We start from the raw sequence: 57,671 nt of genomic DNA on the forward strand, positions 1-57,671 counted from the left end.
GCAAGTAGAAGTCCTATGCCGAAGCGCTTGTTCACTCTCGTAATTTTGTGGCTGGCGCTGGTGAGCTTTCCGGCGAACGCGCGTCTGCGGACCTGTCGATCGCCATTGGAAAGTCATTTCCGGCGATCGATACGCTGGCCCGACATTGAAGAACACGACGCGGACGCTCGGGCATGCCTACACGGACTTTGCTGGCCTCGGACCGAATTCTCCGCCGAGGTCGAAACGCCGCTCCAAGGACGCGGCGATGCGCTGGTGCGTTTTCCCTCTCCGGTGACGACCGGCAGCGACAAGAACGACCGCGTCGCCATGCAGTGGTACGCCGCACGAGACGAACAAGGACACGCGACCAAAGCGCCGGCCATCATCGTAGTGCATGAGTCCGGCAGCGGCATGACGGTCGGCCAGTTGATGGCCAAAGGGTTACGAAACCAAGGGTTTCATACCTTCATGATTCAGTTGCCCGGCTATGGTCTGCGCAAAGAAGGGAGTCGCAAGACCGATGGAGATCTCTTCCTGCTGCGTATCAAGCAATCAATCGCCGACGTGCGCCGCGCACGGGATGCGGTCGCCGCTTTGCCGTTGGTCGACGCCGATCACATCGCCGTCCAAGGGACCAGCTCCTCCGCTCATTTTAGAGTTCCACTTCGAGACCGGGGAGTTCTTTTTTCAACTCGGCGACGCCGCGGCTGTCGATCTGCGTGAAGGTGATCGAAATCTTTTTCAGACCCTTCAGTTGCTTCAGATACTTGATCGACTCGTTGGTGATCATGTCGTTATCTTTGAGCGACAACGTCTGCAGCTTTTGCATGCCGACCAGGTTTTCCAGCGAATCGTCGGTGATCCCCTGATAGTCGAGAATCAACGTCTTCATGTTGGTCAGGTCTTTAATGTGCGGCAAACCATCCGGCGTCACTTTGGTGAACCACAGGTTCAGCTTTTCCAGATTCTTGAACTTGCCAACATGAATCAGGCCATCGTCGCCAAACGGCGTTTCGCTGACGTCCAGCGACTTGAGCGTGTCGATGCCGATCAGGTTTTCCATCCCGGCTCCGGCGACGCGCGTCTGTCGCAACATGAGGTTCTGGAGTTGCTTCATCTCTTTCAAGTGCACAAAACCGTCATCTTTGACTTGGGCGCGCATCAGTTCCAAGGTTTTGACCTTGGTCAGCGGCGCCAGATATTCCATTCCTTCGGTCGTCAACGCGGTGCCGTTGGTCTCTAGCGTCTCGAGATTGGTCAAATTCGCGATCGACTTAAAGCCGGCGTCGGTCACATTGGTGCCGCGAACGTTCAGGAACTTCAGCTTGGAGAGCCCGGTCAGGTGAGCCAGTCCCTCGTCGCCGACGATCGCGCCTTCCAGACGCAAGACTTCCATATTCGGCATCTTGGCGACGATCTCCATCCCGGCGTCGGTGATGTCGTCATAGCGCAGATCGAGATAGCGCAGCTTGGGCAACTGCAGCATGGACTCCAACGACTTGTTGCTGATGTTGGTGCGGCGCAATTGCAGCACCGAGAGATCTTTGAGCGCCGACAGCTTTTCGATACCGGCGTCGGAGATCGTCGTGTTCGCAGCGCTAAAGTCGCGTAGGTCTTTCATCTGCAGAAGATTGTCGATCGTCTTGTCGGTGACGTCGGCGCCGTACACCTTCAAGATTTTGACATGCTTTAATTTCGACAACGGCTCTAACTGTTCATCGCTGAACGAAGCGACCGACATGTCGGCGACGGTGACGACTCCCCGTTCATCCTTCGTCAGACGCCCCCCCAACTCTTCCAGGGCGGCGACGGCAGCGGCGTCATCCGGTTCGACCTTCTCAGGCTCGACTTTGGCAGGAGTCTGCGGAGTCGACTTCGGACATCCGGTGGTAAATACCAACAGCAGAACGGCGAGCCAGGCGGGCAAAAATCGCATTAGGCGAACATCCTCTGATCAGGTGTGGGGGAACGAACCGCGTCAAAACGGCTTATTTTACGGCCAATAGCGCGGATTCGCAACGAGCGTATCACTAGACGTCATTCACGGAAAAACTGACTTCGCCCCACAAAATTACGTAACAGGTCGAATCTCCCCACGTATTTCTCAAAGTTCATGTGACGTAGCGATCGTTAGCGACATCGAAACCAGAAATGCGCCGCGAAGCGGCGCAGTCCGTTTCCGAACTGCCCCCCAAGCTGCAGGAATTTGCTCATGATTCGGTCCGCTTCGTTGATGCTGTTGGCCCTGACGGTTTCTCCCCTCTCGGCAGCCGATTGGCCCCAATGGCTTGGTCCGCAGCGAGACAGTATTTGGCGCGAAAGCGGCGTCGTCACCCAATTTCCTGACACTGGCGCCAAGATCAAATGGCGCGTCCCGGTCAGCTACGGCTATTCGGGACCGGCGGTTGCGGATGGCCGCGTCTTCCTGACGGACTATGTGAAGAAATCAGGCGACATCACCAACAACGCCGGCGGACCGGACGTTCTGACCGGCGTCGAACGAGTGCTTTGCTTGGATGCCGAAAGCGGAAAAGAAGTTTGGAAATATGAGTATCCTCGCGACTACAGCATCAGCTATGGCGCCGGACCGCGGGCAACGCCGACCGTCGACGGCGATAAGGTTTATACGTTGGGCGCCGAGGGAGACCTGATCTGCTTCCAGACCCAAGATGGTTCCGTCGTCTGGAAGAAAGAACTGCGCAACGAATACAAGTGCGATGCGCCGTTTTGGGGTTATTCGGCCGCTCCGCTCGTCGACGGGGATACGCTCTATTGTTTGGTGGGGGGCGAGGGCTCCATCGCGGTCGCCTTTGACAAGAACAGCGGCAAAGAATTGTGGCGCGCCCTTTCTTCCACGTCGCAAGGCTATTGCCCGCCGACGCTAATCGAGTTTGGCGGCAAACAGCAACTCCTGATTTGGCATCCTCTTTCCCTGAACAGCTTGAACCCGGCGACCGGCGAAGTTTATTGGACGGTTTCGTTGGAGCCCTCGTATGCGATGTCGATTTCGCCGCCCCGTCTGGTGGGTGACATGCTCTTCGCCGGCGGATATTCGGACACCAGCGTGATGTTGAAACTGACCGAAGCACCCGGCGCCGAAGTCCTGTGGCGAGGAACCGGAAAATCTTCGATCGCGACCGCCAACGCTCCGCCGTTTATGACCGCAGAGACGATCTACGGCGTGGATGGAATCAGCGGCGCGCTGATGGCCGCGAAAGTCGAAGACGGAGAGCGGCTCTGGGAAACGCAAAAGCCGACTTCGCCTGAGCGTCGCCCCAAACATGCGACCGCTTTTTTGGTGAAGCTGGGCGAGACCGGCGATCGTTTCATTCTGGCGAGCGAAACCGGCGACTTGATCTTCGCCGACCTGACGCCTGAGGGTTATACCGAGATCAACCGCGCTCATATCTTGGAGCCGACCAATAATGCTTTCGGCCGCGATGTTGTTTGGAGCCATCCAGCGTACGCGAACCAATCGGCCTATCTCCGCAATGACAAAGAGCTTGTCTGCGTCGATCTGGCGGCCGAATAGTCGCTACAGCTGCGCGAACCGCGTTACCGAAGTCACCCTCGAATGCCCCTGGCGGAACTCCTTTCCGGCGGGGGCATTCCATTTTTGGCGCTTCTAGGGGAAAATCGCCTGTTTACTTGGGGCGTTCTATCCCAAGTCGTTCGATCGCTTGACTTTAAACCGAATACTGCGACATGTTTCCTGAAAACCAACAAAACGTACAGTTCCCTCAACTGGAAGCCGAAGTTCTGGATTTTTGGAAGTCGCAGAAGATCTACGAAAAATCGCTCGACGCGCGGCGTGACGGTCCCAAATTCGTCTTCTACGAAGGACCTCCCACGGCCAACGGCATGCCGCATCCCGGCCATTGCCTGACCCGCGCGATCAAAGACGTCTTCCCTCGCTATCGCACGATGAAGGGATACTACTGCGAGCGCAAAGCAGGCTGGGACACGCATGGGCTGCCGGTCGAAGTCGAAGTCTGCAAAGAGATGGGGATCCACTCGAAGGAAGAGATCGAAAACTTCGGCATCGAACCGTTCATCCACAAGTGCCAGGCCAGCGTTTGGCGCTACATGCAAGAGTGGGAACGTCTGACCGAGCGTCTCGGCTTTTGGCTGAAACTGGACGAAGCGTACGTCACCTACCATCAAAGCTATGTCGAAAGCGTCTGGTGGGCGCTGAAGAACTTTTATGATCGCGGCCTGCTTTACCAAGGTCACAAGATCGTCTGGTGGTGGGCGCAAGGAGGAACGGCGCTCTCCGCCGGCGAAGTCGGCCAAGGGTATCGCGAAGTCGCCGACCCCAGCGTCTATGTCCGCTTCCCGCTGGTCGAAGACCCCAAGACCGCGCTGTTGGTTTGGACGACGACTCCCTGGACGCTGCCGAGCAATCAGTTCGCCGCGGTCCATCCCGAGCTGGAATACTCGACCGTTGAAGATGAAGAGACCGGCGAACATCTGATCTTGGCCACGGCGCTGGTCGAACCGTTGGCGACCAAAACGAAGAAGAACTGGAAGACGATCGCGACCTGCCTAGGCGCCGCCTTGTTGGGCAAACGTTATCTGCCGCCGTTTGACTACTACTATAAGACTCTCGGTGATGCGCAAGGCAGATTGGCCGACAACCCTCAAGCGACGCAGCATCTCGCATGGCGCGTGGTCGCGGCCGACTTTGTGACAACCGACAGCGGAACCGGCGTCGTCCATCAAGCGCCTGCGTTTGGCGAGGTCGACTACGACGTTTTGAAAGAAGAGCAAGATCGCTTCGCGCCGGGCGAAGGCCCTGACTTGATCTGCGCGGTCGGTCCCGACGGCAAGTTCACCGCCGAAGCGCCCGACTACCAAGGTCGCTGGGTCAAAGAGGCCGACAAAGACATCGCCCATGAGCTAAAAACGCGCGGTCGGCTCTTTTTGCTCGATCAATATCTGCACGACTATCCCTTCTGCTGGCGCGCCGACGAAGATCCGCTGATCCAATATCCGCGGAAGAGCTGGTTCCTTCGCACGACGCAGTTTAAAGACGAAATGGTCGCGAACAACCAGCAGATCAACTGGTTGCCGGATCACATCCGTGACGGGCGCTTCGGCAACTTCCTCGAATCCAACGTTGACTGGGCGCTGTCGCGCGAACGTTATTGGGGAACGCCGCTGCCGATCTGGGTTTGCGAAGAAACGGGTCAAGCCGAAGCGGTCTGCAGCTACGCCGAACTCGAAGCGAAGCCGGGCGCGACCGGCTTTGAAGTTTGGGCGGCGGCCAAGAAAAAGAATCCTGAATTGGTCGACGATCTGAAAATCCATAAGCCCTACATCGACGCGATCACCTACGATTCGCCGTTCGCCAAAGGGGCGAAGATGCAGCGCGTCACCGAGGTGATCGACTGCTGGTTTGACTCCGGCGCGATGCCGTTTGCGCAGTGGGGCTATCCGCATCAAAACGCCGACCGGTTTGAAGAGCAATTTCCGGCCGACTTTATCAGCGAAGCGATCGATCAAACGCGTGGTTGGTTCTATAGCCAATTAGCGATCAGCACGCTGCTGTTCGGCAAAGGGGGCGACGGTCAGACAGTGCGGCACGAGTATCCGCACCCTTTCAAAAACTGTATCGTGCTTGGCCTGATGCTGGGCGAAGATGGCCAGAAGATGTCAAAGAGCAAGCGAAACTATCGCGAGCCGAACGAGATCTTCGACAAGTATGGCGCCGACGCACTTCGCTGGTATCTGTTCGCCAATCAGCCGCCGTGGACGTCGATCCGCTACAACGAACAATCAATCAAAGACAGCATTCCCGAGTTCCTGCTGCGGCTCTGGAACGTCTACAGTTTCTTCACGATCTACGCCAACATCGACGGCTTCCAGCCCGAGCAAGCGCTGACCGGCCAAGCAGGCCAATTGTCGGGCGCCGACTTTGCCGGCGCGAAAGGCTATCGTCCCGCCGCCGAGCGCAGCGAGTTGGATCGTTGGGTGCTGAGCGAATTGAATCAGGCGATCGCAACGGTCGTCGAGCGGATGGATGCGTATGACAACTACGGTGCGTGCGGAGCGCTGACCAACTTTGTCGACGCGCTCAGTAATTGGTACGTACGCCGCAGTCGAGATCGCTTCTGGAGCGGCGACAAAGAGTCGCCCGAGAAGCAGGACGCTTACTGGACGCTTTACGAATGCTTGATCACGACCTGCAAGCTGATCGCGCCGTTCACGCCGTTTTTGGCCGAAGGATTGTGGCGCAGTTTGGCCGGCGTCTTTGGGGATCGCGCGATCGAAAGCGTCCACTTGTGCGACTTCCCTGCTCCCGACGAAACGGCGATCGACCTGCAGTTGTCGACGCGCATGAACTTGATCCGCGAGATCTCGTCGCTCGGCCGCAAGGCCCGCATGGACGAGAAGCTGAAGGTTCGCCAACCATTATCGCTGGTCGAAGTGGTGTTGGCCGACGCGACGCATCAAGACTGGCTCGAATCGCATGGCGGCTTGATCCGCGAAGAGCTGAACGTCAAAGATGTCCAGTTTACGCAAGAAGGCCAGAAGTACATCGACTATCAGGTGCAGCCCAACTTCAAGCGTCTCGGTCCGAAAATCGGCAAGCTATTGCCGCAAGTCAAAGCCGCGTTGGCGAAAGCGGACGGGGGCGAGTTGTTGTCGCAGTTGGAATCCAACGGCCAGATCACGCTTGAAGTTGGCGGCCAAGCGATTGAGTTGGACGGCGAAGACATCCAAGTTCGCCTGCAAGCGAAGCCTGGCTGGGCCGCCGCACAAGGAAAAATGTGCGTCGTCGTGCTCAACAAAGAGCTGACGCCGGAACTGCTGCGTGAAGGATACTGCAAAGACCTGGTGCGTTTGATCCAAGATCAACGCAAAGAAATGGACCTGGCCTACACCGATCGGATCGAGATCGGCGTCACCACTGACGCCGACGAACTGACCGCGGCGCTGACCGAAAACGGCGCCTACATCACCGGCGAAACGCTGGGAGAGAGCCTAGTCCTGAATGCCCTGACCGGCGCTACGGCGATCGAATGTGAGATTGGCGATTTTGCGGCGAAGCTGTTCGTGAAGAAGGTCTAACGCGTGAACGGTTCGACTCATTCCGCTGAAAATCCGCTGCGTGTCGCCGTGCTGATCTCAGGCGGCGGAACGACGCTGCGCAATCTGATTGAGAAGATCGCCGCCGATCAGCTCTGGATCAAGATTACCATGGTCGTCTCGAGCACCGCGAAAGCGAAAGGCCTGCAATACGCGACCGACGCCGATATTCCCTCGACAGTGGTCGACTGGAGTACGTACGACTCGACGGAGTCGTTTAGTACGGCGGTGTTCGACGCGTGTCGCGCCGCCCAGGCAGACTTGATTGTGATGGGGGGATTTTTGAAGCATGTCTTGATCCCGGACGATTTTGAAAATCGCGTGATCAACATCCACCCGTCACTGGTGCCGTCGTTTTGCGGCGCCGGTTTTTACGGCGCCAAAGTTCATCAGGCCGCTCTCGATTACGGCGTCAAAGTGAGCGGCTGCACCGTTCACCTGGTCGACAATCATTACGACCACGGACCGGTGGTCGCGCAGCAATCGATCCCGGTGTTGCCCGACGATGACGCCGCTGCGCTCGCCGCGCGGGTGTTCGAGGTCGAATGCGAACTCTACCCACACGTTCTCCAAGCGTTCGCCGCCGGCCGCGTGACGATCGATGGTCGCAAAATCACGATGCGTTAGTACGCCGGTGGGTTAAGCAAGCGAGTTACGGCTGTGGTGGGATGGGAAATCTACCGCGCTTGCTGCACCTACCGAAGATTGCCCTAATCGCGTTTTTCAATCGGGCTGAGCGATTCCTGCGGATTGCGGCATTCTCCGACATAGGTCACGCCGCTGGGCCTAGCCCACATCGCTGCGTTGGCGAGGACCTGCTGGATGTTGGGATCGTAATAGATCGGATAGGTTTCGTGGCCAGGGCGAAAGTAGAAGATCTTGCCGGCGCCGCGGGTAAACGTGCAACCGCTGCGAAAGACCTCGCCCCCTTCAAACCAACTGATGAAGATCACGTCGTCCGGCTGCGGAATGTCGAAGTATTCGCCGTACATTTCGGCATGCGGCAACTCGATATATTCGCTCGGCAGTCCGCTGACAAGCGGATGTCCCGGCGCGGTGATCCAAAGCCGCTCCCGTTCTCCCACTTCGCGCCAGCGCAAACTACACCGCGTGCCGAGCAGTCGCTTGAAGATTTTGGAGTCGTGCGCCGAGTGCAGCACGACCAGCCCCATCCCTTCCAACACGCGCTGTTGCACGCGATCGACCACTTCGTCGCTGACATCGTTGTGCGCCGCATGTCCCCACCAGTAGAGCACGTCGGTCGCGGCCAGCTTCTCGGCCGAGAGACCATGCTCGGGCTGATCCTGTGTCGCCGTACTCACCTCGGCGGCTTCTCCCAACTTCTCCCGCAGCGACGCGGCGATCGCTCCATGAATGCCATCGGGATAGAGCTTGCCGACAACTGGATCTTCCCGTTCGTGGACAAACTCGTTCCAGATGGTGATGCGCAGCGGTTGGCTCGTCATGGGTGATGCTCCTCGGTTGTTCCGGCTATTCAAGAATCGCACATTACCGGAAACGCCGCGACGCCCCTTTGACGTTTTGCGTCCGATATTGCCCCGGCGTTTGCCCGAGTTCTCGCTTGAAGACGACGCTCATATATTCGGGATGGTCGTATCCCGCGAGCGTCGCGATGCGTTCTAGAGGCAAATCGGTTTCACGCAACAGTTGGCGGACTCGCTTCAGTTGGACGGCGCGAATCTCGGACTGCGGCGAACGGCCGATGTACTTGCGGAAGCGGCGCTCCAAAATGCTGCGGGAAACAGGGACCTGTTTCAAGACTTCCTCGACCGAGATCCCATCGCACGCGTGCTGCCGAATATATTTGACCGCCGACGCGACCAATGGATCATCGATCGCCAATACGTCAGTCGATTGCCGCGTGACAACGCCGATCGGTTCGATCAGCTTGTTCATTTGCTTCGGCTTTTCGCCCCGCATCAGCGCATCCAACATCGACGCCGCTTCATAGCCGATCCGCTGCGGATTAGGCATAATGCTCGACAACGGCGGATCGCAGAGATCGCAAACCAATTCGTCATTGTCGACGCCGATCACCGCGATTTCTTCCGGCACGGCGACTCCGATGCGTCGACACGCGTCCAAGACGTGCTGTCCCCGCATGTCGTTACAAGCCATGATGCCGGCCGGTCGCGGCAGCGACTCCAACCAACGGACGATCTGGCTTTGTTGCTCATCCCAGGTCAGCGCGGTCGTCGTATCCCAGGGAGATTGGTATTGGTGAAAGTCGAAACCGGCTTTGGTCACGACCGTCTTGAACCCCTCCTGACGACGTGACGACCAGTTGTGTCCGGTAAATCCGCAAAAAGCAAAATGACGAAACCCCCTCTCCAGAAGGTGCTGCGCCCCCATTTTGCCAACGGCTTCGTGATTCGTGCCGATCTGCGGTAAACCCTGACTGCCGTAGATGTCGGTCAGGTCGACCGTCGGAATCTTCAACGCGCGAAGTTTCTCAGCAAGACTGGGCGTCGTGGACCGCGTGATGATGCCGTCTCCCTCCCATTTCTCCAACCAAGCGGGGGGCCTGACCACCAACTCACGTAGGTCGACATAGATCGACCAAGGCTCATTCGCCACGACGTATCGATTAATTCCCCGTAAAACCTCGCGCCCGTAGACCAGCGACGTTTCAACAATCAACATAACGCGACGACGTTGCATGGAGCGTAACAGTTCTCAAGAGTGAACGAGGGCGGCTTTCCCAATTTACCAATTATGACCCAGGTCCGAGGGCATACGCAATGCAATAACGGCAGTGTGAACGTGTTTTTGGGGTGGATTTTGCCGTTTTTTCCAGTTTTCTGTTCCACTCGGCTGGCCAAGCCTGCAAAACTTCTCAATTCGCTGCACCGAAAACTCATTGAATCCAACGCCGTAAAGAGGAAGAATTAGGCGATATGAAATCGTTCATTTCCCCTTTCTGATGATTTCGTTCCTGCCGCCAGACAACCATCCTGCCTTGAATGCGTCCCGTCCGACGATCGTGGAGTCTCGAATTGAGTCGTTTTATTACCCAACTTGCCTTCCCCTTGGCCTGCTTGCTGGCGTTCTGCACCGCTAGCTACGCCCAGGAAGAAGTCGACTATGCACGCGACGTTCAGCCGCTGTTAGCCAAACGATGTTACTCGTGTCATGGCCCCGGCGACGTTGAATCGGGACTACATATCGATACGCGCGAAGGCGCACTGGCCGAAGCCGATTCCGGCATGGCCGCGATCGTGCCGGGCGAGCCCGACGAAAGCGAGATGCTGCGCCGCGTGCTGTCGACCGATGATTTCGAGCGGATGCCTCCAGAAGGGAAGCCGCTGAAGTCAGAAGAGGTCGCGCTGCTGCGCCAATGGATTAGCGAAGGCGCGAAATGGAAAAAGCATTGGGCGTTTGAAAAGCCAGAACCGCAGACTCCCCCCGAAGTGCAGCACCCAGAACTAGTCGCTAACCCAATCGACAACTTTGTCCTGAAGCGATTGGAAACCAACGGTCTGCAGCCGAATCCGCGCGCCGATCGCCGGACGTTGATCCGCCGCGCCTATTACGACCTGACCGGCTTGCCGCCGACCTACGACGAGATCGAAGCGTTCGCCGCCGACGATTCGCCGCAAGCTTATGAGAACCTGGTCGACCGTTTACTCGCTTCGCCGCAGTACGGCGAACGCTGGGGACGACACTGGCTCGATCTGGTCCGCTTCGCCGAAACGAACAGCTTCGAACGCGACGGCGACAAGCCGGACGCTTGGAAGTACCGCGATTATGTGATTCGTTCGTTCAACGATGACAAACCGTACGATCAATTTCTGATCGAGCAATTGGCGGGAGACGAAATTCCGAACCCGACGCCTGAGTCGATTATCGCGACTGGTTACTACCGGTTAGGCGTTTGGGACGACGAACCAGCCGATCCGCTGCAGCACGAGTTCGACCATTACGATGACCTGGTCAACACGACCGGCAAAGCGATGCTTGGTCTGACGATCAATTGCGCTCGCTGTCATGACCACAAGATCGACCCGATCCCGCAGACCGACTATTACGAAATGGTCGCATTTATGCGCGATGTGGCGCCGTATGGAACGCGCGGCGATATCTCGAACAGTCGGCGAGAAATCACCTCCCCAGAGGTTCGCAAACGTCATGATGAAGCGGATGAAAAAATCGGCCGCCTGCAAGGAGAGCTCGACGAGATCTATCGTCAGGTCGTCGACAAGCTGCCGGAAGGAGAGCGAAATGAAGCCCGCAATCCGAAAAAGCGCCGTGAACTTGAGAAGCGAATCGGCGAATTTCTGCCGGAGCAGAGCAAGCTTTACGAAGAGCTGCGACAGGAACTGCGAACGGCTCGCACCGAGCAGGAAAAGCTGCCTCAGCGCCAGTTTGCGATGGCCATTAACAAAGCGTTAAACCCGCCGCCAGAGACGCGATTGATGATGCGCGGCAACCCGCACGTCCCTGGGGATGAAGTGAAGCTGGGCTTCCCTGATATTTTTGAAGCTCCCGAGCCGGTGATTATTCCGCCTGCCGGTGGAAAAACGTCAGGGCGTCGCTTGGCGCTGGCCAAGTGGATCGCGTCGGACGACAACATGCTGACGTCGCGCGTCATGGCCAACCGCTTGTGGCAGCATCACTTTGGCCGCGGCATCGTCGCTTCGACCGACAACTTTGGCCAGCTCGGCTCACAGCCGACCCATCCCAAGCTGTTGGATTGGCTGGCCGAGCAGTTTGTGGCCAGCGGTTGGAGCATGAAACAGCTGCACAAACTGATCATGATGTCCAACACGTATCAAATGTCGTCGGCCGGTTCCGAACCGGCTTTGGCGAAAGACCCGGCGAACAATCTGTTATGGCGTCACGACATGCGTCGTCTGTCGGCCGAAGAGATTTACGATTCGCTGCTGGTCGCCAACGGCTCGCTGAACGACAAGATGTTTGGCCCTAGCTACTACCCGAAGGTTTCGGACGAAGTGAAAGCAGGACAGTCGCAACCCGGCGCCGGTTGGCATGATTCGTCGGAAGAAGAACGAAACCGTCGCGCGATTTACATCTTCGTCAAACGCTCGCTCATTCCGCCGATGCTGGCGAACTACGATTTCCCCGAAACCGATGCGCTTTGCCCGGAACGTTTCGCGACGACGCAGCCGGCCCAAGCGCTCGGCATGCTCAACGGCGACTTCTTGAATGAGCAGGCCAAAGAGTTTGGCGACTTACTCCGCAAAGAAGCGCCCGGCGACTTGCGTCAACAGATCGTCTTATCGCTTGAGAAAGGCTTAGGACGCGACGCGACCGAAGCCGACATCCAAGCGGGCGAAGACCTGATCGCCAAGCTGAAGGAGAATCACACGCTGAGCGATGATCGTGCCCTCGATCTGTATTGCTTGATGGTGCTGAACTTGAACGAATTCATTTTTATTGACTAACCAAACTGCAATTGCGGCGGCGATCATTTGGATCGCCGGTTCCACGTTGCAGAAATGGAGAGAAATACGATGGCCCACAACAACCCTCCGCACGGCGACTTTTGCGGACGAACTCGACGCGAATTCCTTTGGGAAACCGGGGGCAAGTTCACCGGGCTCGCGCTGACGGCGATGCTGGCGAAAGATGGCTTTATGGCCAATCAGGCCCAAGCGTCGGAAGGCGAAAAAACCTTCCAGAATCCGCTGGCGGCGAAGGCTCCCCACTTTCCGGCCAAAGCGAAGAACGTCATTTTTCTCTTCATGTACGGCGGTCCCAGTCATGTCGATACGTTCGACTACAAGCCGGATCTCTATCCGCTTGACGGGAAGACGATTCCGGTAAAGACCAAAGGACGCGGCGGCGCGAAAAGCGAAGGGCGCGTTGTGGGGCCAAAATGGAAATTCAAGCCCTACGGCGAGTCGGGTCAGATGGTTTCGGACCTGTTCCCGCACCTGGGAAGCTGCGTGGATGACATCGCCTTTTTGAAATCGATGACGGCCGAATCGCCGATCCACGGCTCGGCGATGCTAAACATGAACTCCGGTCGCATTTTGAGCGGCTTCCCTTGCATGGGTTCGTGGGTCAACTACGGACTCGGCAGCGTCAACGAAAACTTGCCGGGGCACGTCGTCATGCTCGATCCGACCGGCGGTCCGATCAGCGGCGCCAAAAACTGGTCGAGCGGTTTCATGCCGGCGACCTACCAAGGTTCGATCTTCCGCTCCAAAGGAGCGCCGATCATCGACCTGAAGCCGCCGCAAGGAATCACGCGTGAAATGCAGCGCGACATTCTTGATACGTTGAAGGATTCGAACGATCGCCACTTGGCGTCGCGCGTCGATAACTCGGACTTAGCGGCGCGGATCGCCAGCTATGAGTTGGCCTACAAGATGCAAGAGTCGGCGCCGGAAGCGGTTGACTTCGCCGACGAAACCGAAGATACGATCAAGCTGTACGGCATGGACGATCCGCAGACCGAAGAGTTCGGCCGACGCTGCTTGATGGCGCGCCGCTTGGTGCAACGCGGCGTCCGCTTCGTGCAACTTTACTCCGGCGGTCACCACAACGACGCCAACTGGGACGCTCACGGCGATCTGGTGAAAAATCACACCTATCATGCCGGTCGTACCGACAAGCCGATCGCCGGGTTGCTGAAAGACCTGAAGCGGACCGGTTTGTTGGACGACACGCTGGTAATCTGGGGAGGCGAGTTTGGTCGTCAGCCGACGGCCGAATATGCCGAAGGAACCGGCCGCGATCACAACTCGTACGGCTTCACCATGTGGATGGCCGGCGGCGGGATCAAAGGGGGAACGACCGTTGGCGCGACCGACGAACTGGGCGCCGAAGCGGTCGAACGTCCCCTGAAGGTGAAAGACATGCACGCGACGGTGCTGCATCAACTGGGACTCGATCCCAATCATCTCAGCTACTTCTACAGCGGACTGGATCAAAAACTGACCGGCGTCGAACACGTCGAACCGATTCACGAGATCATCTAGAATCGCGGTTCGCGAAGAATACGAAATGCGCAGAGCTGGCTCCCAAGCCAGCTCTTTTTTTGCATTCGCCGCTCGTAACGGCAAGTCGCTCACCGACTCCTCTCCCTGCATGGGTGGCAGGAATGCTAGAATCGAGATCGCAACTTGGGTGGCACGACTTTCGATTCAGGAGGCAGAACGATGGGCACAGTGGATCTAACTCCTTACGGCATTACGGTCGCGGACGTACGCCGCAATCTGGCCCCTTCACGGCTGTATGAAGAAGCGATTCGCGTTGACGAAAAAGCGGCGATCGCAGACTCCGGCGCTTTGATCGCCTATTCGGGCGCAAAAACGGGACGATCCCCCACCGACAAGCGGATTGTTCGAGCCGACGAATCGGCGGACGAAATCTGGTGGGGTTCGGTCAATATCAACATTGATGAAGCGACCTACATCATCAATCTCGAGCGGGCCAAAGATTATCTCAACACGCGTAAAGCGCTGTACGTGGTCGATGCGTTCGCCGGTTGGGACCCCAAATATCGGCTGAAAGTCCGCGTTATCTGCTCGCGTCCGTACCACGCGCTCTTCATGCACACCATGTTGATTCGCCCGACACAGGAAGAGTTGGCCGATTTTGGCGATCCCGAGGTCATTATCTACAACGCTGGGCAGTTTCCCGCGAATCAACACACGCCGGGGATGACCTCCAAGACCAGCGTAGACGTCAATCTCGAAAAGCGCGAAATGGTGATCCTGGGGACCGAATACGCCGGCGAAATGAAGAAAGGCGTCTTCACCATGATGAACTACTACATGCCGAAGGTCGACGTGTTGTCCATGCATTGCTCGTCGACGACCGATCCGCAATCGGGACACAGCTCGGTGATGTTTGGCCTCTCTGGAACCGGCAAAACGACCCTCTCCGCCGATCCCAAGCGTCTGCTGATCGGCGACGACGAACATTGCTGGTCGGACGACGGCATCTTCAATATTGAAGGAGGCTGCTACGCCAAAGCGATCGACTTGGCGCCTGACTCCGAGCCAGAGATCTTTCAGGCGCTCCGCTTTGGCGCCGTGCTTGAAAACGTGGTCTACGACGAAGATGACCACCATGTCGACTTTAGTAACACCAGCATTACGCAAAATACGCGCGGCGCGTACCCGATCGAGTTCATCCGCAACGCCAAGATCCCCTGCATCGCCGGTCACCCGGACGACGTGATCTTTTTGACATGCGACGCGTTTGGCGTCCTGCCGCCGGTCAGTCGCTTGACGCCGGAGCAAGCGATGTATCACTTCATCAGCGGCTACACGGCCAAGGTCGCCGGGACCGAAATGGGCGTGACCGAACCCCAAGCAACGTTCAGCCCCTGTTTTGGCGGACCATTTTTGGTTTGGCACCCCGGCAAGTACGCCGAGTTGTTGGCCGAGAAAATGGCGAAGCACAACGCCAAAGTCTGGTTGGTCAACACCGGCTGGGCAGGCGGAGGTTACGGCGTCGGCTCTCGTTTCAAACTGAAGTACACGCGGGCAATTATCGACGCGATCCACGGCGGCGCGCTGAGCGACTCCAAGACGGCGACCGATCCATATTTTGGAATGGAGACCGTTACTGAGGTTCCCGGCGTACCAAGCGAACTATTAGTCCCCAAAACAAGTTGGCCCGAGGCCGCCGCCTACGAGCAAGCCGCGCAGAAGCTGGCGAGCCTCTTTATCGCCAACTTCGAAAAATATGCAGCCGGCGTCAGCCCGGCGGTGTTGAAAGCCGGCCCCAAAGGCTAATCGCGCCGCGAGTCGCAATCACCAAGAACAGGCCGCCGCTTTGTGCTGGCGGCTTTTTCATGCGCCCTCCTAAAATTTTCCACAAGAGTTCATCAAACGGCATGGATATTGCGATTCATCGATAGTCATGAATACAACCGAATCACCCGACATCGCGGAAATCGAAAAAATTGTCCAACGCGTCGTTGAGCGTCAGCAAGCTGATTCCAGCGCGAAAGAGCGTAATCTGCGCCGACAGCGTAAAGCGAATCAACGACGCAAGCAGCGTCGCAAAATGGGACGTTCGGTGGAGGTCGTAAAATGGTGCATGATCTTTAGCGTGTTCCTTGCTTTGATCAGCATGATCGGCGTCGTCTGGACGGCCTATCAAGTCGACCGGACGGTGAATATGGTCGAGAGAGAAATCGCGCAATTCCACAAAACCATTTACAATCCGGTCGAAAATGCCGCCGCTGCATTGGGGCGACAAGTGGACGAAAGAATCGAGGATTACTTCCAAGCAAAACCGGAAACCAAAGTGGAGAATAAAACCGACGATGGAGAGCTGAAAACAGCGGAGGAAGATCGAGTAATCGAAGACGCCGAATAAGCCCGAGATCGTCAAGCCATCAGCGGATTGGTTGATTAGCATCCGCGCTGGTTAGTAGGCGTTCATCGTCGGGCTGCCAACACCGATTCAAGACGCGACATATAAATGGTCTTGCGTTTTCAAACGTTCGCTTTTCTTCGGGCAAAACGCAATTTCGTAAAAAGCCCAACAGATAGTCGGAATCTGGCACAGCAGGTGCTATCTAGTCGCGTGAAAGAGAACGCCGGAAACTAGTTCTTAAATCGGTCAGACTTCGGCCCCCCACCATTCGTTGCCGGACAGCCTGACAGAGCCTGCATACGTCTGCGGCTCAAACACCTGTCGTTCCCCCCAAGGTTGTTCGCTTCTGGAGATTGTCATGCCTGCGATGCCATTAATGTCGGCTGCGGATCGTTGTCTTGAATTGGCGAACCGCGTTCGTCATGCGTTAGAGCTGCTTGGATATCCTGATCTCAACCACATCTCGTGCGAAGCCTCTTCTACGGACGAGATCACGTTACGAGGCTCGACGAATTCGCTTTATCTGCGTCAAGCGGCGCACGCCGTGGCGCAGCATGTACCCGGGGTCCAGAAGGTGCGCAATCGCATCGTCGTCCTCGATTCCGCACAACCGGCAGTCTGATAAGTCGCCCCATTGGGCTGCCGCGTTAGGCTGGATGCATACCTGCAAATGCATCCAGCCTATTTTTATTTCTTGGGGATTTTGGTCGCGCGTTGGACGCTATGAAGTCCAAGTTCTCTGTCTCGCTCCGTTGAATTACCAGATCCACCAATGCGGATAGTGGGGCTGCAATCCCATCGCCATTCGTAGCACGACGGTGACCAACAAGTAGGTCGCATAGATCATGAACCCCAGGATGAAATCGACTTCAAAGCATCCCATCGCCGCACACGATCCGGCCGCCAAGCAGATAGAGACCCACATTAAGAGGACGGGAAACTCATCCGGCGAAATTCGGGCGAACGGAATCACCAACGCGTACAGTCCCCAGATCGCGGCGAATGCGACCGCACATAACGAAACGCGAATCCAAAGCTCGCTGCCGTAAAACGCTTCAAGTTCGTCATTGCGAGTAAACCAATAGGCGCCGTACACCACAGGAAACGCAAGCACCAGCGACCCGATTACGAGGATCGGCGTTTTCGTCGCGTCCTCCATCCCCCGCACCAGAAATGCGATCCCTAGCACCAGGATCGCCGAAACCAGCACGATCGCCAATGCGACCGGAGAAAATTTCGCATCCTCACGTTTGATCGGCTCAAAAACGAGCCGTCCCGCCGTATCTTTCACGCCGCCGAACTGCTCTTTCTCATGCACGACGACTTGCTCATCGAGCGTGGGGACGCGGATCGTCTTTTTGCAGTTCGGACAGGGGCCCTCTTTGCCAGCAAATTTGTCACTGACGTCATACCGTTTTAAGCAATGGGGGCAAGTAACGCGTATTTTGTTCATGAGGGAAGATATTCCGGTCGAGAAAAGCAGGAGATTCGCTGCGTCTAGTTTGGCGAAGTCGGCAGGCTCGTCAAGCAATGCGGCGGTAAAGAATTTCAGCCGCCGCCCAAAAGCGAAGACGAGGTAAAGTCATGCCGGATCTTCCTTAATTTGCGTTACTTACGTTTGCTACTAAACTAGAATAAGCGGCTTCCAGTTGATCGTGATGCGCTGGCGACGTTGTTAACGATGAGGTCTTCGTGTCGGCTTCTAAAGAAAAAGATCTGGTCTTTCTTTGCCCGAATGGGCACAAGCTGCATGCGCCGCGGCGATTGCAGGGACAAGCGGGACAATGCCCTCATTGTAACGTGAAATTCCGCGTTCCGGTGATGGACGTCGATGACGATATTCACCCCGCTGGGCACGATGCGTCGCCGCTCGACTCTTCGGTCGATATTTCTGCGTCGGCCCACAAATTGATTGGTCCCAGTCACAGCGGCGTCTTTGAGCCCGGCGCTGGGGATGGAGGCCTAAAGGACGAAGGAGGATTATCCAACGTCTTAGGACCGAGCGCATCGCGCGGTTCTTCTCCCAGCATCGCTTTCAGCGGGTATGGCCGTCTTTTTCAAGAGTTTCTCCGCCTTTGGAGCCTTCGCCGCCCTGGCGCGACCGTCGAACTTCACCTGCCGGAAGGCGAGATCTTCGTGCCGGAGTACTTCTCTCCCTCCCGTTCGACCGCCGAATTCGGCTTTTTCGCACGGAGCCCCAAGTCGGGCGAATACACGATTCAAATCGTCCCTTGGCAGTCCGTCTGCCGGATCGTGGTCACCGGCATCAAAGAGCTGCCAACCGATTTATCCAGCTGAGCCGCGGTTAATCGGCGGTGACGAGTGCGGTTAACCCCTTAACAGGGTGTATGTTGCGTCGCCCTTGACGCCTGGGCGAATCTCGCCGGCCACAGTAAAATAGCAGCCGTTGGCTGGGAAAAACGGACGCGACCACTGCAACGCCACCATTTGGGACAGGCACAGAGAACAGATGCAGGCAGATTCGACAATCCGCGTCGGCGCGGTTTCTTATTTGAACACCAAGCCGCTGGTCCATGGTCTGGCCGCCGCTCAGTCCGATATCGAGCTCGTCTTTGATCTGCCGAGTCGTTTGGCCGATCAGTTGGCCGCCGGCGACTTGGATGTGGCCCTGATTCCCTCGGTCGAGTTTTTCCAAGATCCAAGCTACGCGATCGTGTCAGACGCTTGCATCGCTTGCCGCGGCCCGGTCTGGAGCGTGAAGCTTTTTTTCCGCAAACCGCCGGCGCAAGTCGAAACGCTCGCTCTGGACGAGGGCTCGCGAACCAGCGCCGCGCTGTCGAAGATCCTGCTGTCGGAACGCTACGGCCTGAAACCGCAGACGATGCCGCTGCCGATCGACAGTTCGTTGGACTCGGTCGACGCCGACGCGGTGCTGATCATCGGCGATCGAGCGATTCACGCGCCGGACGAGCAGTTCGTCGAAGTTTGGGACCTGGGACAAGAGTGGCGCGCCTGGTCAGGCAAGCCGTTCGTCTTCGCCGCTTGGGTGGCGCGGCCCGGCTTCGACACTCCCCAAATCGCCGCGGCGTTGTCGTCCGCGCGGGACGCCGGGCTAGAGCACTTGGAAGAAATCGCCGCCGCCGAAGCTCCCCAGCATCGCCTGACCACGCAGCAGTGCTTAACATACTTGCGAGACAACCTACACTTTATCTTAGGGCCCGACGAAGAGAACGGTCTGGCCCTGTTTCACGCACACGCGGTGCAGCGAGGGCTGGCGCCGCCGAACGATCGATGGACGCGACATGATTGCGAAACTACTTGAGAAAGCGGTCGCCGGAGAGCGTCTGACCCCGGCCGAAGGTTTGCAGTTGCTCGAGTCGCACGACCTGGTCGCGCTGGGCCGCGCCGCTGACGCCGTGACGCGCCGTCTGCATCCCGAGAACTACCGCACCTACAACATCGATCGCAACATCAACTACACCAACGTCTGCACGGCGGTCTGCGATTTCTGCGCCTTCTATCGCGGCCCGAAAAGCGACGAAGGATACGTGCTCTCACAAGAACAATTGATCGCCAAAGTGCAGGAGACGGTTGAGCTGGGCGGCGAGCAAATCTTGCTGCAAGGGGGACTTCATCCGAAGTTCACCCTCGAGTGGTACGAAGAAATGCTGTCTGACCTGAAGCGCCGCTTCCCGACGGTCAACATGCACGCGTTCAGCCCGCCCGAGATCTATCACTTCACCAAGGTCAACAATCTTTCGCTGCACGAGGTCCTCTCGCGTCTGAAAGCGGCCGGTCTCGGCAGCTTGCCCGGCGGCGGCGCCGAGATTCTGGTTGATCGCGTCCGCAACGAGATCACCCGCGGCAAAGTGATGACCGACGATTGGCTCGACGTGATGCGCGTCTGGCATCAACTAGGCGGACACAGTTCGGCGACCATGATGTTCGGCCATGTCGAAACATTGGCCGAGCGAATCGAGCATCTCGATCGTCTCCGTCAACTGCAGGATGAAACCGGCGGTTTCACCGCATTCATCTGCTGGACTTTCCAGCCGGACCATACCGACATGTCCGACGTGGCGCCGGCCGGTTCGTTTGAGTACCTCAAAACCCAAGCCGTCGCGCGGCTCTATCTCGACAACATCCCGAACATCCAATCGAGTTGGGTCACCCAAGGCCTGAAGATGGGCCAACTGGCGTTGCTCTACGGCGCCAACGACATGGGCAGCTTGATGATCGAAGAAAACGTCGTCGCCGAAGCCGGCACCGTCCACTATCTGACGCTCGACCAAATTCGAGATTCGATCAGCGAGCTTGGCTATACTCCCCGCCAACGCAATGTTCACTACGACTTGATCCCGGTCGAACACGAGCTGAAAGCAGTCAATGCAAATCGCCTGCGCGATCAACAATTGCTGCAGTTGGTGTAGAACGGCGAACCTTTATTTTCGCTTGGCCTCCTTCCGCTGTGAGTTGAAAATCTAACCGGAACGCGTGGAGCGACCATGACCAACGAGTGGACCAAGCCAGAGCATTCGCGCGCCTACTTGCGGCGAGCCAAACGTCAGACGCAGCGTCAAATGGGAGACGAGACGCTGCTGGCCGAGTTGCCGCCCGATTGTCGCCGCGTGCTGGATCTTGGCTGCGGCGCCGGCCATCTGTTAGGGCTGGTGCTCGAGCGATTTCCAGAAGCCAGCGGCGTGGGGATGGACTTTTCCGCGACCATGCTGGAGCAAGCCCAGCTTCGCTTCGGGGATGATCCCCGCGTCGAACTGATCGAGCGCAGTCTCGATGATCCGTTGCCGCTGTTGGGACCGTTCGACGCGATCGTTTCCAGCTTCGCGATTCACCACTGCAGCGACGCGCGGAAACAGGCGATTTACGAAGAAGCGTTTGCGCAACTCCGCCCCGGCGGCGTCTTCGGCAATCTCGAGCATGTCGCATCGCCGACCGTCGCGATGCACGAGCGATTCTTACGCGAACTGCATATTCCGCTCGCCGAAGATGACCCTTCGAACCAATTGCTCGCTGCCGGCACACAGCTGCAATGGCTGTGCGAAATCGGCTATGAAGAAGTCGACTGCTACTGGAAATGGCGCGAAATGGCGCTGTTGATCGGCAAAAAGCCCACTCTCTAACCCCGCAGACTGGTCTCGGGCGATTCCAAAATTACGGAATCCGGAATTTCAGTTGCAATCGGCGGCCAGATCCCCGATAAAGAAGTCCCGCCAGGATATCACGAGACATCGCCCTCTGCCTCGTGATGCCTGCGTCCGCTCGATCGCCTGCCTAATTTCTCTGTCGGGAGAACCTTGATGAAGTCGCCGCTTCGCCTTCTTTTGCTCATCGTTATCGGCTGTTGCTCCGTTTCGAAAGTGTCCGCGGAGGAACTTCGCCTGGCGACATTCGAGGTCGACGCTTCTCCTCGAATCGGAGCGCCGTTGGCCTATGACCCAACGAAAGAAGTGACTTGGCCGCTGAGCTGTCGCGGCGTTGTTTTGCTGGGCGCCGACAAACCGATCGTCCTGTGCACCGTCGACTGGATCGGAGTTGCGAATGATTCCAATCGCTTGTTCCGGCAAAAGCTGGCCGCGGCCGTCGGCACGACCAGCGACCGTGTCGCCGTCCATACGCTGCATCAGCATGATGCGCCGCGCTGCGATTTGGGCGCCGCCGCGCTGTTGGCCAAATACGATGCGGAAAAGCAACATTACGATGTCCCGTTTCTGCGGGACGTGATCGACCGGGCGGCCAACGCAGCCGCCGAGTCGATCAAGCAGACGAACCCTGTTTCTAGCATTTCGATCGCCGCCGCCGAAGTTCACGATGTCGCTTCCAATCGCCGCATGTTGAATGAAGAGGGCAAAGTCGTCATCACCCGCTATACGGCCTGCGCCGATCCGAAGATCCGCAGCTTGCCGGTCGGCGTCATCGATCCAATGTTGCGTCTGGTCGCTTTCTACGATGGCGAAAAGCCGCTCGCGGTGATCACCACCTACGCGACGCATCCGCAAAGCTACTACCGCACCGGCGGCGCCAATCCAGACTTTCCCGGAATGGCCCGCGATCAGCGCCAAAAGGAAACCGGCGTCTTTCATCTGCACTTCAACGGCGCCGGCGGTAATATCGGCGCCGGCAAATTTAACGACGGATCCCACGCAAATCGTCAAGTGCTGGCCGATCGGGTTGCCGACAGCATGCGACGCGCCTGGGAGTCGCCAACGAAGCAGCCGATCAGCGCCAGCGATGTGGCCTGGAAGAGCGTCGGCGTTCAATTGCCGGCGGCGGCGCACTTGGACGGCGAGGCGCTGGCCGCGACGGTCGCTGACGACAAGACGCCGGCTGCGCTGCGCGTTCATGCGGCCGACAAGCTCTCTTATTTCAACAGCTTGCAAGCAGGCGAAAAGCTGAACATCGGCTGCTTGAGCATCGCGGATACGCGAATTCTGTTCCTGCCGGGAGAGTTGTTTGTCGAATACCAATTGGCGGCGCAGCATATGCGGCCCGATAAAAATGTCTTGATGGCCGCTTATGGGGATTATGGGCCGTTTTATATCGGCACCCGCGTCGCCTATTGGCAAGGAGGCTACGAGACCAGCGAGCGAGCGACGAATGTCTCGCTCGACGTCGAGCAAGTGCTCACCACCGCGATGGCGACGCTATTGGATGTTCCGAACACCAAAGTACGTCCCAACGACTTTACCGATACCAGTGGTCCCGGTCTGCCGAAATAGTTTCACCGCAGTTGCGGTGATCAAGGAAGCGAGACGGCCGCGCGGCAAATTGCCAGAGTCGGCCTTTCTTTTTAGATCGGCCGCCAGTTTTGCTCGTAGGCCTACTTTCCCGCTCTAATCGTCTCGGCCAACTCGCTTCTTATGTGGCGCCAAGCACCATGTTGGTAATCGCCCCTCCGGCGATGATTTGAAGAACGCTCTGAACTTGCCGGATACCGGGACAGGCAATCGACCGAATCTCTGTGACCGTCCGAACGTCGGCGACCGCGTGAATGTGGGTGACAAAACCGATATCGGTGATCGTACGAGATCGGCGGCGGCGATCGCATCAATACCGGCGACATCAACATCAACGCCGGCAACAAGATTGGGATCAACAACCGTCAGACCAACATCAACTCGATGCGCAACAAGTGGACGAAGGTTGAAAATCGTCCTTTCAATAACAATTACTGGAATAACAATCGCTTCCACAATAACCCCGCCTGGCGCTGGCAAGCGGGTTGGAATCGTTATCCCGGCAACTGGTGTTGGCGTCCCTACGTTTGGACCACGATGGGAACCTGGTTCGCTTGGTCTTGGCCGCAACCTTACCCGTATGACGATGGAACGAACGTCGTTTATCGTGACAACTACGTCTATGTCAACGATCAGCAATATGCGTCCGCCGATCAGTACTATCAACAAGCCGATACGATCGCGGAAAGCATCCCGCAGGATGCTGATCCCCCAAAGATCGAATGGATGCCGCTGGGCGTTTTCGCCATCTGCGAACAGAACGCGGCCGACACCGGCCTGTTGATCCAATTGGCCGTGAGCATAAACGGGATCATCGCGGGTACGTTCTACAACGACATCGCCGACTCAGGACGTCCCCTGCAAGGAATGGTCGATCAAAAGACGCAGCGTGCGGCCTGGAAGTTCGCCGACGATAAGAATACCGATGTGGTGATGAAAACCGGAATCTACAACTTCACGAAAGAGGAATCGACGGCCCTCGTTCACTATGGTGAAGAGAAAACCGAAACTTGGCTGATCGTTCGCATGCCTGCTCCAGACGCCGAGACCACGACGAAGTAACTGTGATACACAGTTGATTCAAGCCGGATCTGGCGACGCTTTGCAGTGTCGCCAGATTTTTTTGTGCGCGGCCAGGCGCGAATCTCACCAGAGAGGCTCGCAACTTCGATCAAAATAGCGATGTCTTGGCGGCCGCACAAAAGCGAACTAGAATCCTTTCCACCACACCTTAGATTGCTATACCTGCCCTCGCCCCATGAACTCTCGACAACACATGGATCGCGTTGGGGCGATTGATTGGAGAACGCCAAGCGTGCAGATATCGTTTTTCTCGAATTCGCGTCGTTTCTGTTGTCTCGTTCTCGCCAGCATCTTCTTGTCGACTTGGGCGATCCCTTCGGTCGAAGCTCGCGATTGGCTCAAGTGGCAAGAGCTGCCGCCGCTGCCTAACGACCTGGGTGTCGCGGGACCTTTCGCCGGCGTCGACAACGACGCGCTGATCGTCGCCGGCGGCGCTAATTTTCCGCGCCCCGTCTGGGAGAACGACAAGCAGTGGGTCGATCAGATTCATGTGCTGGTCAAACAGCAAGCGGAATACGTCTGGCGTGACGGTGGACGATTGCCGAGACCGATCGCCTATGGCGCCGCCGTTTCGACGCCGAGCGGCCTGTTATGTATCGGCGGCAACGACGCCGAGCAAGTTTATAGCGACGTCTTTCTCTTGCGTTGGGATGGAACGAAAGTCACGACAATCCCCTGCCCTGCACTGCCGGCGCCTTGCTGCTATTGCCAAGCGGCGGTGATCGGCACAACGGCTTACGTCGCCTGCGGTCAACAAGACCTGGGGCTGGAGAGCGCGACGAACACCCTCTGGGCGCTGGATCTCACCAAGTTGTCCGAAACGGTCCCCCAACCATGGAAGTCGCTTCCGCCGCTTCCGGGACCAACGCGCGCCTTTGCGTTGGTAGCGGCGCAACATGACGGATTTCGCGATTCGCTGTATGTGATCGGCGGGCGTCGTTTGGAAGCAGGCGCTGCTCAATTCTTACGCGACGTCTGGCGCTATGAACCGATGGCCAACGAGTGGAAGCGTCGCCGCGATGCGCCGCGCAATATCATGGCCGGCGAAGCGATTGGAATGGGACAAAGCCATATCTTGATCTTGGGGGGAGCCGACGAAAGCAACTTTGACAATTCGGACGAACTCAAAGATCAGCACCCCGGTTTTCCTCGCGAAGCGTTGAGCTATCACACAATTACCGACTCTTGGTCATCGGCCGGCGCGATTCCAGAAAACGTGGTGACGACCACGGCGGTTCGCTGGGATGGAGCGATCATCTTGCCGAGCGGTGAAATCCGGCCTCGCGTTCGCACTCCGCATATCTGGCGCATTACGCCGATTGCTTCCGATAAAAGCTTCGGCACGCTCAACTATCTCGTCCTCTTCGCTTATCTCTTGGCGATGGTCGGCGTCGGCGTTTATTTCGCGCGGTTGAATAAAAACACCGACGACTTCTTTCGCGGCGGGATGCGCATTCCGTGGTGGGCGGCAGGCTGCAGCATCTTCGCCACCATGTTAAGTTCGCTGACCTTTACCGGGATCCCCTCCAAAGCGTACGCCCAGGATTGGGTCTACGCGATTGGCAACTTGACGATTCCACTGGTTGCGATTGTCGCCGTCTACGTCGCACTACCTTTCTATCGCCGAATCGACGCAACTAGCGCCTATGAATATTTGGAAATGCGTTTTGGCCGACCGGTTCGCGTTTTCGCCAGCGCCAGTTTCGCTCTGTTCCATATCTTTCGGATGGCGGTCGTCATGTCGTTGACCGGTTTGGCTCTCGCGGTGGCGACTCCCCTTTCGCCGGCGCAGTCGGTCTTGCTGATGGGCGTACTGAGCATTCTCTATTGCACCATGGGTGGGATCGAAGCGGTGATTTGGACCGATACGATTCAAACCGTCGTGCTGCTCGGAGGAGCGATGCTGGCGATCGGCTTGCTCATTTCGGGAGTCGACGGCGGCGTCAGCGGCTTTCTTTCGATCGCCGCGAGCGACAGCAAGTTCAACCTGACGAACCTGCACTGGGATGCAACCGATGCGCAAACGGCGTTTTGGGTGATCGTCGTCGGCTCGATCGCGCAAAACCTCTCGTCGTACACCGCGGACCAGGCAGTCGTACAGCGCTACATGACAACCCCCAACGAGACGCTCGCCGCTCGATCGATTTGGACCAACGCCGTCCTCGCGGTTCCGGCGACGCTCCTCTTCTTTGGCATCGGCACGGCGCTGCATGCGTTCTATCAATCGAATCCCGAGAAGTTGGATCCCACGATTACGACCGATCAAATATTCCCCCTGTTCATTGCCCGCGAAATCCCCGCCGGGCTCGCCGGCCTGATTGTAGCCGGTATCTTTGCGGCGGCTCAGTCGACCGTTTCGACCAGCATGAACTCGACGGCGACGACGATTGTGACCGACTTTCTCAAACCGCTAAATTGCTGTCGAACCGAGCATGGCTATTTGAACGCCGCGCGACTTTGTACGCTGCTGATTGGGATCGCCGGCACAAGTCTAGGACTCGTCTTCGCTAATCCTGAGATTCGCTCGTTATTTGACGCGTTCATCATGGTGATCGGTCTCTTCATGGGCGTACTGGGAGGTCTGTTTCTGTTGGGTGCGCTCACTCGGCGAGCCAATCAGTTTGGCGCGATGACTGGGGCTCTGGTGGGCGCCGGCGTCATGTTCGTCCTGTGGAAATACTCCCCGCTCAACGGTTATCTCTACACCGCGTGCGGAATCACGGTTTGTTTTGTCGTCGGCTATGTCGCTAGTTTGGCTACGCCGAAATCGAGTCGCGATCTCGCAGGCCTGACGATCTTTGACGAGCGCAATACGGCGGCGGACGTCTCAACGGATGAATAAGGAGCGTCGTGCGATGAATTCAACGTTTTATTCCGCGTCGACCTTCGCTAGCAGATTCGCCGCGTCTCGATCAGGTGGGTACAATTAGGCAGGAACATTATCTGCTCTTTCGGCCACGCATCGCGCAGAGATCACATGTCGATTCCCGTCTCTGAATTGATCCAGCAGCTTTGGGACACGTTTCGCCAGATGAATCCCCAAGCGGGTCAGATTGTCGACCTGTTGGCGCAGCGCGGCGATCCTTTGCAAAACGATCACATCGCGTTTCGCACCTTCAATGATCCGCGCATCGGCGTTGCTCGCTTGGCCGAGCCATTTCTCGCCGACGGATATGTCGTCGGCGACGAGTATCACTTTGCTGAAAAGAAACTTTACGCCCAACATTTCGAGCATGCGGACCCCAGTCATCCAAAGATCTTTATCAGCGAGTTGCTGCTTGAGAAGTTTGATCTGCCGCTGCGGCAAACGGTCGATAAACTGATCGAACAAATCGATCTAACGGCGATCGACGCCGATCATCCGCTGTGCATCGCCGGCCGACCTTGGCACGTTTCGTACGAAGTCTGGAAATCGCTCCGTGATCAAAGTGAGTACGCCGCGTGGATGGCTGCGCATGGATATTGCGCCAACCACTTCACGGTCTTCGTTAACGCGTTAAAGTCAGTCTCGTCGTTGAAGGAACTGAATGCGTTGCTCGTTGCGCAAGGATTTCAGCTCAACCGCGAAGGAGGCGAGATCAAAGGTTCTCCCAGCGTCTTTCTCGAACAATCGTCGACCACCGCGCCGGAGATCGAAGTCGAGTTCACCGATGGCGTCCATGCGGCGCCGGGCTGCTACTTTGAGTTCGCTCAGCGTTACCCGCTGCCTAACGGTAAACTCTTCTCTGGTTTCGTCGCCAAAAGCGCCGACAAAATCTTTCAAAGCACCGACAGTCGCAGCTAGGGCAACAAGCGTTCGTTTCCCAAGATCTGCCCTAGATCGTCAAATGCGCGCTCGACTTCGTTCACAAGATCGGGGTCGGCCAAATCGGCGATCGACAGTTCATCGCGGTAGTGCTTCTCGATCCAGACTTGCAGCCGTTGGTGCAACTGCGGGGTCCAAATAATCGAACGCGGCAAAGCGGCGAACTCGTCTCGCGTCATCACCACGCGCAGCCGTAGACAAGCGGGGCCGCCGCCGTTGTGCATGCTCTGCCGAACATCGACAAACTCGCACTGGCTGATTGGATTCTCTTCCCTTAACAACCGCTCGATCACTTGCTGCGCCGCTCGAGAACGCTCGCACTCCGCCGGGCAAATCAGCGTCATCGATCCGCCGGTTGTCGTCAGCAATTGACTATTGAAAAAGTATGTCCGCACCGCTTCTGCCAGCGGCAGCTCTTGGTCACAAATCACGAGCGTCGTCAAATCGCCGCCGAACGGATGCTGCAATCGGCTCAACACGGCCGCTTGATCGACAAACGCATGCTCGTGCACCAAAAGAACCGAAGCATTACCAACCGCAATCACGTCGTTATGAAACACGCCGGCGTCAATCGCTCGGCGACTCTGCTGAGCAAAAACGGTTACCTCCGGCGATAGTCCATGCTGCTTGGCGATTTGTTCCGACGCTTGTTTGGCTTGTCGCGCCGGAAATCGAGTTTCTGGATCGGTCTTCTCAGCGCCGCTGCGACCATAGACAAACAGCTCCACTCCACGCTGCTCGTATCGCCGGCAAAACCGCGTATGATTGGCCGCGCCTTCATCGCTGTACTCGATCCGGCCGGCCAGCGGATCGTGCACCACAAAAAATCGTTCGTCGGCAAAAATCTCTCGCAACAGCTTCGTCGTTTGCTCTACTTCCAGCTTCCGATGCGGCATACTGATCAGATTGGCCGGCGTCAAATGGATGCGTCCGTCCAAAGTATCGGCGCTTGGTGACACGGTGGCTGCGTTCGCGGCCCACATCGCCGAAGCGCTATAGGCGACGCTCAACAGATCTGGCCGCTCTCTCGCAACCGCAGCAATCACGTGGCGCGCATCGCCGCTGAATCCATGTTCGCGTAAAAAACCAAAATGGGGTCGCCGCTGCGGCGGGAAGAACGCTTGCGGTACGCCGAGCTCCGCGACAAGCTTCATCTTCGCAAGTCCCTCCAGCGCCGCGCGCCGCGGTGACGAGCTTTGATGCCGGTGGGAAAGGGAGGCCAAATTGCCGGCCGATAGCCCGCCAAAGTGATGCGTGGGACCGAGCAAACCGTCAAAGTTGACTTCCATCGCTCCGTTCACCGATCATTCCTCTCCGGCGGCGTCGCCGGTTCGAGTCCAGCAACCGGAATGTTGCAGAAATCGGTCGCGAAATAGCCCGCCGGTCGATAGTTGCCGCTCTGTCCCATTCCGCCGAACGGCAGTCTGCCGCTAGCGCCGGTGGTCGGCAGATTCCAATTCACCAGTCCGGCGTTCACCTGACGACGGAAGCGCTGAAAGTCATCGTGACCCCCCCCCAGAAGTCCGGCGACCAAACCAAAACGCGTCTGATTCGCTTCGCGGATCGCCGCGCTAAAATCGTCGACGCGAATCACCTGCAACAGCGGTCCAAACATTTCTTCATCCGATCGCGATCCGCACGTCGTTACATCGATCAAGCCTGGCGAAAGAAACGCCGGGCCGCTCGGCATCCGTCGACTTTCCAAGATCGGAACTGCGCCGCCTGCGACCAACCGCTGCTGCTGGCTCAAGATTCGCTCGGCGGCGGCCGCGTGAATCAGTGGTCCCATAAACGGCTCTGGATTCGCATCGGCTGCGCCCACGGCAATTTGGGAGGTCTTCTCCTGCAACTGCTGTAGAAAAGCGGCGCTCTCGCCTACCAAGATCAACCGGCGAACGCACGTGCAACGTTGGCCCGATGTCAAAAACGCCGATTGAATCACCTGATTGAGCATCGACAGGTTTTGGTCAGGCTCCAGCACGACCAACGGATTATTCCCCCCCAACTCGAGCGCTAGCAGCACTTCGGGCCGATGGACCAGCGTCTCACGCAGCTTCAACCCGGTCGTCAGACTTCCGGTAAAGAAGAGTCCGCGTAAGTCGGCATGTTCGGCAATCAAGCGTCCTGTCGCAGCGCCTCCTTGCAGTAGGTTGAACACGCCCGGCGGCAGTCCCGCTTCGTTCCACAGTTTGGTCGTTAGCTCGGCTACTTGCGGCGTCAGTTCGCTAGGCTTGAACAGGACGCTGTTGCCGGCAAGCAGCGCCGGAACGATTTGCCCGTTGGCGATATGGGCCGGAAAATTAAAGGGGCCATAGACCGCGACGACCCCCAACGGACGATACCAGGTCCGTCCGATCCGCCCGTTTAGATCCAACGTCTCTTCTGGGCGGCGGCGCTGCTGGGCATTTATCGTGACTTCGATTTTTGCTGCAACCGCGTCCACTTCGGTCGCCGCGTCCCAGAGCGGCTTTCCTACTTCGGCGGAGATTGCTTGCGTCATCGCATCGCGATTCGCGCGAACCGCGCCCGCAAAAGCACGCAGCGAAGTCGCGCGCTCTTCCCAAGGGAGCGCACTCCAGGGAATCTGCGCCTCGACCGCGGCGAGAAAAGCGTCATCCACATCCGCGCTGTTGGCGGCGTTTCCTTTCCACACAACCTGCTCGGTCGCCGGATTGAGCGAAGTAAACGGCTCGCCGCTTCCTTCGCGCCATTGTCCATCGATTTGTAACATCGCTAGATCTCCGCTCTCAGATCGACATAGCGCACCGAGTCCCCGATCTGCACTTCCAAGGCGTCGGCCAACGCTCGTTCTACCACCACCCCATCCTCTCGCTGCAAAAGCAAACCGCCAGCCGCGCGAAACGTGGTCCCCACCGTTGTGGCGATACATTTCCGAAACGCCCCCAACACGGCAGGCGTCTCCAGAATCTCGACAATCACGCCGACACGGCTATCGCGAATCGCGCGAATCTCTGCTCGTTTGCACTGCAAAATCGGCCCCGCTTCAAAGATATCGACCAGATCCCGCAGGCGCAAGCCTTCACTTTCTAACAAGCGTCGCGCGGGTGCGGTGAGTTCATGAACGGCGCCGATCGACGCCTGAGCTGCGGCCGGAAGCAGCGCCACATAAATCGGGTGTCGCGGCATCAGCTTTTCGATGAACTCTTTGTTGTACAAACTCAACATATCGGCATTGGGAAAATCAATCCCAAAGAAGTGATGCCCAAGCGCTTCCCAAAAGGGACTGTTCCCCTGCGCGTCGATAACTCCTCGCATCTCCGCAATCACTTCGGATTCAAACAATTCGGGATAATTCGCCATGAAGAGAAATCGGCACAGCGAAAGGACGCGTCCCACTCCTCCACCCCGATAATCGCTCCGCAGAAACAAACTGCCGATCTCGGTCGGCCCGTCATGTTCTCTCAGCAGATAGAGGACCTGATGCTCGTAGTGCAACTGCAGCGTTTCCGACTTATGGATGTCGGTTCGGATTTGATAGGCGTAAAACGGCTTGAATCCTCCCACCTTCGGCACAATCCCGCAGGTGCCGACGATTTGCTTGGACTGTTTCTCCTCCATCACGAACAAAAACAGTTCGTGCTGCACCGAGTCATCATCCATCTGGGAAAACGAGCGCACGCTTTGCCGCACCCGTTTTTCCATGAGCGCCGCATCACGGGGAAGCGTCGTCAGCCCCGTCGCGGTAAGTTGAGCCAATTCGTTCAACTGCGTCAGATCATCGATCTGCACCGGGCGAACGACCAGTTGCGCTGCTTGGCTCATACGGAACTCTCCTATTGCTCATGATGAAGACGCAGCAGCGTTTGCTCCAGAATATCGCAGACCGCATCGATCTCGTCATCCGTGACCGCCAACAGCGACGGCAAAAAGCGAATCCGCGTCGGCTCGGAGCCGGCCGCAAATGCGATCACCCCTGCCGAGAAGAGTTCAAACAGCACCTTCTTCGCCATGCCGCTCGATCCGTCCAAAGCGGTCAGCGCAACCATCCCGCCGACGCCCCACGGCCCGCTGATGACATCCGGGTGTTGTCGCCGCAGCTTTTCAAACCGCTCGCAAAACCGCCGCTGAATCTGGGCGTTGCGTCCGTCAGCGCCATAGAAACCGCCGGTCTCCAGTTGAGTGAGAATAAACCGCGCGGCCAACAGCGCGCTGGTCGACGCGGTGAATGTTTGGCTCAACAACCCCGGCTGGGGATTCATCGCATCGCCAAACAGGGTCGCACAGACCTGCGTCATTTTGCCAACGGTCACGATGTCGGCGTATTCGTCCAACTGCAACATTTGATAGGCGAAGGGAGCCAGCGTGCGACCGAAGGTTTGAATTTCATCAAAGTAGATCGGCACGCTCGCTTGTCGCAGTTCCTGGCAGAGGACTTCAAAGAATGCTCGCGGCGCCGTGCGATAGCCTCCTTCTCCTTGCACGAGTTCCATCATGAAACCGCAATGCGCAGCAGGATAGCGCGCCAGATGCGACCGGAGCGCCGTTAGCGCCGCTTGCTGACTCTCTTCTTTTCGGTCGGCGTCGTAGAACGGCACAAAGTCGACCGGAACCGTCGCCGGAAGGCCGGCGCGATACTGCGGGCGATCGGTCACTTGAGAAAGCACTAGCGATCTGCCTGCAAATGCGTGATCGAACGCTAAGATCCGCTGCGAGCCGGCGCGATATTGAAACAAGATCTTCAGCGCGTTCTCATTCGCCATCGCTCCGCTTGAAGTTAGAAAGCAATGGTCGAGCTTGGCGCCTTGTCGATTGGCGAGCGTCACCAGTTGGCGACAAACTTCCAGCGATTCGCTGTTTTGCTGCAAGTTTCCCTGCATCACCGTATCTTCCAGCGCGGCGTCGATCAGAATGTCGAGCAACTGCGGATGACTATGACCGCAGACATGAACGCCGATTCCCGAAATCATATCGTACTTAACGCCGCCATCGGCCAGTTCGACCAGACTGCCGCGACCGATGCCGCTGCCGAGAAAAGGATAGTAGAGCGCATTGCCGCGTAGAGCGGCGAACTGATCGAGCGCTGCTTTATAGTCCGTTTGCAACTCGGCTTGCGCGTCGCAGCGAGCAAGTTGTCCCGCATGATCGGCCAGCGCCTCGCGAAGCAACAGCTTGGCCTGGGCGACTCGCGGGTCCGCTCGCAAACTCTCCGCATTCAACTTCGGCTGATCCATACCTATATCTCCGTTGCGCTGCCTACTCTTCAATTATACGCCATCGCTGAAAAAAGAAGTGGGACGGTCGGCGGTCGAAGTTCGCTTAAATCTCTGCGCGACTCTTGGTAATGAGCAAACTTGCCGACAATTTCGCGCGCTCGGCCAGACTGTCGCGCCACATGAATTCGGCCGTCGAATGAATGTTGCCGCCGCGAACTCCCAGCGTGTCCACGTTGGGCACGCCGAGCGCCGTCAAGCGATTTCCATCGCAAACGCCGCCGGAAGTTTCCCATTGCAAGTGGAGCCCCAACTGCTGACCGCAGTCGCAAATCTGCGTCAGCAGTTCTTTGTGCCGCGCGTCGAGCAATTTCGGAGGCGCGGAGAATCGACCATGCTGCGTCAGGGAGATTCCCTCCGTCGTTCGCGCTACGATCTGGTTGATCGCCGCCGCGATCTCTCTTTCCAAGTCAGGCGCCGGATAGCGAATGTTAAAACGGACAACCGCCGCGTCAGGCACCACATTGTACGGCGCGCCTCCTTCGATCCGCGCTACATTGATCGTCACGCCGGGCCAACGACCATTGAGATTGTGCAGATCCGCGGCCACCGTAGCGGCGGCGACAACGGCGTTTCGCCCTAGAGCGAACTCGCGCCCGGCATGGGCCGATTTGCCGTGCGCAACGATCGAAAAATTTCCAGAGCCGCCGCGTTGTCCAACCAGATTGCCATTGGGCAAGCTCGGCTCATAGAGCAGCCCAAAGTCGGCGCCCGGCGCGTACTTGGCGAATACGTCGGCCGAGGAAGGAGAACCGATCTCTTCGTCGGTATTCAAGATCACCCGCCAACCCAGTTGCTGATCGCCGGACTCGGCGACATAACGCTCCAGCGCATGGAGTGCGTACAGTAGAACGACCAAACCTCCCTTGGCGTCGGCGACGCCGGGTCCTGCGATCTCGGCTGTTGAGCAATGGACTGTTTGAAAGGAAGAATCGGCAGGATAGACCGTATCCAGATGGATCGATAAAACGGCCTGTAGCGGCGCTTCACGGCGACGCGTCATCACCAGCGCGTCTGCTAGCGGCATGGCCACCGACTCGCCGCGTGAGTCCACTTCGCTGTGACTCGCTAAGGGGACGCGGCAAATCTCATCGGCAAGCGGCTCGAAGTGGCTGACGACCTCTTCCGTAAGGCGTTTTACGCCAGCGAGATGATACGTCCCCGAGTTAATCGACGCCCAGTCGATCAGCAGATCTTCCATCGCGATTTGCTGCGAGTCGATCCATCGGAGTACCGCATCCATACTTCGTTTCCTGTGCGTTGCTCGCCCGATTTTAAGTATAGCACGTCGGAAACGACGGTCTTAAGCACAACGACGCTGCGATTTCTAGACGTTCAAAGATCAGAACAAAATTCTTGACGCGACTCCTCCCAACGGACTATAAACAAACTTCTCGCCATCATCGCTTCCCGCCTCCAATCCCACGATTCCTCATGCCGCGACTGTCGTCTCAGTTCGTTCTTGCGCTGATGCTGTGCATCTTGTTCGATGCCGGCAGAACGCAAGCAGAAACGCCATCCCACGCAGCTTTCTCCGACGCGATCGGTCCGTACGTCCAGCAGAACTGCATTCGCTGCCATGGCCCCGATCTGCAGGAAGGAGATTTTCGTATCGATACGCTTTCTACCGATGTCGGCGGAGGCCCTTCGGTCAATCGCTGGCGGGAAGTAATCGAAAAAATCAACAACGGCGAGATGCCCCCCGAGGACGAACCCAATCTTCCTTCGGCCGAACGGAACGCCGAAATCGTGGAATGGCTTGCGACGCGCATCGAAGAAGGAAAAGCGGCGCGGCTCGCGAAAAAAGAACCGGTCTCGTTCCATCGACTGACCCGCGATGAGTATGCGAATACCGTCGCCGATTTGCTCGGCGTTCGCTTTGGCGTCGCCGATCCGAGCGGGCTGAACGAAGACGCCCAATGGCACGGCTTCGAGCGAATCGGCTCAGTCCTCTCCCTATCGGCGTCGCATATCGAAAAATACTATAGCGCCGCCGAGCGAATCCTAGACGAAGCGTATCCGACGCGCCCGATCGAATCGAAGGTCGTTCGCAAGCGCGCCCTCGATTTGCGCGGCGGGCCGTCCGGCCAACAAATCAAAGAGTTAGAAGAACAAGGGCTCGCTGACAAAGTTCGCGTCGATATGTGGCCCGGCCATGAAATCCGCGGGGGTCGACCTGGCCCCGATAGCGCCATGCTGAAAAACGGCGGAATTTTCAAAGTCCGTATCCAGGTCAGCGGGTTAAAACCGGTCGGTGGTCGCGCGCCGCACCTGACCTTCTATGCCGACAAAATCGATCGCTTGCTGTTTGAGCAAGACATTCTGGCTCCAGAAGACGAGCCGACAATTGTCGAGTTCACCGTCGATCTGCCGGCCGGCGGGCACTCGTTTCAACTGACGAACGATGTGCCGGGTCCTTCGAACTTGCCTCGTTCCGGCCGGAGTGGTCAGAAACCTTTTTTCAGTCTTCAAGATGGGCGCATCCCCTGGCAGATTAAATTGACGGACGAAGAAGGGGTTCCCCTTTATCCCTTTCTGATCGTTGACTGGATCGAATGGGAAGGTCCCCTTCAACCCAGCGACGTCACCGAGAAGCGGGCTCGCTATATGCCAGCCGAGAGCGGCGACATGGATCAGGCTCGTACTTGCTTGGCGCGACTGTGCGAAGCGGCGTTCCGCCGACCGGTCGAGACCGACGAGGTCGACCAATACTTCCAAATCGTCGAAAGCGAAATCGCCGCCGGATCTGACTTTCGCCAAGCGATGAAGACCGGCATGTTGGCGATTCTTTGCTCGAAAAATTTTCTGTTTGTGATCGAAGGAGACCTTGAGCATCCCCAGGCGAATCTGAATGACTTTGAACTAGCGGCGCGGCTCTCCTACCTGTTGTGGAGCACGATGCCGGATGACGAACTATTTGCCCTGGCGCGAGACGACAAGCTGCATGAACCAGACATTCTCCAGCAGCAGTTCGATCGCATGTTGGCCGACGAGCGAGCCGAAAAGTTTTGCCATGATTTTCCTCGCCAATGGCTGCAGATGCACAAGCTGGGAATGTTTCCGCCGAACAAAGATCTGTATCCCGACTACGATCCCCACCTCGAACGGAGCATGAGCGGCGAGACGTTCGCCTTCTTCCAAGAAGTGCTCCAGAAAAACTTGAGTCTGCGCGAATTCATTGACTCGGATTGGACGATGGTGAATCCGCGTCTCGCGATCCATTACGGGATTGATGGAATCGAGCAGGATCAATTCCAGCGCGTGGCGCTCGCGCCGGATGATCAGCGGGGAGGTCTGCTGACGCAAGCGGCCGTATTATCCCTGACTTCCGACGGAACGCGACATCGTCCTGTACACCGCGGCGTCTGGGTCTTGCAATCGGTCTTCGGCAAAACGCCTCCCCCGCCGCCGGCCAACGTGGATGCGATCGAACCGAATCCGGTCGATTCGCCCAAGGCGACGATTCGGATGAAGTTGGAGGCGCACAAGCATGATCCCAACTGCGCTGCGTGTCATCGCAAAATCGATCCATTGGGGCTAGCGTTCGACAACTTTGACGCGATCGGTCGTTGGCGAGAAGAAGAAGTCGTGGCGCAAGGAGTCGGCGCCAATCCGCCGGTCGATCCCAGCGGCGTACTGCCGGACGGTCGCAAGTTCGCTACACCTCACGAATTCAAACAATTGCTGCTGGCCGATCTCGATCCGTTCAACCAGACCTTTATCGAAAAATTAGCGACCTACTCGCTCCGCCGCACGATGACCGTCGACGACCGAGAGGATTTAGCGGCGATTGCAAAACGTAGCAAGGATGCCGATTACCGCGTGCGTGATCTGGTGAAAGCGCTGGTACTTTCCGACCTGTTTCAGAAACGGTGATAGATGAGCCATTTCAATTTCAATCGTTGGAGAATCAACCGACGTCACGCACTGCGCGGACTGGGCGCTACGCTGGGCTTGCCGCTGCTCAACTGCATGGACTCCGGCCAAAAAGCGGTCGCTAAAGAACAAGAGAACCCCGGCGCAGCGGCCGGCAAACCGAAACGATCGGTCTTTGTTTACATCCCTAACGGCGTCAACACGCTCACCTGGCAAATCGAGAAAGCAGGCGCCGACTATGAGCTGAGCGCTCCGCTGAAATCGCTCGAAGCGCATCGCCAACAAATCACGCCGATCAGCGGTCTGCACCATCCCAACGGACTTGGCCAAGCCCACGAGTGTGACAAGATCTGGCTGACTGCGGCGAAGATCAGTCAAGAAGGAGGCGCGTTTCGCAATAGCGTCTCGGCCGACCAAATGATGGCCGAAGTCACGTCGCCGCATACGCGGTTCTCGTCCCTGGAACTCGCGATCACCGGCGGTTCGCTCGCCTGGTCGCGCGACGGGATTCCGTTGCCATCCGAGCGCCGTCCCAAACAGATCTTTGATCGCTTGTTCGGCGTCGAGCCCGGCGGCGCCGAAACCGCAAAACGCAATCTCAATCGTCGCGGCAGCGTGTTAGATACGCTGCTGGAAGACGCCGACAGCTTCCGCAAACAAATCGGCGCCGAGGATCGCAACAAGCTGGACGAATATCTCCACGCCGTTCGCGACGTAGAAAAGCGTACCCAGCGCAGCTACGAATGGCTCGACATTCCGAAGCCGTCGGTCGCCGCCGAAACCAAAACGAAACTGACGCGCGACATTCCGCAAACCGACGCCGGCGACTACTACCGCACTATCTACGACTTGATGGTGCTGGCGCTGCGGACCGATATGACCCGCGTGATCACCTGCATGAGCGGAAGCGAAAGCAACGGCCTGGCGATCCCAGAAATCGGCGTCATGCAGACGCGTCATGAGCTCTCGCATCACAACGGCGACCCCGAGCAACTGCGCCGTCTGACGCAAACCGACACCTTTTTGGCGGAGCAGTTGTCCTACTTCCTTAGCCAATTGAAGTCGTACCAGGAAGAAGATGACGAGACCCTCTTGGATCGAACCATGGTCTTGTTCGGCAGCGGCATGGCGTACGGCCACAGTCACGGCAACGCCAACTTGCCGATGGTCTTGGCCGGCGGCGCTTCGCTCGGCCTGAAGCATGGTCAGCACATCGACTTTAATCTGCCGAAAATAGAAACCTACAATTTGGACGACGCCAGATCTCACTACGGCGTCTGCTCGCGTCCCGTCGACAGCGACGCTCATCTCAGCAATCTGCTGCTGACGATGGTTCAAAAAATGGATGTTCCCGTCGATTCCTTCGGCGATAGCAACGGCGTCATAAAAGAAATTCTAGGATAACTCGCGTGCGAAATTTAATCTGTTTGTCGCTACTGCTATCTGGAATCTGTTTTGCGGGACAGCTTCCGGCGGAAGAGCCGTTTCGGACCGATGAGAACGGCGACGAGAAACTTGCCTGGTATCAAGTCGAACCGCACAAATTTCCCCCAGCTGGATCGGCCCACTATTTTACCGGTGAACTGATCGAGATGGATCATGTCCACCGAGCCGGCATGCTGCGCGTCTCTCGCACCGACAAGCAGCGCCGCCACAACTGGGATACGCCGATCAACTTCCGCATGTTGCCGTACGGGTCGCTGACGTATCACGGAGCGCCGGCCGCACTGCGCGATATTCCGATCGGCACGCATCTGCACGGCTGGTTCTACGTGAAAGATAAGGACGAAGAGATTCCCAAGGTCTACTTCAACCGTCAAAGCATCGAAAAGGACTTTTCCCAGGCCTACCGCCTAGTCGACGATTTCAGCTACTACGACGAGCAGAAACGACTATTTCAAGTCGAGTCGGTCGATCTGATGACCATGAAGTTAACGCTGCGCGGCGTCGAAACCGAAACGGACAAACGGGATGACGCGACGATCGAAATTGATCTAACGCCGGCTACCCGCGTCTATCTAGGAAAGCAATTCGGCGCGCTCGAAGATATCCAACCCGGCCAAAAAGTCTTGTTCAATCTCACCTGGGCGACGCTCTACGGCGTGGGTCGCTGCACCGACCTCTGGCTGGATGACGAGAGTCGCGAGCTGGCCCGCCAACAACAGTTAGCGCAACATCGCTTGCATCTGAAATACCGCGGCATACCAGGCTGGATCGATGAAGTCGACAATCAAAAGCGGATCGTCACCGTCACCCTGTTTGGCGGCGTAGACCCCCATCTTTTGGAAGACTTCCGTCCCAATACTTCCGTCACCGGCGTCGTCGCCGAACCAACGCTCCAAACCTATGACCAGGTCAACGACCGCAAGAGCGGCCCCTTACTTAGCATCCAAGAGATCGAGTTGGCGCCCGGCAGCAGCGGACGGCAAGTCCGCTTTCAGCCGCAACTGTTACTAGAAGGCTATCGCCCAGGCCGCATCATCCGCCTCTTCCCCGGCGGTTGGCCCGTCATCACCATCCCCCAAGACGAAACCCTCTGGCCCGAACGCGGCTAGCGCCCCAATCCCAAAACGCACAATCCGCCCCATCAACCGCGATTGCATAAAAAAAGCCGACTTGCGATCAAACACAAGCCGGCTCCCAAGCGGAGGCGGAGGGATTCGAACCCCCAACGGTTGCCCGCGACGGTTTTCAAGACCGCTCCCTAACCATTCGGCTCGCCTCCTGATTTGTCCCGATTGCGACACGGCGGTCGCTGGGGAAGGGATTTAATGTATCGACGGGGCGAAAGATTGTCAACGCAACCCTTCGCTCTGTAATAGGTTACAGCGGATGCCGGCTTTTTTTCTGGGGATGCTTCCTTAGGACCCATTTTATGGATCGCGGTTCACCGGCGCCAGCGACTGGTCATTGACGTAAATGCCGGGAATCGCTATCTTTATCCGTTTACTACGACATCAACTACCACAATATACAGTGTTTTAGGAGAATCACGTGCCGGTTATTAGCGAGCGTGGGAAAGAGCTGAAACGTCGTCGTCATCGTGCGAAATCGTACACGAAGTTCAAAGCGATTCTGGCGAAGAATCCGTCTGGCGAGATGAAGGCCCGCATTGCTGAGAAGCTGCGCCGTATGACTCCTTCGGCCGAACAGCTGATCAAAGAGTGGAAACTCATTGGTTAATGCTGGCCTGCTTGGATTAGGTTCTTCCTCCTAGTCGCGGCGGCTGACTGAATGCAAATCAAAAGAGGCTCGGCGAAACCGCCGAGCCTCTTTTTTTTTCCGCCCCTGGCAATCCTACTCGCTGAGCGAGTCAGGACGATATTTTTGAAACTGAAACGCGCCGTCGGCGTAGTCGATAGTTATGCCGTCTCCTTCGCCGATGTCTCCTTTCAAAATCGTGGTCGCCAGCGCGTTCTGCAACTGATTTTGAATCACACGCTTCAACGGACGCGCCCCAAAAGTTGGGTCGTACCCTTCCTCCGACAGCTCGTCTTTGGCCGCAGGCGTGATGACCAGTTCGATTCCGTTCTCTTGCAACTGCTTCGCGAGAAATCCAACCTGGATCTCCACGATGTGTCGCAACTGCTCTTTCGAAAGCGGTTTGAAGACAATCGTCTCGTCGATGCGATTCAAAAACTCGGGCAAAAAGTGGGTCCGCAAACTGGCCTGAGCCGCGTCGCGCACCTCTTCGTCGGTTCCTCCCTCGGCCGCGATCTGCTGGATCGCCTGGCTGCCGATGTTGCTGGTCATTACGACGATCGTATTGGTGAAGTCGACCGTATGACCGTGATTGTCGGTCAGGCGCCCATCGTCCAACACTTGCAGCAAGATGTTGAAGACGTCGCGATGCGCCTTCTCGATCTCGTCGAGCAAAATCACGCTGTAAGGACGCCGGCGAACCGCTTCGGTCAGCTTGCCCCCTTCTTCGTAACCGACGTATCCGGGAGGAGCGCCGATCAAACGACTGACGGCATGCCGCTCCATATACTCGCTCATGTCGATGCGAACCATCGCGTGCTCGTCATCAAACAAGATCTCGGCGAGCGCTTTGCAAAGCTCAGTCTTTCCCACGCCGGTCGGCCCCAGGAAAATAAATGAACCGATCGGTCGATTGGTCGCTTGCATTCCGCTCCGACTTCGTCGGACCGCGTTGGCGACCGCTTCGACCGCTTCATCCTGGCCGACGACCCGTTGATGCAGCCGTTCTTCCAGCACGAGCAGCTTGGCTCGTTCCGATTCGATCATCCGCGTGACCGGAATTCCGGTCCACTGGCTGACGACCTCGGCGATTTCTTCCTCGGTAACCTGCTCGCGCAGCAACCGCCGCTCCGGCTTTTTTCCTTCTTTCGCGGCGTCCGAGTGATCGACTTCCGCATCCATCCGCGCGGTCAACGCATCCCGTTTCTTCTGCAACTCAAATAGTTGTTGGTAATCCGACTCTGACACCGGGGCGCCGCTCGCTTGCTTCTCTTGAATCGACGCATGCAATTGCGAAAACTGCAGCTCGAGCTGGGCCAGCTCATGCCGAACCTTGGTGACGTCTCCCAACCCCAGCTTTTCGGTCTCCCATTGCTCGCGGAGCGACGCCAACTGACGACGCAGGTCGGTCATTTCGGTTTGAATCTCAGCGCGTCGTTCGACGGCCGATTCTTCGGTTTCTTCGGCCAATTGCCGATCGGCCAACTCCAATTGCGTCAGCTGACGCTGCACCGCGTCGATTTCGCCAGGCACGCTCTCCATCTCAATCGCCAAGCGGCTCGAAGCTTCATCGACCAGGTCGATCGCTTTGTCCGGCAAGAATCGATCGGTAATGTAGCGATCCGAGAGCTTCGCCGCGGCGACCAGGGCCGAGTCTTTGATCTTGATCCCATGATGCGCTTCGTAACGCGGCTTCAACCCTCGCAAAATCGCGATCGTATCTTCGACCGACGGTTCGCCGACAAAGACCGGTTGAAACCGACGTTCGAGCGCCGCATCTTTCTCGATGTATTGGCGAAACTCATCGAGCGTCGTCGCTCCAATGCACCGGAGTTCGCCCCGGGCCAGGGCCGGTTTCAACAGGTTCGCGGCATCGGCCCCCCCTTCCGCTTTGCCGGCGCCGACGACGGTATGCAGCTCGTCGATGAACAGCACGACGTGGCCGTCGGAATCCTGCACTTCTTTCAGAACCGCTTTCAGCCGCTCTTCAAACTCACCACGAAATTTGGCGCCGGCGACCAGCGCGCCCATGTCGAGCGCGACGATCCGCTTGTTCTTCAAGCTTTGCGGAACGTCTCCCTGGACGATGCGCAGCGCTAGACCTTCGGCGATCGCCGTTTTTCCAACGCCAGGCTCGCCGATTAAGACCGGATTGTTTTTGGTACGGCGCGAGAGGACTTGGATCGTGCGGCGAATCTCTTGGTCGCGGCCGATCACCGGATCGAGCTTGCCTTGGTTGGCTCGCTCGACCAGATCGATGCCATACTTCTCTAACGCCTGGAACGTCGACTCCGGATTTTGATCGGTCACGCGCGAATTGCCGCGCACCGACTGCAGCGCGGCCAATACTTCTTTGTCCGAGACGGCGTTCACCTTCAAGATCTCTTGCGCGGCGCTTTTGACGCGAGTCAGCGCCAGCATCAAGTGCTCGGTCGAGACAAAGTCATCCTTCATCACGTCCGCTTCGCGCTGCGCCGCTTGCAGCACTTGATCCAGCTCGGTCGAAAGCCCCGGCTGTCCGGCGACGCCTGTGACCTTGGGCAAGCGGCCCAACTCTGAGTCAACCAACTCCGTAATCTGGCGTCGATTGGCGCCGATCTTGTCCAACAGCGGTTTCACCACGCCATCGGCTTCGCGCAGTAAAGCGACGAGCAGATGTAACGGGGTCAACTGCGGATTACTGGCGTCCATGCAAATCGTCTGCGCATTTTGGACCGCCTCTTGAGCTTTGAGCGTGAATTTGTCGAACCGAATCGCCATCGTCCAAGCCTCCTTTGAAAAATCTGCGCACAACTTCAGCGCAGTTGTTTTTACCTGAATAGCGGCCAAAAATCGCCGAAAAAAGAGAATGCCCGAAAAGTCCAAGAGCGGGCTTCGCGCCGGCGTCGAGAGAAACTGAAGCCGGCTGTTGGCAAGCGAGATCCGCTGGGGACGATCGTCCGTCCCCAGCGTTCTCAAGCAACTTGCAGCTTAGTCTTTCTTCACTTCAAACTCAGCGTCGATCGCATCGTCGTCGCCGGAGGATCCGGCTGCTTCGGCTCCCGGGGCTTCTGCTCCGGCAGCTCCGCCAGCAGCGGCGGCTCCTTCGTACAACACTTTGCTCACCGCGTGGGAAGCTGCTTCCAGTTCGCTAATCGCCGACTTGATCGCATCGACGTCTTCGCCCTTGGCCGCTTCACGGGTTTTCTCGATCGATTGTTCCAACGGCTGTTTGTCGCTGTCGGAAAGTTTTTCACCGTTCTCTTTGATCAACTTCTCAAGCTGGAAGCACATCGATTCGGCTTGGTTGCGCAGATCGGCGAGTTCACGCTTTCGCTTATCTTCCGAAGCGTGCTCTTCGGCGTCCTTTTGCATCCGCTGAATCTCGGCTTCCGACAAGCCGGAAGACTGCTCGATTTTGACGTGCTGCTCTTTGCCGGTGCCGACATCTTTGGCCGACACGTTCAAGATGCCGTTTTGATCGAGATCAAACTTCACTTCAATTTGCGGCATGCCGCGCGGAGCCGGCGGAATTCCGTCGAGGTTGAACTGACCGAGCAAGCGGTTGTCTTCCGCCATCGGACGTTCCCCTTGGAACACGCGAATCGTCACCGCCGACTGACTGTCTTCCGCTGTCGAGAAGGTTTGCTTCTTTTCGGTCGGAATCGTCGTATTGCGCTCGACCAGCTTGGTGAAGACGCCGTTCAGCGTCTCAATACCGAGCGAAAGCGGAGTCACGTCCAACAGCAGCACGTCTTTGCGATCGCCTGACAACACGCTTCCTTGAATCGCGGCGCCAGCGGCGACCACTTCATCAGGATTCACCCCTTTGTGCGGATCTTTGCCAAAGATCTTTTTGACCATCTCCGCGACTTTGGGGATGCGCGTCGAACCACCGACCAACACGACTTCGTCGATGTCGCTCGGCTTTAGGTTGGCGTCGGCCAACGCTTTTTCGACCGGCACGCGGCAGCGCTGAATCAAGCTGTCGGTCAGCTCTTCAAACTTCGAGCGGCTGATCGACATTTGCAAGTGCTTCGGACCCGACGCGTCGGCCGTAATAAACGGCAGATTGATGTCGGTCTGCGCCTGCGAGCTCAGCTCTTTCTTCGCTTTTTCGCACGCTTCCTGCAAACGCTGCAAAGCCATCGTGTCGTTGCGAAGATCGACGCCGTGCTCTTTCTTGAACTCGTCCGCGACGTAGTGAATCAGTTCTTCGTCAAAGTCATCGCCCCCCAAGTGCGTATCGCCGTTGGTGCTGATGACTTCAAAAACGGTCCGTTCCCCTTCTTCTTCTCCTTCGGGAGGAGAAACTTCGAGGATCGAAATATCAAACGTACCGCCGCCCAAGTCGAAGACCGCGATCTTCTCGCTCTTCTGCTTGCCCAGACCATAGGCTAGCGCCGCCGCCGTCGGCTCGTTGATGATTCGCGCAACTTCCAAACCGGCGATCTGACCGGCGTCTTTGGTCGCTTGGCGTTGGGCGTCATTAAAGTAGGCCGGTACGGTGATGACCGCCTTGTTGACCTTGTGCCCCAAGTAGGACTCCGCCGCCGCTTTCAATTTTTGCAGAACCTTGGCCGAGATCTCTTGCGGAGTATACTCGGCGTCGCCAATTTTCACTTTGACGTACTCATCCGCGCCGCCTACGACTTCGTAGGGGATCATCTTCTCTTCCGAGTCGACTTCGTTGTGACGACGACCCATGAAGCGTTTGATCGAGTAGACCGTCTTCTTGGGATTGGTCACCGCCTGACGACGCGCCGGTTCGCCGACCAGGACATCCCCTTTGTCGGTGAACGCCACGACGCTCGACGTAAGCCGGTTGCCTTCCGCGTTCGGAATAATTTTGACTTCGGAACCTTCCATAATGGCGACAACCGAGTTGGTCGTCCCCAGGTCAATTCCAATGATCGTTTCGCCTTGTGCCATAATGTAGATTCCTCCTCTTATGATTCGAGGTTCCCCTCGGTTTGCGTCTTGTTTTTCGGACGGTCCATGTAGAAAGCAAGCGACATGCCAATGGGAAAAAAATCACGCAACATGAACCTAAGTCGCTATGTCAAAGTCACTTAGAAACATACCTGCCATGCCGAATTTTCCGGCCGATGCCAAATTGGCAGCAGATCTGGGCGGCGCGGCAGATGGGGGTTCGCGACGGGAGGCCGTCGATTACGATAGATGCGAACTCGTTTGACGATCGCCAGTTCGGGCGAATCGGCCCCGGCGGAGAACGGACGAAATGTCGAAAAAAAAGAGCGTGAAGCGCCCCACCCCCACCGCGCTCCAGCGCGAAGTGGACCAGCTTGACCGCGAACTGGCGGCCCTCATTCAGCAACGCGCCGACCTGATCCAGGTCGCGACCGAGTTGAAAGCGGCCGGAAATACGGTCGACGGCCTGATCGACGACGACCAACGGATCGAATCGCTCGCCCAGAAAAGCCGCGGCGCATTGCCTCCGCAGGAGATCCGGTCGATCTTTCGCGAAATCTTCAGCGGCTGCCGAAACGTCGCAGCCCGATTGAAAGTCGCGTTTCTCGGTCCCGAATACAGTTACAGCCATCAAGCGGCGATCGAAAGGTTCGGACAAAGCGCCGAGTTGGTTCCGGTCGCGACGATCGCCGCCGTGTTCGAGGAAATCAGCCGCGGAACTTGTCAGTTTGGCTTGGTCCCGGTCGAAAATTCAAGCGACGGACGCGTCACCGACACGCTCGACATGTTCGCCAAGCAGCCGCTCAAAATCTGCGGCGAAGTCCAACTGCGGATTCATCATTGCCTGCTGGCCAAATGCGATCGCGCGGCGATTCGCGAAGTCTACAGCAAGCCGCAAGCTCTCTCCCAGTGCCGCAACTGGTTGGCGAAGCATCTGCCGCAGGCCCGCGTCTGCGAAATCACCAGCACCGCCGCCGCTGCGCAATTAGCGACTCAGCAAGCAGGGGTCGCCGCGATCGCCAGCCGCGCCGCTGGAGTCAACTATGGCCTGAATTTCGCCGCAGAGAACATTGAAGACAACCCCCGCAACGTGACCCGCTTCGCCGTGATCGGCAACGAGTCTGGCAAGAAGACCGGTGACGACAAAACGGCGATGATGTTTCAGACCGAACATAAGCCGGGCGCGTTGGCCGATGCGATGAACATCTTCAAACGGAACCGGCTCAATCTGACCTGGATCGAGTCGTTTCCGGTCTCCGGCGGCGACCAGGAATATCTCTTCTTCGTCGAGATGGAAGGGCACGAAAGCGAGTTGAAAATCCGTCGCACGATCGCGGCGCTAGAAAAGAAAACGATCCGCTTTGAAGTGCTCGGCTCGTTCCGCAAAATGACCCCGACCGATTAGCGCGCCCCATTTTCGCGTAGAGCGGTTGCCAACCAGGTCAAGCGAATCGTTTGGCGGAGATCGCGCGATCAGCGATTTTGTCGCGATGGCTTCGCGGCGGATCTCGCCAAGAAAAAATAAACGGAGCGTATGCTGGATCACGCCTAGCACACACTCCGTTTTTTTCGGACATTCGCTACGATACGGTCGCGCGACGTTCAATTAGAGAGTCGCGCGATCATATCGCTAGGAACAAAATTTCTTACCAATAGACGCCGATCCGCGGGGTCACAACAGCGCCACCGTACGGGCGGCCATAGTATCCACGGTTATAACGGGGGCCGTAGCCATAGCCGCGGTATCCACGATAGTAAGGCGTTCGATATGCACGTCGGTAGACCCGGCGACCGCGCCAAGCGACGTCTTGAACCTCATGCGTCGCAGTTGCATGCGGCGCTAACGTCGACTCTGAATTGCTGAAGCTTGGTCCGGCGTACGCGACGGTAAGTGCGACGGCGGCGAGACTGAGAATCGCCCACCGTCCGACGGTCTGAAATTGCTGGCGTAATTGCGAAATACCCATTTTCTCTTCTCCTTATCTTGGATGGGGTAATTGAAAACCATGGCCAGCTAAGTCGCAAAGTACATGCCAGGGATGAGCCCTGTACGATCCCAACCAGACTCGTCCCCCCCGAACTGCCGAAGTCCGACTTAATCGGTTGCGGGGGTTAAGGGCGAGCCAGAGCAGGAGGCAAAAGCGAAAGATTTTCGCTCCTAGAAAGATAGACACTCCACCGCCTGCGTGGTGGAGCGTTACAAAAACAGCCCGCATTGCCAATTGGGATTACCAATAAACACGCGCATTCGGTATGACCACGACGCCGCCGCCGTTATGAAGAGGGCGATAGAACGGACGCGTGTTGTAGCCTGGTCCGTAAATGGGGCCGTAACCGCGATTGTAGCCAGAGTGGTTGTAAATAGGGCGTCCATAGATCGGCCCCATGTAGGTCTGCGCAAAGCCAGGGCCATTCCAGGCAACCGTTGACTTCCGCGGGGTAGACATCGCGGCCGAGTCCGATCCGGCAACAACGATGGTCCAAGCAACGGCGACTACCCCCAGTGAGATCCAGTGGCCAAACCGCCGGAAATGGATTCGCACGTGAGTCAAACTCATTGTCTCTTCTCCTCTCAAGGTTTTGGATTCATGGAAATCCAAGAAGGACCAATAACCGACGCAAACGCCGTTGCTCAGCAACCGCCAACAGAACGCGAAATGAGTTCACGCTCTGAGGTGGACCCGCTTCGTCAGGACCGAGCGCCTTCATCATGGCTGACGACGCTCTGCTAGCGAGACTTCGTCATGCATCTCGTCTTCTTTGATCGGCTATTCTTCCCCGAAGAATCGAAGAATCCCCCCTGACGCCGGTCACATTACCAATAGACGCCGCCATACGGAGAGACGACGGCTCCGCCGTAAGGACTGCCGTAGTAGGTCGGTCCATAGACCGGTGCGTAGTAAGGTCGAAGCAGCGGCGCTCGATAGACAGGAGCCACCGGCGCCACGGGGATGACTGGGACGACGGGGACGACGGGACCGTAATAGGCGCGACGATAGACTCTGCCGCGCCAAGCGACATCGGTTGACGTTGATTCCGCCGCAGATCCCAACATGCTGGGCGCTGCAAACGCGAAAGTCAGCGCGAGGACCGAAACGCCGAGCACGAGCCTACGACCGATCTTTTGAAACTGACTACGAAATTGGGTCGAGACCATGGTTGGTGATTCTTTCTTTGGATGTGCGACTAGGAAAAGACGGCAGACCAATCGGAACGCAGAGTTCATTAGGCCCCCAAAATGGACCAAGAAGCAACACTTTCCCCCCATCCGGCCTGCATCCAACCTTACTATCACAATGGGCTAGTCGCTAGCAACAAGCCCAATAAATGGGGTCAGGTCCCAATATTGTTGCAAAATTAGGACCTGACCCCATTTATTCCTATTGATTTGGCGCATTTCTGCAGCGATCTCCCTCTCGACGGCGGGTCGCTCAGCGTGATATATTGATCGATTCGTTCTTGGCGGCCCGGCTGTCATTCACTCGATATCACTCGTTGTTCCCAGCCATCCAGAGGACTGCTCCTGTGAGACGACCTTTTATCGCCGGCAATTGGAAAATGAACTCCACTCGGGCGGAAGGGATCGCCCTGGTCGAAGGGATCGCCAAAGGTCTTGCGGCTGATTGCTCGGTCGAAGTCGCGGTTTGCCCGCCGGCTTTGTACCTTGACGCGATCGTCGCCGCCGCCGGCGACAGCCCGATCGGCGTTGGCGCACAAAACATCTACTTCGAGGCGTCTGGCGCGTTTACCGGCGAGATTTCGGCCGCAATGCTCAAAGACATCGGTTGCCAGTACGTGATCCTCGGCCATAGCGAACGTCGCCATGTATTTGGCGAATCGAGCTCCCTGATCAACAAGAAGGTCCATGCGGCCCTCGCGGCCGGCTTGGTTCCGATTGTCTGCGTGGGCGAACTGCTGGAAGAACGAGAAACCGGCAAAACGGCCGATGTGGTCGCCGAGCAGTTCTATGGTTCGCTGGCCGGCGTTTCTGCCGAGCAAATGGAATCCATCGTTTTGGCCTATGAGCCGGTTTGGGCGATCGGCACCGGCAAAGTCGCGACGCCTGAGCAAGCCGAAGCGGTCCACGCCGATCTTCGCAAGGTGATCGAGGCCCGATACAATTCGGCCGTCGCCGAAAAAGTCCGCATTCAATATGGCGGCAGCGTGAAGCCCGACAATGCGGCCGAGTTGCTCTCGCAGCCCAACATCGACGGCGCTTTGGTCGGCGGAGCCGCGCTGAAAGCTGATAGCTTCCTGGGAATCATCGCAGGCGCGTAGCAGCGCAAGCGTTCGCCCTAAATCGCAACTACTCACGGATCGATCGATGCAATACTTATTCGGAATTGTGCTGAGCCTTCTCTCGCTCTTCCTGATCCTGCTGGTTCTCGTGCAGCGCGGACGCGGCGGCGGTTTGACCGGCGCGCTGGGCGGCGCCGGCGGCGGCAGCGCGTTTGGCGCCAAAGCCGGCGACACGTTCACCCGAGTCACGTCCGTCGTGACCCTTGTCTGGATTTTGCTTTGCAGCGTCGCCCTGGCGATGTTGCAAACTTCCGGCGACTCGAAACTGCAAGGGGGCACGACTGCTCCGCCGATCACCGGCGCCGTTGGCGCTCCGGCGGCCGAAGGCGAGACTCCCGCAGCGACGCGCTTCAATCCCGGCGACGACGCAGCGCCGGCCGCGACCACGCCTGACCTGGATCAACCGGCGACGGAAGCTCCGAAAGCGGAAACTCCCGCCGCGCCGGCAGCCGAAGCGCCGCAGACGGAAGCTCCCGCCGCGGAAGCTCCCGCAGCGGAAGCTCCCAAGTCCGAAGAAAAGCCTGCCGCCGAGTAGGCTTGGCTCTCCCTTGTTTCGGCCGTCGAACTTCACCGACGGTCTTGCCGTCCCGGTTTGAAAGCGTTCCGCTCGTGCTGCTAAGTATGACAGGCTTTGGCGAATCGCATGCCCAGCTCAACGGCTTGGCGGTGACCGTCGAAGTCCGCGCGGTGAACAACCGTTATTTCAAGCTGAACATCCGCGGCGCCGAGGGTTACGCTTGCTTTGAACCGCAGATCGAAGCGATCGTGCGGAAGCATGCAAAGCGCGGAACGATCAACGTCAACTATCGCGTTCATCGCCAGGCCAGCGCCGACGACTACCGCTTGAACGCCGCCGTACTGAAGAGTTATCTACAGCAGTTGCGTGGGGTTAGCAGCGACCTGGGGTTGGCCGAGACGCCGCACTGGGACAGCTTGTTGCAGTTGCCAGGCGTGATCGAAGAACGCAATTCCGAGGCGATTGACGTCGACGCCGATTGGCCGCTGCTTGAGAAAGTATTGAACGAAGCGCTCACCCGGTTCACGCAAATGCGGGGCGAAGAAGGTCGCGCGACGAGCATCGACCTGACCAACAATTGCCAAGAGATCGCCGTGCAGTTGGCCGAGGTCGAGAAATTGGCCCCGCAGGTGGTTGAGAATTATCGAACGCGCATCACCGAGCGACTGAACAAGCTGCTGGAAGATTTTGACGTGACGGCCGACCCGGCCTCCGTCATTCGCGAAGTGGGAGTATTCGCCGACCGAACCGACATCTCGGAAGAAGTCGTGCGTCTGAAAAGCCACCTCGATCAATACGCGACGATCATGGAGAAAGAGGATTCGGCAGGGCGCAAGCTAGAGTTTCTGACGCAAGAGATGTTTCGTGAGACCAACACGATCGGCTCGAAAGCGAATGACTCCGAGATCGCACGCCGCGTCGTCGAAATGAAGACTTGCATCGAACGGATCCGCGAGCAGATACAAAACGTCGAATGAGTTTCGTTACGGCTAACACGACTTTACCGCGACGACACGATATGCCTTCTTCTCGAACCGGCAAATTGGTGATCCTTTCAGGCCCGTCGGGGTCTGGAAAGACGACCGTTGTGCGGAAATTGCTCGCCCTGGCCGAGCCGAGATTGAAGCTAAGCGTTTCGGCCACGACGCGTCCGCCGCGTGCCGGCGAAGTTGACGGCCAGGACTATCACTTCCTGTCGACCGAAGAATTTCAACGTCGCAAAGCGGCCGGAGAGTTCCTGGAGACATTTGAAGTATTTGGCAACGGTTATTGGTACGGCACGCCGCGCAGCGAAGTCGAAGACCGCTTGCCGCAAGGGATTTCGGTCTTGCTCGAGATCGATGTCGACGGAGCGATGGAAATCGTGAAGCAGTATCCTGCCGCGGTGACCATCTTCCTGAGTCCGGGATCGCACGAAGAACTGGAACGTCGGCTCCGCGGACGCGGGACCGAACCGGAAGAAACGATTCAACGTCGCCTGGCCGCCGCAAAACGCGAGCTGGCCGCGATGCACCAATACAAGTATCAGATTGTGAACGACGCCGGCGCCGTGAACGAGACCGTTCAAAGACTGGCGGACGTGATTCAAAACGATTCGGGAGACGATGCGCTATGATGGAAGAACTGAAAGAAGAATACATCATCAACAAGGTCGGTGGTCGCTTTAAGCTTTCGACGCTGATCCAAAAACGACTTGTCGCGCTCAACGCCGGCAGCCGACCGTTGGTGACCATCGCCAGCGAGAACAAGATGGAAATCGTTCTGGAAGAAATCAAACAGGACAAGATTCATCTCGACATGTCGAACGAAGTTCGCATCACCGGCGAAGGCGAAGGCGGTCAATTCTTTGATGACTTCGGCGGCGATCTATGAGTCGACGTCGCGTCGCGATCGGAGTTACCGGAGGCGTCGCCGCCTACAAAACGGCGATGCTGGTCAGCCGCCTTGTGCAGTCTGACTTCGACGTAACGACCGTTCTGACTGCGGCCGCGAGCAAGTTCATCGGCGCGGCGACCTTCGCCGCGCTGACGGGCAAGCCGCCGGCGATCGACGCGTTTGACCCTCACTATCCGCTTGGCCCGCATATCGAAATCGCCAAGTCGGTCGATCTCCTCTGCATTGCGCCCGCTTCGGCCGACTTCCTGGCCAAAACCGCTCACGGCGCGGCCGATGATTTGCTCAGCACGATCTATCTCGCGTTCACGGGCCCCGTACTGATGGCGCCGGCCATGAATCGGGAAATGTGGGCCAAGCCCTCCGTGCAGCGCAACGTGCAGCAGCTCGTCGACGACGGCGTCGAAATGATCGGCCCCGGCGCTGGCTGGCTCAGTTGCCGCGATCAAGGCGCTGGTCGCATGTCCGAACCCGACGAAATCTTGGCCGCTATTCAAACTCGCTTGGCGCCCCTTTCCTGAGAGGGCAATCTTGGCCCACATCCTGATCACTTCTGGTCCGACGCGGCAATACATCGATCCGGTTCGTTACATGACGAACGGCTCAAGCGGCCGCATGGGATCGACGCTGGCCGCCGCCGCGATCGCCGCCGGTCATGACGTCACCATCATCTCGGGCCCCGTTCAGGTCGACTATCCTATCGAGGCCCGCGCCATCTCGGTGATCACCACCGAAGAAATGCTGGCCGCCTGCGAAGCCGAGTTCCCCCGTTGCGACGGCCTGATCGGCGTCGCCGCGCCTTGCGATTATCGGCCCGAGCGAGTCGAAGGTCACAAGATCGCCAAAACGGGAGAACCGCTCACGCTGCATCTGATCGAAACGCCGGACGTGGTCGCGACGATGGGCGCCAAGAAGCAAGCCGCCCAGTGGGTCGTCGGCTTCGCTCTGGAGACCGAAGACGCGCGCTTCCGCGCACTGGTCAAGCTCGAGAAGAAGAACTGCGATCTGATTGTTCTCAACGGACCCGAAGCGATGAACGCCGCCGAAAATCGCGTCGAGATCCTCGACCGGGCCGGCGAGGTCGTCGCAATGCTCTCAGGCCCCAAAGAAGATGTCGCCGCCGGCATCATGCAGGCCATCCAGATCAAGCTGATGAAGTCCGAGTAACAGTCGATGCAGCACTAACCCGCAGCGCCAGCGAGCGAGAGAAATGCGGTCTCCATTGAATGACACCATCGCCATCATCCTGGGAAACGAAATAAACATCGCTTTGCCAGAGATTACAAACGTGACGCGGCGCTGCTTTTCGTCTGCAGACGAAGCCGAGACGCTCTTATTTTATGACTGGCTCGAAGACCCACAGGGAGCTGTCTGCGGCCTCACGATTCATGTCGATGCCGCTTCGCCGTTCGCAGCAAATCTGACATCACGTCCTTACGTCACCTTCGATCCGTTCTTGAAGCTGTGGTTTACCAACCAGCAAAATGGAATGGAGAGAGGCTTAGAGGCGTTTGGAGACATCGAACTGTTAGCGATGGAGAACAACGAGTATGCCGTGTTCGTCTCCACGTTTTGGCTCAAGGATGGCGACCGAGAATACTTGCAACAAGCTTTTCGTCCCCCTGCAACTCCAGTTGCGCCCCCGAGAGAATGAGAGCCTGCATCAACGATTACGACGGCAAACGCAAATTCTTCGGTATCGGTCGCGGCTTGCCAGACTTGTCGACGCAGGCCAGTAGCGTCCGTCCGGTCGCGATCACCTCGTCGTCGCGGCGCACTTCGTAGTGATTCTCGATTCGCACCCCTTTGGCTTTAACGGTCTCGATCGAAATGCAGAGCAGGTCGTCAAAAACGGCCGGCGCGCGGTATTTGCACTCGGCCTCGGCGACCACCAAAAAGAGCCCGGACGCTTCCATGTCGCGGTAACTAAAGCCGGCCTCGCGCAGCATTTCGGTCCGAACGACTTCAAAATACGTGATATAGTTCGCGTGATGAACGCGTGCTTGAGCGTCCGTTTCCTGGTAACGAACGCGAATATGCATCTCGAACTTCGTGATCACGACCACTCCGTTGGGCTACGTACAAGTTGACCGAAGATTAAGCGTATTCTATAGTTAGCGAAATCGAAAGACGTCTCTCACCACGCATTCGCGGGGTGAATTTGTCGACGAAAGGATTTCCATGAGCTCTGACGGCGGATCTGGTACCGATTATTTAACGATGCGTGGGCGCGACTACCCCTCGCTGCGACAATTCACGGTGTTTCTCGAAAATCGGGTCGGGCAACTCTTAGAAATTGTGCGCCGTTTCGAAGGCTCGAACGTCCGCATCGTCGCTTTGTCGATCAACGACGCCACGGAATGCGCCTTTGTGCGGTTCCTGCTGAGCGAACCAGAACAAGGCCGAGAGATCTTGGAACGCGCCGGCCTGGCCCTGATCGAAAGCGATCTGATCGGGATCGAACTGCCGCGCGGTCCGCAACCGCTGCTGCAGGTTTGCACGGCGCTGCTGCAAGCCGAAGTCAACATCGTCCAGGCCTATCCCCTGCTCAACACGCCCAACGATCGTCCGGCCGTCGCGCTGATGACCGACAACATCGAAATGGCGATGGAAACGTTGGCCAGAAAAAACTTCCGCATTTTGACCGAACAAGATCTGAAGTTCGACGACGACTAATTTGGCTCATTCGCGCTAATCCGCACGATCCGTTCGATCGGCGACAAAGCCGAACTCTCTTCGCTGACGAGCGTCTGACAGGCCGAGTCGGGCACTCGCATCATTTAGAATTAACTGCACAATAAAGGATATCGCCCATCCTTGGCTCGCCGCGCGTGCAAGCCGCAGACGCTCCCCTTTCGTCTGGTCGTTCATGATTCACGTTCGCGAACTTGTCAAAGCTTACGACGATCTCCGCCGCGGCCAATTCGTCGCGGTCGATCGCGTCAGCCTGTTCGCGATGCCGGGTCAGATCTACGGGCTGTTAGGTCCCAACGGCGCCGGCAAGACGACCGTGCTGCGAATCTTAAGCACGGTCCTTCGTCCTACCAGCGGTTCGGTTCAGGTCAACGGCTACGATGTGGTGACCGAACCGGCGATGGTCCGCCGCCAGATCGGCTTCGTCTCGACCAACACGGCCGTCTACGAGCGAATGACTGCGTGGGAAACGGTCGAATACTTCGGCCGCTTATACGGCTTAGAAGAAGGCCTGCTGCAAGACCGCATGCGGATGATCTTTCAACGCCTGCGCATGGAAGAGATGCGTGACGTGCTGGGGTCGAAGATGTCGACCGGGATGAAGCAAAAAGTGTCGATCGCGCGCGCGATTGTCCACGATCCCCCGGTCCTGGTCTTTGACGAACCAACGCTGGGGCTCGACGTCTTTGTTGGCCGCGCCTTGCTGCAAATCATCGCCGAGCTGCGCGAGCAAGGGAAATGCATCATCTTTTCGTCGCACATCATGCGCGAAGTTGAAAAGCTGTGCGATCAGGTCGCGATCATGCACAAAGGAAAAATCCTCGCCGAGGGAACGCAGGCCGAACTACGCGATCGCTACTCCCAGCCCGATCTAGAAGAAATCTTCTTTCACTTGATCGGCGAACCTGAAGACATGGCCGACCATGCCGGAGCCGAGCAAAGCTAAAACGCATGAGTTGGTACAACATCAAGCTGATCCTGTTCCGCGAATTGCGCGATCAAATGCGCGATCGCCGCACGCTCTTTTCGATCGTCATCTTGCCGGTCCTGCTCTACCCGCTGATGGGTCTGCTGGTGATGCAGGTGATGCAGTTTCGGCAGCAGAACCCGGCGCGATTGCAAATTGTCGGCGCCGCCGAGTTGCCCGATTCGCCGCCGCTCTTGGATGGTGAAAACTTCTCTAGCGACGTCATGCTCAAAGACTGGTCGCCCGAGATGTTCGAGATCGAAATTCTCGAAGCGACGATGGATCCCGAAATCATTCGCCAAACGGCGCAAGACGCGATCGCCGCCGGCCAATTTGACGCATTGGTTTACTTTCCGCCGGGTTTCGCCGAACGGGTCGAACAGTTTCGGGATCACGTCAACGGCGACGGCCCCGCCACAACCGGCGACGCTCCGGCCGAGTTTCCCCAGCCGCAAATTTTCGTCAATTCGGCGCGAGAAAAGTCGATCGTCGCCCACCAACGCTTTTCCACAATCTTGACGCGTTGGCGCGACAAAGTGATCGAACGCAATCTGGCGGCGCATGACGTGCCTCCAGAGGTGACCAATCCATTTACGGTCGCCGAAATCGATCTCTCCGAAGATCCGGAGCGTCGCACATTTATCTGGTCCAAGATTTTTCCGTTTATCGTCGTCGTCTGGGCGCTGACCGGCGCGTTCTATCCGGCGATTGACTTGTGTGCCGGCGAAAAAGAACGCGGCACGCTCGAAACGTTGCTCTCAAGCCCAGCTCTACGCTCCGAAATCGTCGGCGGCAAACTGCTGGCGATCATGACGTTTAGTATTGCGACCTCCTTATTAAATCTCGCCAGCATGGGGCTGACCGCGACGCTGGTGATGGGGCAACTCTCGGCGGCCGGCGCCGGAAGTCGCTTGAATTTTGGCGCTCCGCCCCTCTGGTCGGTCGGTTGGCTGTTGCTGGCGCTGATTCCGATGGCGGCGTTGTTCAGCGCGCTCGCTTTGGCGGTCGCCGCGCTGGCCCGCAGCAGCAAAGAAGGCCAATACTATTTGCTCCCGCTGCTGATGGTCAATCTGCCGCTGGTGATCCTGCCGATCCTCCCCTCGGTCGAAATCGGCTTGGCGAACAGTTTGATCCCGGTGACCGGCGTCTTGCTGCTGATGAAAACGTTGATGGAAGGGAACTACCATGACGCGCTGCTCTACGCTCCCGGCGTGGTGTTGGTGACGACGGTCTGCATTTGGCTCTCGATCAAGTGGGCGATTGATCAGTTCAATAACGAGTCCGTGCTGTTCAGCGAAAGCGAACGCTTTGATGTGAAGGCCTGGGCGATTCATCTCTATCGCGATCGACTCGCAACGCCCAAGTCAGGCGCAGCAATCATGGCCGGTCTGTTGATCTTGATGATCCGCTATTTCGCCGGCCCCCTCTTCACCCTGCCGACCACAGGCGGCGGCTTCGTCGCTTACATCTTGTCGATCCAGTTTCTCACCATCCTGCTGCCGGTCTTGCTATTAGCGGCGCTGCTGGCCCGCAGTTGGCGCGAAACGTTTCTGCTGAAGCTTCCTTACGTGATGACAGTGCCGGCGGCGATCTTGTTGGCGATAGCGGTCCACCCGTTTTCGATCATGCTGGGGTCGTTGGTCCGCAATCAATTTCCCGTCGACGCCCAAACGACCAAGCAGTTAGAAGACTGCTCGGCCCGGCGCTCGAAGGCTTGCCGTTTGTCGTGGTGATTCTGCTGATGGCGGCGCTCCCCGCGATTTGCGAAGAGTTCGCCTTCCGTGGTTTCATCCTCTCCGGTTGCGGCACATGGGGCACAAATGGGGCGCGATCGTGATCACGGCCCTCTTCTTTGGCGCGACGCACGGTATGCTGCAGCAGTCGATCACCGCGACCGTGGTCGGCATCCTGGTCGGATATCTCGCGGTGCAATCGCGTAGTCTCTACGCTTGCATGGCCTATCACGTCACCCACAACAGCCTGGCGATCGGCTTAACGGCGCTGCGCGCCGAGGGAATCCAAGCGTCCGATTGGCTGGCCTACCTCTTCAAACCGAGTCCAGCCGAGTCCGAGCTGGATCTTA

At 57.6% G+C, this 57,671-nt stretch carries 49 protein-coding genes and 1 tRNA gene (1 of these 50 cut by a window edge); 34 read left to right on the forward strand and 16 right to left on the reverse strand.

Annotated elements, in window-relative coordinates:
* Positions 1–15: 15 nt before the first annotated feature.
* Positions 16–705 carry an alpha/beta hydrolase family protein gene (locus DSM3645_RS20510; RefSeq protein ID WP_050769475.1) on the forward strand — a complete coding sequence of 230 codons (690 nt, stop codon included), beginning with the start codon at positions 16–18 and terminating at the stop codon, positions 703–705.
* Here the strand turns inward: DSM3645_RS20510 and DSM3645_RS20515 are convergent.
* Positions 635–1,918, reverse strand: a complete 1,284-nt coding sequence (locus tag DSM3645_RS20515; RefSeq protein ID WP_002654475.1) for a leucine-rich repeat domain-containing protein — start codon at positions 1,916–1,918, stop codon at positions 635–637. The genes DSM3645_RS20510 and DSM3645_RS20515 overlap by 71 nt on opposite strands.
* A 276-nt stretch (positions 1,919–2,194) precedes the next feature.
* Here DSM3645_RS20515 and DSM3645_RS20520 point away from each other — a divergent pair, with 276 nt between their 5' ends.
* The 3 genes from DSM3645_RS20520 (at position 2,195) to purN (ending at position 7,701) form a co-directional block, all read left to right on the forward strand.
* The gene (locus DSM3645_RS20520; protein ID WP_002654476.1) at positions 2,195–3,514 is read left to right on the forward strand and encodes a PQQ-binding-like beta-propeller repeat protein; all 1,320 of its coding nucleotides are present in this window, start codon (positions 2,195–2,197) and stop codon (positions 3,512–3,514) included.
* A gap of 173 nt (positions 3,515–3,687) precedes the next feature.
* A complete protein-coding gene (gene ileS, locus DSM3645_RS20525) occupies positions 3,688–7,056 on the forward strand; it encodes an isoleucine--tRNA ligase (RefSeq protein ID WP_002654477.1) in 3,369 nt (1,122 codons plus the stop codon).
* Between the two features lie 3 nt (positions 7,057–7,059).
* On the forward strand, positions 7,060–7,701 hold the full coding sequence (purN, locus tag DSM3645_RS20530) for a phosphoribosylglycinamide formyltransferase (protein WP_002654478.1): 642 nt from the start codon (positions 7,060–7,062) through the stop codon (positions 7,699–7,701).
* Between the two features lie 83 nt (positions 7,702–7,784).
* Here the strand turns inward: purN and DSM3645_RS20535 are convergent, their stop codons facing one another.
* Both DSM3645_RS20535 and DSM3645_RS20540 read right to left on the reverse strand, forming a co-directional pair.
* Positions 7,785–8,540: a ThuA domain-containing protein gene (locus DSM3645_RS20535; protein WP_002654479.1), complete on the reverse strand. Its 756-nt coding sequence runs from the start codon at positions 8,538–8,540 to the stop codon at positions 7,785–7,787.
* 43 nt (positions 8,541–8,583) lie between these two features.
* Entirely contained in the window at positions 8,584–9,756 is a 1,173-nt protein-coding gene (locus DSM3645_RS20540; RefSeq protein WP_002654480.1) for an AraC family transcriptional regulator, read from the reverse strand.
* A gap of 335 nt (positions 9,757–10,091) precedes the next feature.
* Between DSM3645_RS20540 and DSM3645_RS20545 the strand changes: the two genes are divergently transcribed.
* The 5 genes from DSM3645_RS20545 (at position 10,092) to DSM3645_RS20565 (ending at position 17,020) form a co-directional block, all read left to right on the forward strand.
* The gene (locus DSM3645_RS20545; RefSeq protein WP_237564900.1) at positions 10,092–12,500 is read left to right on the forward strand and encodes a PSD1 and planctomycete cytochrome C domain-containing protein; all 2,409 of its coding nucleotides are present in this window, start codon (positions 10,092–10,094) and stop codon (positions 12,498–12,500) included.
* A 69-nt stretch (positions 12,501–12,569) separates the two neighbouring features.
* Complete coding sequence (locus tag DSM3645_RS20550; RefSeq protein ID WP_002654482.1) at positions 12,570–14,042, forward strand: DUF1501 domain-containing protein; 1,473 nt, start codon at positions 12,570–12,572, stop codon at positions 14,040–14,042.
* Positions 14,043–14,222: 180 nt separating this feature from the next.
* On the forward strand, positions 14,223–15,809 hold the full coding sequence (gene pckA / locus DSM3645_RS20555) for a phosphoenolpyruvate carboxykinase (ATP) (RefSeq protein ID WP_002654483.1): 1,587 nt from the start codon (positions 14,223–14,225) through the stop codon (positions 15,807–15,809).
* 127 nt (positions 15,810–15,936) lie between these two features.
* Entirely contained in the window at positions 15,937–16,398 is a 462-nt protein-coding gene (locus DSM3645_RS20560) for a hypothetical protein (protein WP_002654484.1), read from the forward strand.
* 358 nt (positions 16,399–16,756) lie between these two features.
* Entirely contained in the window at positions 16,757–17,020 is a 264-nt protein-coding gene (locus DSM3645_RS20565; protein ID WP_081444952.1) for a BON domain-containing protein, read from the forward strand.
* 135 nt (positions 17,021–17,155) lie between these two features.
* Here the strand turns inward: DSM3645_RS20565 and DSM3645_RS20570 are convergent, their stop codons facing one another.
* Positions 17,156–17,851 carry a hypothetical protein gene (locus tag DSM3645_RS20570; RefSeq protein WP_002654486.1) on the reverse strand — a complete coding sequence of 232 codons (696 nt, stop codon included), beginning with the start codon at positions 17,849–17,851 and terminating at the stop codon, positions 17,156–17,158.
* Positions 17,852–18,090: 239 nt separating this feature from the next.
* On the opposite strand from DSM3645_RS20570, the gene DSM3645_RS20575 reads away from it, so the two are divergent.
* The 8 genes from DSM3645_RS20575 to DSM3645_RS20610 all read left to right on the forward strand — a co-directional run bounded on the left by DSM3645_RS20575 (position 18,091) and on the right by DSM3645_RS20610 (position 27,978).
* The gene (locus DSM3645_RS20575; protein WP_040352888.1) at positions 18,091–18,696 is read left to right on the forward strand and encodes a hypothetical protein; all 606 of its coding nucleotides are present in this window, start codon (positions 18,091–18,093) and stop codon (positions 18,694–18,696) included.
* Between the two features lie 172 nt (positions 18,697–18,868).
* Positions 18,869–19,681, forward strand: coding sequence for a menaquinone biosynthetic enzyme MqnA/MqnD family protein (locus DSM3645_RS20580; protein WP_002654488.1), 813 nt, complete (start codon positions 18,869–18,871; stop codon positions 19,679–19,681).
* A complete protein-coding gene (gene mqnC, locus DSM3645_RS20585) occupies positions 19,662–20,789 on the forward strand; it encodes a cyclic dehypoxanthinyl futalosine synthase (protein WP_002654489.1) in 1,128 nt (375 codons plus the stop codon). Before DSM3645_RS20580 ends, mqnC begins: the two co-directional genes overlap by 20 nt.
* Before the next feature lie 75 nt (positions 20,790–20,864).
* Positions 20,865–21,497 (forward strand): class I SAM-dependent methyltransferase, encoded by a 633-nt coding sequence (locus DSM3645_RS20590; RefSeq protein ID WP_002654490.1) that lies wholly within the window; start codon positions 20,865–20,867, stop codon positions 21,495–21,497.
* A gap of 237 nt (positions 21,498–21,734) precedes the next feature.
* Positions 21,735–23,093: a hypothetical protein gene (locus tag DSM3645_RS20595; RefSeq protein WP_237564901.1), complete on the forward strand. Its 1,359-nt coding sequence runs from the start codon at positions 21,735–21,737 to the stop codon at positions 23,091–23,093.
* Between the two features lie 402 nt (positions 23,094–23,495).
* Positions 23,496–24,173, forward strand: coding sequence for a hypothetical protein (locus DSM3645_RS20600; RefSeq protein ID WP_002654492.1), 678 nt, complete (start codon positions 23,496–23,498; stop codon positions 24,171–24,173).
* Positions 24,174–24,369: 196 nt separating this feature from the next.
* Positions 24,370–27,036, forward strand: coding sequence for a sodium:solute symporter family transporter (locus DSM3645_RS20605; protein ID WP_237564902.1), 2,667 nt, complete (start codon positions 24,370–24,372; stop codon positions 27,034–27,036).
* A gap of 135 nt (positions 27,037–27,171) precedes the next feature.
* Positions 27,172–27,978, forward strand: coding sequence for a DUF1338 domain-containing protein (locus DSM3645_RS20610; protein WP_002654494.1), 807 nt, complete (start codon positions 27,172–27,174; stop codon positions 27,976–27,978).
* Here DSM3645_RS20610 and astB read toward each other — a convergent pair.
* The 5 genes from astB to DSM3645_RS20635 form a co-directional block, all read right to left on the reverse strand.
* Entirely contained in the window at positions 27,975–29,300 is a 1,326-nt protein-coding gene (astB, locus tag DSM3645_RS20615; RefSeq protein WP_002654495.1) for an N-succinylarginine dihydrolase, read from the reverse strand. The two genes, DSM3645_RS20610 and astB, sit on opposite strands and share 4 nt — an antisense overlap.
* The gene (locus tag DSM3645_RS20620) at positions 29,297–30,730 is read right to left on the reverse strand and encodes a succinylglutamate-semialdehyde dehydrogenase (RefSeq protein WP_002654496.1); all 1,434 of its coding nucleotides are present in this window, start codon (positions 30,728–30,730) and stop codon (positions 29,297–29,299) included. The genes astB and DSM3645_RS20620 overlap by 4 nt, the downstream gene beginning before the upstream one ends.
* A gap of 2 nt (positions 30,731–30,732) precedes the next feature.
* The gene (locus DSM3645_RS20625) at positions 30,733–31,782 is read right to left on the reverse strand and encodes an arginine N-succinyltransferase (protein WP_002654497.1); all 1,050 of its coding nucleotides are present in this window, start codon (positions 31,780–31,782) and stop codon (positions 30,733–30,735) included.
* Between the two features lie 11 nt (positions 31,783–31,793).
* Positions 31,794–33,191: an aminotransferase class III-fold pyridoxal phosphate-dependent enzyme gene (locus DSM3645_RS20630; protein ID WP_002654498.1), complete on the reverse strand. Its 1,398-nt coding sequence runs from the start codon at positions 33,189–33,191 to the stop codon at positions 31,794–31,796.
* Between the two features lie 85 nt (positions 33,192–33,276).
* Positions 33,277–34,473 carry a hydrolase gene (locus tag DSM3645_RS20635; protein WP_002654499.1) on the reverse strand — a complete coding sequence of 399 codons (1,197 nt, stop codon included), beginning with the start codon at positions 34,471–34,473 and terminating at the stop codon, positions 33,277–33,279.
* 191 nt (positions 34,474–34,664) lie between these two features.
* Between DSM3645_RS20635 and DSM3645_RS20640 the strand changes: the two genes are divergently transcribed.
* From DSM3645_RS20640 to DSM3645_RS20650, 3 genes are read left to right on the forward strand one after another with little or no spacing between them, the layout of a single operon-like run.
* The gene (locus DSM3645_RS20640) at positions 34,665–37,106 is read left to right on the forward strand and encodes a DUF1592 domain-containing protein (protein ID WP_002654500.1); all 2,442 of its coding nucleotides are present in this window, start codon (positions 34,665–34,667) and stop codon (positions 37,104–37,106) included.
* A gap of 3 nt (positions 37,107–37,109) precedes the next feature.
* The gene (locus tag DSM3645_RS20645; RefSeq protein WP_002654501.1) at positions 37,110–38,510 is read left to right on the forward strand and encodes a DUF1552 domain-containing protein; all 1,401 of its coding nucleotides are present in this window, start codon (positions 37,110–37,112) and stop codon (positions 38,508–38,510) included.
* 5 nt (positions 38,511–38,515) lie between these two features.
* Positions 38,516–39,661: a hypothetical protein gene (locus DSM3645_RS20650; protein WP_131282756.1), complete on the forward strand. Its 1,146-nt coding sequence runs from the start codon at positions 38,516–38,518 to the stop codon at positions 39,659–39,661.
* 90 nt (positions 39,662–39,751) lie between these two features.
* On the opposite strand, the gene DSM3645_RS20655 is transcribed toward DSM3645_RS20650, so the two are convergent.
* Positions 39,752–39,831, reverse strand: a tRNA-Ser gene (locus tag DSM3645_RS20655).
* A gap of 269 nt (positions 39,832–40,100) precedes the next feature.
* Between DSM3645_RS20655 and DSM3645_RS20660 the strand changes: the two genes are divergently transcribed.
* Complete coding sequence (locus DSM3645_RS20660) at positions 40,101–40,289, forward strand: DUF6800 family protein (protein WP_002654503.1); 189 nt, start codon at positions 40,101–40,103, stop codon at positions 40,287–40,289.
* Between the two features lie 114 nt (positions 40,290–40,403).
* Here the strand turns inward: DSM3645_RS20660 and clpB are convergent, their stop codons facing one another.
* Together clpB and dnaK are read right to left on the reverse strand one after the other, a co-directional pair.
* Positions 40,404–43,067 carry an ATP-dependent chaperone ClpB gene (gene clpB / locus DSM3645_RS20665; protein WP_040353138.1) on the reverse strand — a complete coding sequence of 888 codons (2,664 nt, stop codon included), beginning with the start codon at positions 43,065–43,067 and terminating at the stop codon, positions 40,404–40,406.
* Positions 43,068–43,277: 210 nt separating this feature from the next.
* Complete coding sequence (dnaK, locus tag DSM3645_RS20670; RefSeq protein WP_002654505.1) at positions 43,278–45,218, reverse strand: molecular chaperone DnaK; 1,941 nt, start codon at positions 45,216–45,218, stop codon at positions 43,278–43,280.
* A gap of 310 nt (positions 45,219–45,528) precedes the next feature.
* Between dnaK and pheA the strand changes: the two genes are divergently transcribed.
* Entirely contained in the window at positions 45,529–46,623 is a 1,095-nt protein-coding gene (pheA, locus tag DSM3645_RS20675) for a prephenate dehydratase (protein ID WP_002654507.1), read from the forward strand.
* 241 nt (positions 46,624–46,864) lie between these two features.
* Here the strand turns inward: pheA and DSM3645_RS20680 are convergent, their stop codons facing one another.
* The 3 genes from DSM3645_RS20680 to DSM3645_RS20690 form a co-directional block, all read right to left on the reverse strand.
* Complete coding sequence (locus DSM3645_RS20680; protein WP_002654508.1) at positions 46,865–47,185, reverse strand: hypothetical protein; 321 nt, start codon at positions 47,183–47,185, stop codon at positions 46,865–46,867.
* Positions 47,186–47,446: 261 nt separating this feature from the next.
* Positions 47,447–47,776, reverse strand: coding sequence for a hypothetical protein (locus DSM3645_RS20685; protein ID WP_040352890.1), 330 nt, complete (start codon positions 47,774–47,776; stop codon positions 47,447–47,449).
* A 257-nt stretch (positions 47,777–48,033) separates the two neighbouring features.
* Entirely contained in the window at positions 48,034–48,375 is a 342-nt protein-coding gene (locus DSM3645_RS20690; protein ID WP_002654510.1) for a hypothetical protein, read from the reverse strand.
* Positions 48,376–48,743: 368 nt separating this feature from the next.
* Here DSM3645_RS20690 and tpiA point away from each other — a divergent pair, with 368 nt between their 5' ends.
* From tpiA to DSM3645_RS20730, 8 genes are all read left to right on the forward strand, one after another.
* Positions 48,744–49,496, forward strand: coding sequence for a triose-phosphate isomerase (gene tpiA / locus DSM3645_RS20695; protein ID WP_040352891.1), 753 nt, complete (start codon positions 48,744–48,746; stop codon positions 49,494–49,496).
* A 46-nt stretch (positions 49,497–49,542) separates the two neighbouring features.
* A complete protein-coding gene (secG, locus tag DSM3645_RS31445; protein ID WP_002654512.1) occupies positions 49,543–50,052 on the forward strand; it encodes a preprotein translocase subunit SecG in 510 nt (169 codons plus the stop codon).
* Positions 50,053–50,126: 74 nt separating this feature from the next.
* Positions 50,127–51,011: a YicC/YloC family endoribonuclease gene (locus DSM3645_RS20705; RefSeq protein WP_040353140.1), complete on the forward strand. Its 885-nt coding sequence runs from the start codon at positions 50,127–50,129 to the stop codon at positions 51,009–51,011.
* 41 nt (positions 51,012–51,052) lie between these two features.
* On the forward strand, positions 51,053–51,649 hold the full coding sequence (gmk, locus tag DSM3645_RS20710; RefSeq protein WP_002654514.1) for a guanylate kinase: 597 nt from the start codon (positions 51,053–51,055) through the stop codon (positions 51,647–51,649).
* Positions 51,646–51,906, forward strand: a complete 261-nt coding sequence (locus DSM3645_RS20715; RefSeq protein ID WP_040352892.1) for a DNA-directed RNA polymerase subunit omega — start codon at positions 51,646–51,648, stop codon at positions 51,904–51,906. The genes gmk and DSM3645_RS20715 overlap by 4 nt, the downstream gene beginning before the upstream one ends.
* The gene (locus DSM3645_RS20720) at positions 51,903–52,448 is read left to right on the forward strand and encodes a flavoprotein (protein ID WP_002654516.1); all 546 of its coding nucleotides are present in this window, start codon (positions 51,903–51,905) and stop codon (positions 52,446–52,448) included. Before DSM3645_RS20715 ends, DSM3645_RS20720 begins: the two co-directional genes overlap by 4 nt.
* Before the next feature lie 10 nt (positions 52,449–52,458).
* Positions 52,459–53,094 carry a phosphopantothenoylcysteine decarboxylase domain-containing protein gene (locus DSM3645_RS20725; RefSeq protein WP_002654517.1) on the forward strand — a complete coding sequence of 212 codons (636 nt, stop codon included), beginning with the start codon at positions 52,459–52,461 and terminating at the stop codon, positions 53,092–53,094.
* A gap of 43 nt (positions 53,095–53,137) precedes the next feature.
* A complete protein-coding gene (locus DSM3645_RS20730; protein WP_040352893.1) occupies positions 53,138–53,581 on the forward strand; it encodes a hypothetical protein in 444 nt (147 codons plus the stop codon).
* A 16-nt stretch (positions 53,582–53,597) separates the two neighbouring features.
* Here the strand turns inward: DSM3645_RS20730 and DSM3645_RS20735 are convergent, their stop codons facing one another.
* Positions 53,598–53,987: an acyl-CoA thioesterase gene (locus DSM3645_RS20735; RefSeq protein ID WP_237564903.1), complete on the reverse strand. Its 390-nt coding sequence runs from the start codon at positions 53,985–53,987 to the stop codon at positions 53,598–53,600.
* A gap of 121 nt (positions 53,988–54,108) precedes the next feature.
* Between DSM3645_RS20735 and DSM3645_RS20740 the strand changes: the two genes are divergently transcribed.
* The 4 genes from DSM3645_RS20740 to DSM3645_RS28730 all read left to right on the forward strand — a co-directional run.
* On the forward strand, positions 54,109–54,603 hold the full coding sequence (locus tag DSM3645_RS20740) for a hypothetical protein (RefSeq protein WP_002654520.1): 495 nt from the start codon (positions 54,109–54,111) through the stop codon (positions 54,601–54,603).
* Between the two features lie 193 nt (positions 54,604–54,796).
* A complete protein-coding gene (locus DSM3645_RS20745) occupies positions 54,797–55,567 on the forward strand; it encodes an ATP-binding cassette domain-containing protein (RefSeq protein WP_002654522.1) in 771 nt (256 codons plus the stop codon).
* Positions 55,568–55,572: 5 nt separating this feature from the next.
* A complete protein-coding gene (locus DSM3645_RS20750; RefSeq protein ID WP_002654523.1) occupies positions 55,573–57,321 on the forward strand; it encodes an ABC transporter permease subunit in 1,749 nt (582 codons plus the stop codon).
* Between the two features lie 76 nt (positions 57,322–57,397).
* Positions 57,398–57,671 carry the 5' portion of a CPBP family intramembrane glutamic endopeptidase gene (locus DSM3645_RS28730; protein WP_002654525.1) on the forward strand. 212 nt of this gene lie beyond the right edge of the window, so the window shows 274 of its 486 coding nt (coding positions 1–274); its start codon is at positions 57,398–57,400; the stop codon falls past the right edge of the window.

It is taken from the genome of Blastopirellula marina DSM 3645 (assembly GCF_000153105.1).
GTDB classification, from domain to species: Bacteria; Planctomycetota; Planctomycetia; order Pirellulales; family Pirellulaceae; genus Blastopirellula; species Blastopirellula marina.

What these genes read in the sequence shown, in the direction of transcription:
- DSM3645_RS20510 (WP_050769475.1), top strand. Translation starts at nt 16, where the DNA reads ATGCCGAAGCGCTTGTTCACTCTCGTAATTTTGTGGCTGGCGCTGGTG.
- DSM3645_RS20515 (WP_002654475.1), bottom strand. Translation starts at nt 1,918, where the DNA reads ATGCGATTTTTGCCCGCCTGGCTCGCCGTTCTGCTGTTGGTATTTACC.
- DSM3645_RS20520 (WP_002654476.1), top strand. Translation starts at nt 2,195, where the DNA reads ATGATTCGGTCCGCTTCGTTGATGCTGTTGGCCCTGACGGTTTCTCCC.
- ileS (WP_002654477.1), top strand. Translation starts at nt 3,688, where the DNA reads ATGTTTCCTGAAAACCAACAAAACGTACAGTTCCCTCAACTGGAAGCC.
- DSM3645_RS20535 (WP_002654479.1), bottom strand. Translation starts at nt 8,540, where the DNA reads ATGACGAGCCAACCGCTGCGCATCACCATCTGGAACGAGTTTGTCCAC.
- DSM3645_RS20540 (WP_002654480.1), bottom strand. Translation starts at nt 9,756, where the DNA reads ATGCAACGTCGTCGCGTTATGTTGATTGTTGAAACGTCGCTGGTCTAC.
- DSM3645_RS20550 (WP_002654482.1), top strand. Translation starts at nt 12,570, where the DNA reads ATGGCCCACAACAACCCTCCGCACGGCGACTTTTGCGGACGAACTCGA.
- pckA (WP_002654483.1), top strand. Translation starts at nt 14,223, where the DNA reads ATGGGCACAGTGGATCTAACTCCTTACGGCATTACGGTCGCGGACGTA.
- DSM3645_RS20560 (WP_002654484.1), top strand. Translation starts at nt 15,937, where the DNA reads ATGAATACAACCGAATCACCCGACATCGCGGAAATCGAAAAAATTGTC.
- DSM3645_RS20565 (WP_081444952.1), top strand. Translation starts at nt 16,757, where the DNA reads ATGCCTGCGATGCCATTAATGTCGGCTGCGGATCGTTGTCTTGAATTG.
- DSM3645_RS20570 (WP_002654486.1), bottom strand. Translation starts at nt 17,851, where the DNA reads ATGAACAAAATACGCGTTACTTGCCCCCATTGCTTAAAACGGTATGAC.
- DSM3645_RS20580 (WP_002654488.1), top strand. Translation starts at nt 18,869, where the DNA reads ATGCAGGCAGATTCGACAATCCGCGTCGGCGCGGTTTCTTATTTGAAC.
- mqnC (WP_002654489.1), top strand. Translation starts at nt 19,662, where the DNA reads ATGATTGCGAAACTACTTGAGAAAGCGGTCGCCGGAGAGCGTCTGACC.
- DSM3645_RS20590 (WP_002654490.1), top strand. Translation starts at nt 20,865, where the DNA reads ATGACCAACGAGTGGACCAAGCCAGAGCATTCGCGCGCCTACTTGCGG.
- DSM3645_RS20600 (WP_002654492.1), top strand. Translation starts at nt 23,496, where the DNA reads ATGCGCAACAAGTGGACGAAGGTTGAAAATCGTCCTTTCAATAACAAT.
- DSM3645_RS20605 (WP_237564902.1), top strand. Translation starts at nt 24,370, where the DNA reads ATGAACTCTCGACAACACATGGATCGCGTTGGGGCGATTGATTGGAGA.
- DSM3645_RS20610 (WP_002654494.1), top strand. Translation starts at nt 27,172, where the DNA reads ATGTCGATTCCCGTCTCTGAATTGATCCAGCAGCTTTGGGACACGTTT.
- DSM3645_RS20620 (WP_002654496.1), bottom strand. Translation starts at nt 30,730, where the DNA reads ATGTTACAAATCGATGGACAATGGCGCGAAGGAAGCGGCGAGCCGTTT.
- DSM3645_RS20625 (WP_002654497.1), bottom strand. Translation starts at nt 31,782, where the DNA reads ATGAGCCAAGCAGCGCAACTGGTCGTTCGCCCGGTGCAGATCGATGAT.
- DSM3645_RS20630 (WP_002654498.1), bottom strand. Translation starts at nt 33,191, where the DNA reads ATGGATCAGCCGAAGTTGAATGCGGAGAGTTTGCGAGCGGACCCGCGA.
- DSM3645_RS20635 (WP_002654499.1), bottom strand. Translation starts at nt 34,473, where the DNA reads ATGGATGCGGTACTCCGATGGATCGACTCGCAGCAAATCGCGATGGAA.
- DSM3645_RS20640 (WP_002654500.1), top strand. Translation starts at nt 34,665, where the DNA reads ATGCCGCGACTGTCGTCTCAGTTCGTTCTTGCGCTGATGCTGTGCATC.
- DSM3645_RS20645 (WP_002654501.1), top strand. Translation starts at nt 37,110, where the DNA reads ATGAGCCATTTCAATTTCAATCGTTGGAGAATCAACCGACGTCACGCA.
- clpB (WP_040353138.1), bottom strand. Translation starts at nt 43,067, where the DNA reads ATGGCGATTCGGTTCGACAAATTCACGCTCAAAGCTCAAGAGGCGGTC.
- dnaK (WP_002654505.1), bottom strand. Translation starts at nt 45,218, where the DNA reads ATGGCACAAGGCGAAACGATCATTGGAATTGACCTGGGGACGACCAAC.
- pheA (WP_002654507.1), top strand. Translation starts at nt 45,529, where the DNA reads ATGTCGAAAAAAAAGAGCGTGAAGCGCCCCACCCCCACCGCGCTCCAG.
- DSM3645_RS20680 (WP_002654508.1), bottom strand. Translation starts at nt 47,185, where the DNA reads ATGGGTATTTCGCAATTACGCCAGCAATTTCAGACCGTCGGACGGTGG.
- DSM3645_RS20685 (WP_040352890.1), bottom strand. Translation starts at nt 47,776, where the DNA reads ATGAGTTTGACTCACGTGCGAATCCATTTCCGGCGGTTTGGCCACTGG.
- DSM3645_RS20690 (WP_002654510.1), bottom strand. Translation starts at nt 48,375, where the DNA reads ATGGTCTCGACCCAATTTCGTAGTCAGTTTCAAAAGATCGGTCGTAGG.
- secG (WP_002654512.1), top strand. Translation starts at nt 49,543, where the DNA reads ATGCAATACTTATTCGGAATTGTGCTGAGCCTTCTCTCGCTCTTCCTG.
- gmk (WP_002654514.1), top strand. Translation starts at nt 51,053, where the DNA reads ATGCCTTCTTCTCGAACCGGCAAATTGGTGATCCTTTCAGGCCCGTCG.
- DSM3645_RS20715 (WP_040352892.1), top strand. Translation starts at nt 51,646, where the DNA reads ATGATGGAAGAACTGAAAGAAGAATACATCATCAACAAGGTCGGTGGT.
- DSM3645_RS20720 (WP_002654516.1), top strand. Translation starts at nt 51,903, where the DNA reads ATGAGTCGACGTCGCGTCGCGATCGGAGTTACCGGAGGCGTCGCCGCC.
- DSM3645_RS20730 (WP_040352893.1), top strand. Translation starts at nt 53,138, where the DNA reads ATGCGGTCTCCATTGAATGACACCATCGCCATCATCCTGGGAAACGAA.
- DSM3645_RS20740 (WP_002654520.1), top strand. Translation starts at nt 54,109, where the DNA reads ATGAGCTCTGACGGCGGATCTGGTACCGATTATTTAACGATGCGTGGG.
- DSM3645_RS20745 (WP_002654522.1), top strand. Translation starts at nt 54,797, where the DNA reads ATGATTCACGTTCGCGAACTTGTCAAAGCTTACGACGATCTCCGCCGC.
- DSM3645_RS20750 (WP_002654523.1), top strand. Translation starts at nt 55,573, where the DNA reads ATGAGTTGGTACAACATCAAGCTGATCCTGTTCCGCGAATTGCGCGAT.